The 56,513-nt window shown below is 58.4% G+C and carries 52 protein-coding genes and 2 pseudogenes (1 of these 54 running past the window's edge); 30 read left to right on the top strand and 24 right to left on the bottom strand.

Annotated elements, in window-relative coordinates:
- Both ASD58_RS18380 and ASD58_RS18375 read right to left on the bottom strand, forming a co-directional pair.
- On the bottom strand, positions 1-140 hold the start of the coding sequence (locus ASD58_RS18380) for a hypothetical protein (protein ID WP_057262676.1). Its footprint begins 424 nt before the window's first position; the window shows 140 of its 564 coding nt (coding positions 1-140); its start codon is at positions 138-140; the stop codon falls past the left edge of the window.
- A 174-nt stretch (positions 141-314) separates the two neighbouring features.
- Positions 315-545, bottom strand: coding sequence for a hypothetical protein (locus tag ASD58_RS18375; RefSeq protein ID WP_057262675.1), 231 nt, complete (start codon positions 543-545; stop codon positions 315-317).
- Positions 546-848: 303 nt separating this feature from the next.
- On the opposite strand from ASD58_RS18375, the gene ASD58_RS18370 reads away from it, so the two are divergent.
- The gene (locus ASD58_RS18370; protein WP_057262674.1) at positions 849-1,334 is read left to right on the top strand and encodes a DUF4275 family protein; all 486 of its coding nucleotides are present in this window, start codon (positions 849-851) and stop codon (positions 1,332-1,334) included.
- Between the two features lie 336 nt (positions 1,335-1,670).
- Here the strand turns inward: ASD58_RS18370 and ASD58_RS18365 are convergent, their stop codons facing one another.
- Entirely contained in the window at positions 1,671-2,888 is a 1,218-nt protein-coding gene (locus tag ASD58_RS18365) for an MFS transporter (RefSeq protein WP_057262673.1), read from the bottom strand.
- Between the two features lie 201 nt (positions 2,889-3,089).
- A complete protein-coding gene (locus ASD58_RS18355; protein WP_057262671.1) occupies positions 3,090-4,673 on the bottom strand; it encodes a winged helix-turn-helix domain-containing protein in 1,584 nt (527 codons plus the stop codon).
- Between the two features lie 147 nt (positions 4,674-4,820).
- Between ASD58_RS18355 and ASD58_RS18350 the strand changes: the two genes are divergently transcribed.
- Genes ASD58_RS18350 through ASD58_RS18340 form a run of 3 tightly spaced genes read left to right on the top strand, consistent with a single transcriptional unit; the run spans position 4,821 to position 6,516 of the window.
- The gene (locus ASD58_RS18350; RefSeq protein ID WP_057262670.1) at positions 4,821-5,573 is read left to right on the top strand and encodes an SDR family oxidoreductase; all 753 of its coding nucleotides are present in this window, start codon (positions 4,821-4,823) and stop codon (positions 5,571-5,573) included.
- Between the two features lie 36 nt (positions 5,574-5,609).
- A complete protein-coding gene (locus tag ASD58_RS18345; RefSeq protein WP_057262669.1) occupies positions 5,610-6,086 on the top strand; it encodes a carboxymuconolactone decarboxylase family protein in 477 nt (158 codons plus the stop codon).
- Positions 6,087-6,108: 22 nt separating this feature from the next.
- Entirely contained in the window at positions 6,109-6,516 is a 408-nt protein-coding gene (locus ASD58_RS18340; protein ID WP_057262668.1) for a cupin domain-containing protein, read from the top strand.
- A 362-nt stretch (positions 6,517-6,878) separates the two neighbouring features.
- Here ASD58_RS18340 and ASD58_RS18335 read toward each other — a convergent pair whose 3' ends face one another.
- Entirely contained in the window at positions 6,879-7,247 is a 369-nt protein-coding gene (locus ASD58_RS18335) for a response regulator (RefSeq protein ID WP_057262667.1), read from the bottom strand.
- Positions 7,248-8,574: 1,327 nt separating this feature from the next.
- Between ASD58_RS18335 and ASD58_RS18330 the strand changes: the two genes are divergently transcribed.
- From ASD58_RS18330 to ASD58_RS31345, 4 genes are all read left to right on the top strand, one after another.
- Positions 8,575-8,796, top strand: a complete 222-nt coding sequence (locus ASD58_RS18330; RefSeq protein WP_057262666.1) for a hypothetical protein — start codon at positions 8,575-8,577, stop codon at positions 8,794-8,796.
- Between the two features lie 46 nt (positions 8,797-8,842).
- Positions 8,843-9,640: an SDR family NAD(P)-dependent oxidoreductase gene (locus tag ASD58_RS18325; RefSeq protein ID WP_057262665.1), complete on the top strand. Its 798-nt coding sequence runs from the start codon at positions 8,843-8,845 to the stop codon at positions 9,638-9,640.
- Between the two features lie 132 nt (positions 9,641-9,772).
- Positions 9,773-10,198 carry a nuclear transport factor 2 family protein gene (locus ASD58_RS18320; protein ID WP_229210020.1) on the top strand — a complete coding sequence of 142 codons (426 nt, stop codon included), beginning with the start codon at positions 9,773-9,775 and terminating at the stop codon, positions 10,196-10,198.
- A 216-nt stretch (positions 10,199-10,414) separates the two neighbouring features.
- Positions 10,415-10,636, top strand: coding sequence for a hypothetical protein (locus ASD58_RS31345; RefSeq protein WP_156401356.1), 222 nt, complete (start codon positions 10,415-10,417; stop codon positions 10,634-10,636).
- Between the two features lie 996 nt (positions 10,637-11,632).
- Here ASD58_RS31345 and ASD58_RS31340 read toward each other — a convergent pair.
- Positions 11,633-11,788 (bottom strand): hypothetical protein, encoded by a 156-nt coding sequence (locus ASD58_RS31340; protein WP_156401355.1) that lies wholly within the window; start codon positions 11,786-11,788, stop codon positions 11,633-11,635.
- A gap of 239 nt (positions 11,789-12,027) precedes the next feature.
- Between ASD58_RS31340 and ASD58_RS18310 the strand changes: the two genes are divergently transcribed.
- Positions 12,028-12,561 carry a DUF1003 domain-containing protein gene (locus tag ASD58_RS18310; RefSeq protein ID WP_057262663.1) on the top strand — a complete coding sequence of 178 codons (534 nt, stop codon included), beginning with the start codon at positions 12,028-12,030 and terminating at the stop codon, positions 12,559-12,561.
- Positions 12,562-12,608: 47 nt separating this feature from the next.
- On the opposite strand, the gene ASD58_RS18305 is transcribed toward ASD58_RS18310, so the two are convergent.
- The 4 genes from ASD58_RS18305 to tnpA form a co-directional block, all read right to left on the bottom strand.
- The gene (locus ASD58_RS18305; RefSeq protein ID WP_057262662.1) at positions 12,609-13,115 is read right to left on the bottom strand and encodes a hypothetical protein; all 507 of its coding nucleotides are present in this window, start codon (positions 13,113-13,115) and stop codon (positions 12,609-12,611) included.
- A gap of 452 nt (positions 13,116-13,567) precedes the next feature.
- Positions 13,568-13,792: a hypothetical protein gene (locus ASD58_RS18300; RefSeq protein ID WP_057262661.1), complete on the bottom strand. Its 225-nt coding sequence runs from the start codon at positions 13,790-13,792 to the stop codon at positions 13,568-13,570.
- Between the two features lie 551 nt (positions 13,793-14,343).
- A complete protein-coding gene (locus ASD58_RS18295; protein WP_156401354.1) occupies positions 14,344-14,649 on the bottom strand; it encodes a hypothetical protein in 306 nt (101 codons plus the stop codon).
- A gap of 402 nt (positions 14,650-15,051) precedes the next feature.
- A complete protein-coding gene (tnpA, locus tag ASD58_RS30625) occupies positions 15,052-15,468 on the bottom strand; it encodes an IS200/IS605 family transposase (protein ID WP_082565514.1) in 417 nt (138 codons plus the stop codon).
- Between the two features lie 21 nt (positions 15,469-15,489).
- Here tnpA and ASD58_RS18285 point away from each other — a divergent pair, with 21 nt between their 5' ends.
- Both ASD58_RS18285 and ASD58_RS18280 read left to right on the top strand, forming a co-directional pair.
- Positions 15,490-16,707, top strand: a complete 1,218-nt coding sequence (locus tag ASD58_RS18285; protein WP_057262658.1) for an RNA-guided endonuclease TnpB family protein — start codon at positions 15,490-15,492, stop codon at positions 16,705-16,707.
- A gap of 281 nt (positions 16,708-16,988) precedes the next feature.
- Complete coding sequence (locus ASD58_RS18280; RefSeq protein WP_082565513.1) at positions 16,989-19,070, top strand: response regulator; 2,082 nt, start codon at positions 16,989-16,991, stop codon at positions 19,068-19,070.
- A gap of 215 nt (positions 19,071-19,285) precedes the next feature.
- Here the strand turns inward: ASD58_RS18280 and ASD58_RS18275 are convergent, their stop codons facing one another.
- Positions 19,286-21,190 (bottom strand): PAS domain-containing sensor histidine kinase, encoded by a 1,905-nt coding sequence (locus ASD58_RS18275; RefSeq protein ID WP_082565512.1) that lies wholly within the window; start codon positions 21,188-21,190, stop codon positions 19,286-19,288.
- A 539-nt stretch (positions 21,191-21,729) separates the two neighbouring features.
- Positions 21,730-22,608: a slipin family protein gene (locus tag ASD58_RS18270; protein ID WP_082565511.1), complete on the bottom strand. Its 879-nt coding sequence runs from the start codon at positions 22,606-22,608 to the stop codon at positions 21,730-21,732.
- A gap of 755 nt (positions 22,609-23,363) precedes the next feature.
- On the opposite strand from ASD58_RS18270, the gene ASD58_RS18265 reads away from it, so the two are divergent.
- Entirely contained in the window at positions 23,364-23,789 is a 426-nt protein-coding gene (locus ASD58_RS18265) for an SET domain-containing protein-lysine N-methyltransferase (RefSeq protein WP_057262656.1), read from the top strand.
- Positions 23,790-25,120: 1,331 nt separating this feature from the next.
- Here the strand turns inward: ASD58_RS18265 and ASD58_RS18260 are convergent.
- The 4 genes from ASD58_RS18260 to ASD58_RS18245 all read right to left on the bottom strand — a co-directional run bounded on the left by ASD58_RS18260 (position 25,121) and on the right by ASD58_RS18245 (position 30,138).
- The gene (locus tag ASD58_RS18260; RefSeq protein ID WP_057262655.1) at positions 25,121-26,599 is read right to left on the bottom strand and encodes an RNB domain-containing ribonuclease; all 1,479 of its coding nucleotides are present in this window, start codon (positions 26,597-26,599) and stop codon (positions 25,121-25,123) included.
- Positions 26,600-26,870: 271 nt separating this feature from the next.
- Positions 26,871-28,187, bottom strand: a complete 1,317-nt coding sequence (locus ASD58_RS18255) for a hemolysin family protein (protein ID WP_057262654.1) — start codon at positions 28,185-28,187, stop codon at positions 26,871-26,873.
- A gap of 328 nt (positions 28,188-28,515) precedes the next feature.
- Entirely contained in the window at positions 28,516-28,962 is a 447-nt protein-coding gene (locus ASD58_RS18250) for a hypothetical protein (protein WP_057262653.1), read from the bottom strand.
- A 39-nt stretch (positions 28,963-29,001) separates the two neighbouring features.
- Positions 29,002-30,138: a sensor histidine kinase KdpD gene (locus ASD58_RS18245; protein WP_057263021.1), complete on the bottom strand. Its 1,137-nt coding sequence runs from the start codon at positions 30,136-30,138 to the stop codon at positions 29,002-29,004.
- A 79-nt stretch (positions 30,139-30,217) separates the two neighbouring features.
- Here ASD58_RS18245 and cls point away from each other — a divergent pair, with 79 nt between their 5' ends.
- From cls to ASD58_RS31335, 9 genes are all read left to right on the top strand, one after another.
- Positions 30,218-31,783 (top strand): cardiolipin synthase, encoded by a 1,566-nt coding sequence (gene cls / locus ASD58_RS18240; protein WP_229210019.1) that lies wholly within the window; start codon positions 30,218-30,220, stop codon positions 31,781-31,783.
- 157 nt (positions 31,784-31,940) lie between these two features.
- Positions 31,941-32,162, top strand: coding sequence for a hypothetical protein (locus tag ASD58_RS18235; RefSeq protein ID WP_057262652.1), 222 nt, complete (start codon positions 31,941-31,943; stop codon positions 32,160-32,162).
- A gap of 223 nt (positions 32,163-32,385) precedes the next feature.
- Entirely contained in the window at positions 32,386-33,189 is an 804-nt protein-coding gene (locus tag ASD58_RS32640) for a beta/gamma crystallin-related protein (RefSeq protein WP_304438519.1), read from the top strand.
- Between the two features lie 601 nt (positions 33,190-33,790).
- A complete protein-coding gene (locus ASD58_RS18225; RefSeq protein WP_057262651.1) occupies positions 33,791-34,207 on the top strand; it encodes a hypothetical protein in 417 nt (138 codons plus the stop codon).
- On the top strand, positions 34,204-35,685 hold the full coding sequence (locus ASD58_RS18220; RefSeq protein ID WP_057262650.1) for an ATPase domain-containing protein: 1,482 nt from the start codon (positions 34,204-34,206) through the stop codon (positions 35,683-35,685). Before ASD58_RS18225 ends, ASD58_RS18220 begins: the two co-directional genes overlap by 4 nt.
- A 134-nt stretch (positions 35,686-35,819) precedes the next feature.
- Positions 35,820-37,262: a bifunctional diguanylate cyclase/phosphodiesterase gene (locus tag ASD58_RS18215; protein ID WP_057262649.1), complete on the top strand. Its 1,443-nt coding sequence runs from the start codon at positions 35,820-35,822 to the stop codon at positions 37,260-37,262.
- Positions 37,263-37,340: 78 nt separating this feature from the next.
- The gene (locus ASD58_RS18210) at positions 37,341-38,183 is read left to right on the top strand and encodes a sensor histidine kinase KdpD (protein WP_057262648.1); all 843 of its coding nucleotides are present in this window, start codon (positions 37,341-37,343) and stop codon (positions 38,181-38,183) included.
- A gap of 282 nt (positions 38,184-38,465) precedes the next feature.
- A complete protein-coding gene (locus tag ASD58_RS18200) occupies positions 38,466-38,672 on the top strand; it encodes a hypothetical protein (protein WP_057262646.1) in 207 nt (68 codons plus the stop codon).
- A gap of 644 nt (positions 38,673-39,316) precedes the next feature.
- The gene (locus tag ASD58_RS31335; RefSeq protein WP_156401353.1) at positions 39,317-39,475 is read left to right on the top strand and encodes a hypothetical protein; all 159 of its coding nucleotides are present in this window, start codon (positions 39,317-39,319) and stop codon (positions 39,473-39,475) included.
- A 137-nt stretch (positions 39,476-39,612) separates the two neighbouring features.
- Here the strand turns inward: ASD58_RS31335 and ASD58_RS18190 are convergent, their stop codons facing one another.
- From ASD58_RS18190 to ASD58_RS18165, 5 genes are all read right to left on the bottom strand, one after another.
- Positions 39,613-40,233, bottom strand: coding sequence for an FAD-binding protein (locus ASD58_RS18190; protein ID WP_057262644.1), 621 nt, complete (start codon positions 40,231-40,233; stop codon positions 39,613-39,615).
- On the bottom strand, positions 40,230-40,562 hold the full coding sequence (locus ASD58_RS32825; RefSeq protein ID WP_373994458.1) for a cytochrome c5 family protein: 333 nt from the start codon (positions 40,560-40,562) through the stop codon (positions 40,230-40,232). The genes ASD58_RS18190 and ASD58_RS32825 overlap by 4 nt, the downstream gene beginning before the upstream one ends.
- A 134-nt stretch (positions 40,563-40,696) precedes the next feature.
- On the bottom strand, positions 40,697-41,347 hold the full coding sequence (locus tag ASD58_RS18185) for a TetR/AcrR family transcriptional regulator (protein WP_057262643.1): 651 nt from the start codon (positions 41,345-41,347) through the stop codon (positions 40,697-40,699).
- Positions 41,348-41,465: 118 nt separating this feature from the next.
- Complete coding sequence (locus tag ASD58_RS31330) at positions 41,466-43,082, bottom strand: hypothetical protein (RefSeq protein WP_156401352.1); 1,617 nt, start codon at positions 43,080-43,082, stop codon at positions 41,466-41,468.
- A gap of 679 nt (positions 43,083-43,761) precedes the next feature.
- Positions 43,762-44,247, bottom strand: a complete 486-nt coding sequence (locus tag ASD58_RS18165) for a hypothetical protein (RefSeq protein ID WP_057262639.1) — start codon at positions 44,245-44,247, stop codon at positions 43,762-43,764.
- Positions 44,248-45,369: 1,122 nt separating this feature from the next.
- Between ASD58_RS18165 and ASD58_RS18155 the strand changes: the two genes are divergently transcribed.
- Complete coding sequence (locus tag ASD58_RS18155) at positions 45,370-46,671, top strand: sodium:proton antiporter (RefSeq protein WP_057262637.1); 1,302 nt, start codon at positions 45,370-45,372, stop codon at positions 46,669-46,671.
- Positions 46,672-46,742: 71 nt separating this feature from the next.
- On the opposite strand, the gene ASD58_RS18150 is transcribed toward ASD58_RS18155, so the two are convergent.
- Positions 46,743-46,973, bottom strand: coding sequence for a hypothetical protein (locus tag ASD58_RS18150; protein ID WP_057262636.1), 231 nt, complete (start codon positions 46,971-46,973; stop codon positions 46,743-46,745).
- 601 nt (positions 46,974-47,574) lie between these two features.
- Between ASD58_RS18150 and ASD58_RS31325 the strand changes: the two genes are divergently transcribed.
- From ASD58_RS31325 to ASD58_RS18125, 5 genes are all read left to right on the top strand, one after another.
- On the top strand, positions 47,575-47,913 hold the full coding sequence (locus tag ASD58_RS31325) for a hypothetical protein (RefSeq protein ID WP_156401351.1): 339 nt from the start codon (positions 47,575-47,577) through the stop codon (positions 47,911-47,913).
- 436 nt (positions 47,914-48,349) lie between these two features.
- Positions 48,350-48,616: a hypothetical protein gene (locus ASD58_RS18140; protein WP_156401350.1), complete on the top strand. Its 267-nt coding sequence runs from the start codon at positions 48,350-48,352 to the stop codon at positions 48,614-48,616.
- A 22-nt stretch (positions 48,617-48,638) separates the two neighbouring features.
- Positions 48,639-48,956, top strand: coding sequence for a hypothetical protein (locus tag ASD58_RS18135; RefSeq protein WP_057262633.1), 318 nt, complete (start codon positions 48,639-48,641; stop codon positions 48,954-48,956).
- A 369-nt stretch (positions 48,957-49,325) separates the two neighbouring features.
- Complete coding sequence (locus ASD58_RS18130) at positions 49,326-49,964, top strand: hypothetical protein (RefSeq protein WP_057262632.1); 639 nt, start codon at positions 49,326-49,328, stop codon at positions 49,962-49,964.
- Positions 49,965-49,990: 26 nt separating this feature from the next.
- Positions 49,991-51,175, top strand: coding sequence for a fatty acid desaturase (locus ASD58_RS18125; protein ID WP_057262631.1), 1,185 nt, complete (start codon positions 49,991-49,993; stop codon positions 51,173-51,175).
- A gap of 964 nt (positions 51,176-52,139) precedes the next feature.
- On the opposite strand, the gene ASD58_RS18110 is transcribed toward ASD58_RS18125, so the two are convergent.
- Positions 52,140-52,526, bottom strand: coding sequence for a response regulator (locus ASD58_RS18110; RefSeq protein ID WP_057262628.1), 387 nt, complete (start codon positions 52,524-52,526; stop codon positions 52,140-52,142).
- A 209-nt stretch (positions 52,527-52,735) separates the two neighbouring features.
- Positions 52,736-53,266 carry a hypothetical protein gene (locus ASD58_RS18105; protein ID WP_057262627.1) on the bottom strand — a complete coding sequence of 177 codons (531 nt, stop codon included), beginning with the start codon at positions 53,264-53,266 and terminating at the stop codon, positions 52,736-52,738.
- Positions 53,267-53,704: 438 nt separating this feature from the next.
- Here ASD58_RS18105 and ASD58_RS31320 point away from each other — a divergent pair, with 438 nt between their 5' ends.
- The 3 genes and pseudogenes from ASD58_RS31320 (at position 53,705) to ASD58_RS18085 (ending at position 56,475) form a co-directional block, all read left to right on the top strand.
- Positions 53,705-54,079 (top strand): hypothetical protein, encoded by a 375-nt coding sequence (locus tag ASD58_RS31320; RefSeq protein WP_156401349.1) that lies wholly within the window; start codon positions 53,705-53,707, stop codon positions 54,077-54,079.
- An 8-nt stretch (positions 54,080-54,087) separates the two neighbouring features.
- Positions 54,088-54,504, top strand: a pseudogene (locus tag ASD58_RS18095) (ATP-binding protein); the annotation flags it as partial.
- A 403-nt stretch (positions 54,505-54,907) separates the two neighbouring features.
- Positions 54,908-56,475: pseudogene (locus ASD58_RS18085) on the top strand (IS3 family transposase).
- Positions 56,476-56,513 lie beyond the last annotated feature (38 nt).

The following is a 56,513-nucleotide window of genomic DNA, read 5'->3' as shown; positions in this document are numbered from 1 at the left end:
GTGTGATCGCCTCGGTGCTGCGCGCTCCCGGTTTCTCCGTACGGACTGCTTGCAACGCAGGTAAAGACCTGAGTATTGCATGCGGCTGTCGACGTCCTTGTCCAAATGGGCAATGAGTTCATCCGCGAGTACTGGGTCATTGGCGTTCCGATAGAATGACACCCAGACTTTCTCTTCCACTTTGGCCGCTGGCGAGCGCCGGGAGTGGGGACGTTTCTGTTCCATGTTGACCTCCGTAAGAATGCGTGAGGCCACGCGGTCCCGATGGGACAGCGATAGTCCCACAGGGTGGTTGAGAAGCGTCGACGAGGGCGCTACATCGCGAAGATGTGTTCGCCTCGGTCTGCTGGTGCGGTATCAGAATCTCTGAAGCCGCAATCTGGGCACTGGATGCTCCAGTGATCGTTCAGGCATGCGCCATTCGGCGACTGCCAGAAGCGATATTGCGCATGCTCGCCGTTGCACTTAAGGCAGTCTGCGAGATACGTTTCATTCGCCAAGGCTTGCGCCAGTTCGGTGCTCAATGTCATTGCTGTATCGTTCATGTTGACTCCACTCGATATGATACCTGCGTGACGAAATCAGGCAAAACGGGTCAGTGCCAGCTTGCCCCAAGCGCGTCGACGGCGTGATGGTCGAACGAAAGAATGTCATGGCTTGCCTGGAACGGATAAGCCTGTCCGTGACAGTTGAAATGCCTTACGACCCTACACAGGTAGTGTTTTTGTATGTCGAAGGGCTTGCGCGTGACATCGATGCCCACTTCACAGGTACTATCCCGTAAACTTCAACACTTCTGGCAGCGGACGCCGACGGGCTCCGCTCACCAACAATTTGCAGCATCCGATATGAGCGGCGTTTCCCATCAACTGGTTGCACCAGGCACTGTCATTCGTCAGTTTTCGGAGACTGAGGCGGAGCACCTTGCCGACGACTGGCTGGCGGTTTTCGGACTCAATCGGCAGGGCGCCAACACGAAGGCTTATCTCTGGCATGTCTTCAGTGGCGCGCGCTATCCGAGCATCGCGGGCACAACTGCCGTCGCGCAGTACAGGCTGCAAACTGGCGCGGAGTTCGTCGTGCTCTCGAACGACCGCAGGCTGGCCTTCCTGACCGAGCGCTTGCCTGAGTCGTCGTCCCTATCCGATTACCTTGTCTTCCCGCCCAATTTCGCATGGACGATGGCCTTCACCCATGAAGATGGCTCGCTTGGCCCTTACTTCGCGCGCCATCCCCACTTCGATCAGCTCAACGAAGCGAATCAAGCGAAGCTGAAGAAGGTCCGTGAAAAAGAAGCGGCCCAGCGCAAAGGCTGGTATCGCCAGGATCCGTGACAACGAGACGTTTGATGCCGAATGCGGTTGGGCCATGCCGATCCGGAAGCTTAGACGGCGCGCAGGTACGGGCTCGTACGACATCCGGGCCGACAATCTGATATGGACGTTCACATGTAACCTCATCTCGGACATGCCGTCGCTGCACGCGACAGGAGCGATGTGAGAGCGATCCTCACAAGTAGCAGGATCAGTGTCGCAGGTGACAGATCCGTCTCCAAGGCCGGGCGCCATGGCCAGAACAACCATTGGATAGGCTTATTGGCGCCATCCTGGCCTGTCTCGCATCAGCTCGGCTTCGCTTCCATGTTAGCGAGCGGACCGATCGTTGCGATTTCACGAAAAGGGCCGCTTGACGCACTCCTCTTCGGGCACCGGCACATGGCGGAATAGGGCATACAGCAGCAGATCGTAGACGATCTTCAGCCCACCACCGATCACGAGTGGCCAGCCAAACGTCGAAATTCCTAGCAAATAGCCGGCCAGCACTGGGCTGGCGGCAGCTGCCAAGCTGCGAGGAACCGAGGTCACGCTGGCAGCCGCAGAGCGTTCATGCGCGGGCACGATCGCCATCACAAAGGAACTGCGGGTCGGAACGTCCATTTGTGACAACGCGCTACGCATGAATAGCAGTGCCAGGGCCCACTCCAACGTGGGCATGAATGGTATTGCGATCAGTAGCAGGCTTGATGGCAGGTGCGTAAATACCATGGTATTGACCAGCCCATACCTGCCAGCAATGCGGACTGCTACCAGATAGGACAGGGCTGCCAGGACACCAGTCCAGAAAAAGATCAGGCCAGCCATCAGGGACGAGAGCTGAAACTTTTGAAAAAGCCACAAGGCGAGTAGTGATTGCACAACGAAGCCACCACCGAAGGCATCCACCGAAAACAAGGCAGCCAGGATGTAAATGGACTTCCGCGGTTGGGCGAACGGCGCTGCTGGAGCCGTTACCGCGCTCGCTTGCTGAGCCGGCAAACTTCGGTAAATCCAGGCGGACAGCCCGCCGGCGATGCCGTATAGCGCGAACATGAGCTGGTGGGCCAGCTTCATGTCCAGATGGATGGCTGACGCCAGCAGGGCTGGAGCTCCCGCCAGCAGGCTGCCCACCGCCGCGACCAACGTCCCAACCTGACTGTAGCGTGCAAACGTCGCTGTCCGACTTCGGTCTTCCACCGATTGCGCCAGGAAAGCATGTTCGAGCGGAAGAAATACGCTCACATCGCCGCTGGAAGGATTCAGCGTACCGACGAACGCAATGAGCAGCAAAGGCCAAAAGTCGGTGACGGTCGCAAAACCAAGGCCAGTACCGGCCATTAATGCGGCGGCGGCCAGCAACAGGCTGCGATAGGGATAGCGCCGCGCCAGCGCGCCCACCCACAAGGTCATGATGCCCGAGCCAAACAGGGTGGCGGTGGCGATGAGCCCGAGCTGGAACGGACTCATGCCGAGCAAGCTGAGGTAGACAGGAAGGAGGATGCTGACATAGCCGTCCGCAAGGCCGCGCAGGCTACGTGCCCAGAGCAGGCGATGGATGTTGAGCTCAGACATGGTACTGGTGCGCCCAATTGCTTGCGGCGTCCAGCGCGTTCCTGGTGGCGCACGCAGGGGCCAGACTCAAGAACGGAGGTGTTAGCCCTTTGTTAACAGCCTTGGCGCAAGTGTCGAGCGATTTGGCCAAGGCGAACCGTGGTTGTCCCTTCACTGCGAATTGACGCCATGTTCTCATGAGTTCCATGCGGATGGCATCCATCAGGCCGGAAGTCCAGCCTTCCGTAATCCGTCAACCAGGATGGCGAGATTTTCCGGGTTGTGGATCGGCAGCCAGTCCGTGAGGTTGGACAGACGAAGGTCTGGGGCCAGCTTGCGCACATGGTCCATTGCCCGCTGCGCGTCGGAGACACGTTCCGAGAAGGCATGGCAGGCAGCGAGAACGACCGCTACCAGCAAAAAGCTCGGCAACTCGCGGAATGCCTTCTCCGCCCACGCCGTCGCTTCGTCATAATGACGCTCAAACAAGTGCGCCGCCGCCATACCTGCTTGCATACGGTATAACTCTGGGTCGAGCGGGCTCAGGCGCATCGCGCGCTCAAAATACGTCATGGAGGAGGCGGTTTCTCCATGCCATAGCCGCAAATAAGCCCCCAGGAACCACGCCGCCGCAAGGTTGGGATTGAGCAGCAGCGCCTTATCCAACAAGGCGATCCCGCCGTGGAAATCGCCGGCAAGATGCGCCAGCGTGTGTCCGCCGCGGGTGAGCGCGACCGCATCGTTTTTCCCCAGTTCGACGGCACGTCGTGCGAGCCGCACCCCTTCCGCGTATTCCAGCGCCGGGTCGTCCATCCAACGATTGACCTTGCGCCAGCAATAGCACCAGCCCGCCATCGCATAGGCCGACGCGAATTCCGGATCGGCCTCCTGCGCACACTGGAACAGCGGCAACGCTTGTCGGATGCTGTCCCTGGTGCCAGCATGGAGTTGGGCCATGCCTCGCAGGTAGTAATCATAGGCGTCAAGACTTTCGGTGGCCTTATGCCGTGCGCGCGCGATCTCCGCCTGCTCAAGCTGCGGTGCGATTGCCCCGACGACGTTCTCAGTCATCTGATCCTGGAATTTGAAGATGTCGCCCATTACACCTTCGAAGCGGTCCGCCCATAGGTGCCCGCCAGTGGCTGCTTCAATCAACTGTCCCGTGACCCGGAAGTGGTTCTGCGCGTTGCGCCAACTGCCTTCGAGTACATAGCGCACGCCCAACTCGCGACCGATCTGCTTGACGTCGATGTTCCGGTTTTTGTAGGTGAAGCTCGAATTGCGTGCCACGACAAACAGCCAGCGGTAGCGCGATAGCGCGGCAATAATGTCCTCCACGACTCCGTCGGCCAGATAGTCCTGTTCACGATCGCCACTCAGGTTCACGAAAGGCAGCACGGCAATCGACGGCTTGTCGGCCAAGGGAGGGGGCAACACTGCGCCGTCGGGCAACCAGTTGGAGTCGCTGCTCAATTGGCCAGTGCCGGTCTCCGCGCCGGCCACCTGGACAGTGGCAGTAAAGCGGAATCCTTTGCGCGCCATGGTCCGGATCACCCGTTGCTGCTGGCCATCGTCACCGACCGCTTTGCGCACCGCATTGATGTGGCTAGCCAGCGTCGACTCCGAAACGACGCGCCCATCCCATACGCTATCGATGAGGTCGGTGCGGCTGACGACGCGCTCACGCTGGCAGGCCAGATAGGCCAACAGGTCGAAGACTTTGGGGGGGATGGCAACGGCCACCTCGGCACGCTTGAGTTCGCGCCGATCCAGGTCGAGCACGCAGTCGTCAAACACTAAAAGCATTCGGGGCACCTTCTCAATGAATATCCAAGTGAAAACCAATGGTATCGCAAGGGATCGCCAAAGTATTGCTGTGGACGGCGACGCATACTGACTACATCGCTTAGCGCCATGCAGATGGCGGAAAAGTCCACTCTACAGGAGATAGCAATGAAAATTGTCGTGATCGGCGGTAACGGCCTGATTGGTTCGAACGTGGTCAACCGTCTGCGCCTCATCGGCCATGAGATCATCGCGGCATCGCCCCGCTCTGGCGTGAACGCAGTCACTGGAGAAGGCCTGGCAGCCGCCCTTGCCGGGGCCCAAGTGGTGATCGACGTGGCCAACTCGCCTTCGTTCGAAGACCAGGCCGTAATGGACTTCTTCCAGGCATCAAGCCGCAATCTGCTGGCTGCGGAAGCCGAGGCTGGTGTGCAGCATCACCTTGCACTGTCGGTCGTGGGCGCCGACCGCCTGACCGACAGCGGCTACATGCGCGCCAAGGCCGCCCAAGAAGCCTTGATTGAGGCATCCAGCGTGCCTTACACCATCCTGCGCGCCACGCAGTTCTTCGAGTTTGTGGAGAGCATCGTCCATTCTGGCGCGGATGGCAGCGCAATACGGCTTTCGCCAGCGCTGATTCAGCCCGTCGCAGCGGACGACGTTTGTGCCGTGCTGGCCGATCTCGCCGTGGGTGCCCCGCTCAATGGCATGATCGAACTCGGCGGCCCAGACCGCTTCCCGCTCGACGAGCTTGCGCGCAAATTCCTCGCCGCTCGGGGCGACACGCACGAGGTCATCGCCGACGTGCATGCGCGCTATTTCGGGGCCGAACTGAATGACCGTTCGTTGGTCACCGGTGACAACCCACGCATCGGTCCGACCCGTTTCCAGAATTGGTTGCTGCACCCGTCCGCCCGCTAACCACCCAAATCACCCACCAACCCAAGAGGTCCCATCATGACACAGCGTATCGACTACATGAAGCAATCGCCGGAACTGTTCAAGAAGTTCGTCGACTTCAGCTTGGCCCTCAAGCAGTCAGCGATTGAGGAATCCATCCGCGACCTGGTCGACATCCGGGCATCCCAAATCAACGGCTGCGCCTTCTGTGTGGACATGCACGTCAAGGAAGCCACCATGCACGGTGAGGGTGCACTGCGACTGCATCACGTCGCCACCTGGCGCGAATCCAACCTGTTCAATGAACGCGAACGGGCGGCCCTGGAATGGACCGAAATTCTGACGAAGAATCCCGCGGACGGCGTGTCCGATAGCGTCTACGACCATGTCCGCGCCCATCTGTCCGAGAAAGAACTGTCTGATCTCACCTTCCTGGTGATGTCGATCAACGCCTGGAACCGTATCAACGTCGGTTTCCGTCTCGTTCCAGGCGCCTATGACAAGGCGTTCGGCGTGGACAAGTCGGGCTTGTGATGTTGTGAAAAAGGGGAATGCCATGAAATCTCTGAAATTCGCTTTTGCCGTGCTGCTGGCGACGGGCGCGGGCAACATTGCCAACGCTGAACCGGCGCATCCGGACGCGCAAGTGACGCCGCTGATGACCAAGGTGCTTGCCGACTATCCGGGCAAGGAGGCGACGCTCATCACGGTGAACTATCCGCCGGGAGGTGAAAGTCCCATCCACAGGCACAATGCGCACGCCTTCGTCTACGTGCTCGAGGGTTCGATTGTGATGGGACTGCGCGGTGGAAAAAACGTGACTCTCATGCCGGGCGAGACCTTTTATGAAGGACCGGCCGATATCCACACGGTGTCTCGCAACGCCAGCGCTACGGCACCCGCCAAGTTTCTGGTCTTCCTGCTAAAGCATAAGGGCGCGCAGATTGTATTGCCGGCCCAATAGCGCCGAAGTGGCCAGTCCGCCTGGCTGGACTGGCCCATGCCCGCAAAGTGGCGTCACCAGTGCTATTGATATTCTCTGCTGTCTCGAAAACGGTAGTCATGATAATAGTTGTAATCGCGGTCCCTGCGCTCATAACTTCGGCTGTGGTACCGTCCGTCGACACCGTAAAGTGGCGAAACGACGCAGCCACTTAAACCGAGGACTGCGCAACATAGGATAATTAGCGTCTTCATGATGATCTCCATCCAGGTTAGCTAATTTTCTTGTAGCACGGAGTCGTCCTGTGGTCTGTACGGCAAGATACTTAACGGCAGCGAAGCGAGTTGATACACTGCAGTGCAAGGATGGTGTGAGGATCGCCGTTAACCGCGGTCGGTGAAATGCGCGACCTTTTGCAGAAGTTGGCCATGATCAAACGGCTTCGCAATATAGTCATCAAAGCCAGCGGCGAGAATACGTTCCCGGTCGCCGTCCATGGCCAGGGCCGTTACCGCAATCAGTGGAACGGAGCGCGTTATTGGGTGTGCGCGTAGCATCGTTGCGGCCTCGATGCCGTCGACACCTGGCATGGTGATGTCCATCAGTATCAGGTCCAACGGCTGGCTGCGGGCAATCTCGATACCGGGAAGTGCGCGTGCCGCAAGAAGCAGCTCATGGCCCTCGTTTGAAAGCAAGACAGTGAGCATCTCCATGTTTAATGGCGAATCTTCGATAATCAATATGCGGGCCATGTCATCACCTCGAAAAGGGAGAGTATCCGGCACCTGCGACCAGCACTGTCGAACGGTTGATCGTCAACGTTCGAAATAGTGCACTGCATCCGGGGCGCCGCGTGTAGGCGAGGCAAGTTCATCAGCACCATACCATGCCAGTGGAAAAGCAGTTGCAGTCGCACAGCTGTGCGCTGTCACCGCCTGGATGCGAACCTGAGCTCGAGCGCAACAAGAACGATGGAAATGATTCAGCTCCCGACCTGCGTCACTCGATGTGAAAGTGCCCGGAACGGGGCCGTCAAAGACCGATCATTGGCGCACATTTCGATGGCACCTGGCGACCGGCGTCCGTCGAGTTCAATATAAAACATAATATTGACAAACACACCAATACAGTTGCGAAATTGCATCAACGTTTCGCCAGAATTCTCGCGCCGATTGTGGAAATGTGTGAGAATTTGTCGACGTTGCCCAATCGCCTGCAGCGCTTTTTCCGATAGCCGGCCCCGCCCCGCCGACTCACGAAAGACATCATGATGCAGGTCTCCACTATTTCCGATGACTGCGCGGCTCAGGCCTGCATTGTCAACCGTTTCGCTGGCTCCGTGCGCGCATGGACGTTCCTGGTTCACCAGGGATATGACTATCGCCAAGTGTTCGAATTCCTGGCGAGCATGCAAGGCCCGGAAGGCGCGCCATCGCCTTCGACATGCGACATACTCCGACGAGCCGGCATTGACAGGCCCAGCCCTGAGCCGGTACCGCAGATGGAATAGGCCGGTGTAGTCGCGAGACGTGCTATGCCTTTGGTGCGGGACACGCGAAACTGTCTTTCTGTGACCATACGTGCGAGCGCGGGGAGTCAATCACCATTTGCGGTTATGGCTGAGGCCGTTGCGTAAGGCGACGGTCTGAACGTCGTCCAGGGGTACCCAATGCGATCCGTGCGTCGGCCCGCATGAGCACCGTTGCGGCCAGCGCGGCTTCCATGCCTTCGTCCACCGCCGCACGAAACGCCGCGTCCTGGCCGTACTTCTCCCGCGTTAAAAGTGCACGCGACATTATTTCAGCAGTAAGGTGGTAGTCAGTGGGCCTGGTCATCTGGCCATACTAGTCGTGCTGTGAGATGCTGCCGCACGCGACGCCCGCAAATGACTTTCAAGCGCGTTTGCATGCGCCTGTCGCTTGGCAGGCGCCCATCAGTTGAGCGGTTTCCGCTGACAGTATGCAAGGCAGACTGAGTTGGGCAATCCGTTAGCGGTGGACTCATGTGGTGCCGCAGTGCTTGTGCAAGTGGTGGAGGTTGACTTATATTCAAGTCTCATCTTCACGAGGTTGAAAAGCCATGTCACTTGCCGTCGATGCGCGGGTTGCCAGGTATATTCAGGAAACCCCGGAGTTGATGCACATCGCCGAACGCTGCATCCAGGAGTCGCCGACGCGATCTGCTGCGGCCAATCAGTTCATGGCCATCGTGACAGGCGGGCAGGGAAGAACACCATCTGGTGACCCCTATTCAAAGTACGCCTTCAAGCTCGCGATCAAAATGGCCTACAGTGAGGATTGAATCCCGTATGTGACTGACAAGTTCGCCTTTCACCCAGGAGTCGATCATGATTTTACAAGGGAAACGCTGCATCATCCACGGCGCCGCAGGCGCCATTGGCAGTGCTGTCGCGCGCACCTTCGCGCGCGAGGGTGCTCAATTGTTCCTGGCCGGCCGTACGCTGGAGAAGCTTGATGCGCTGGCGCAGGAATTACGCGCCGAAGGCGGAAGTGCACACGCCGCCCGCGTCGATGCACTCGATGAAGAATCGGTCTGGCATCACGCACGTGCCGTCGCGGAACAGGCGGGCGGCATTGATGTCATGTTCAATGCGGTAGGTATCCCGCATGTGCAGGGAGTGCCGTTTGCGGACTTGTCATATGAGGACTTCCAGCTCCCCGTGCGCGCCTACACGCGTACGATCTTCCTCACCGCTCAGGCGGCGGCGCGCTTTATGGCGCCACAACAATCGGGCGTCATCGTGACCTTGTCGACGCCTGGTGCGCGCCTCTCAGGTGCCGGCTTTCTTGGCAACGGCACGAGCAGCGCGGCGGTTGAAGCCATGTCACGTATCCTTGCCGGTGAACTGGGGCGCGACGGCATCCGGGTGATATGCATTCGTTCCGATGCGATTCCGGAAGCCGTGCCCGCGTCGCATGCCACGGCAGCGTTCGAAGGCATGGCGCGCAAGATGGGCATCAGCGTGGAAGCATTCCTGCAAGCGCGAGCGGATGGTGCCACCTTGCTCGGCCGCCTGCCAACGCTGGCCCAGCTCAGCGCATTTGCTGCGTTTGCCGTATCAGATGGAGGGGGCGCCATGACCGGCGCTATTGCCAACCTGACCTGTGGTTCATTGCCGGACTAGGATGACAGCAATGCATGGTCCTTTGCAGGGGATGCCGTTAGCGATTGATAACCGGTGGGGGACGCGCCAGAACGCGAACGGTGTGATGTAGGCAGTAGCGTTCGATCTCTGGCACTGCAGAAGCGCAGCCCCATGCCCAGCAACTTTTCCTTTAACGCCAGCATGAGTCACCAGATTTTTTTGACCACCGACCCGAGGCAGCAAATCCGGGCGAAGGAGGGACGGCTGCGACTGGCGATGTTGGCATCCGACACCGAGGTCCTTGATGAATTGATTTCGCCCAACTTTATCTTCACTAATCAATTTGGACAACTGTTCAGCAAGGAGGACGAGCTCGGGTTGCACCGATCCGGTGTTCTAGCATTTCACGCGCTTGAACCATCTGAGCCGGACCTAAGAGGAGATGACCAATGCATCGTTGTGTCGGTCCGCATGAAGGTGTCCGGCACGTATGGTGGTCTGGAGTTTAGGTTGGATCTGCGGTACACGCGGGTTTGGCGTTCGTTGCCAGACGGTACTTGGCAGCTCGTCGTCGCCCATAGCAGTTCGGTTGTTTAGTCGACCGCTCCAGCGATTGCGGTTGCAGCCTGTTGGATGAGCCTGATATCGATCATTTGTTGGCGGCAGGCGATAAGGAGAGCGGTGCTGCTGAGGTCGATCTGTTAGCCGCAGACATACTATGCCGCTGAAATGTCCATGCGGTACGTGCGAGTGCGACCTGGAAATTCCAATTCCCAGGTGCGATATTAAACTCCACAGCAAAGGGGATTCGATATGGAAGAATCTCAGAATTTTGGGAGGCGCCACGACGTCAAAATGGCGGCCAAAGTGCAGTGCGGAAAATCGCTGAAGTTCATTGCGGGCATTGATGAGGCGCGACGCTATTTAGTGAACTGCGGAGCGCCGCTCGATGTCATAGAACGGGTACTTGCCTACCCGAACTCGCGACGCCCATCTGGTGCCGTTAATGATGCCGACAGGCGCAACAGCGCCTAGCCAAAAAGCCCGCTTTGCGCAAACTGGCATCGAATAGTTGCCTGTGGACTCAACGGGAACAGTATTGCTGACTAAAGCGAAGAAACACCAAGCTACATCTGGCTCACACAGCTTCGCTGAGGATCAACGAATCATCAAGAACCAGGTCGTCGAACGAGTATTGCGTCGAGGTGCAGGGTTTAGGATTCTTAGTGAAGTTGAATTGCGAGAGCCCTAACAACGCAAAGTGCTTTCCCGATGTGTTCCGATCGATCCCATTCACTCTCGGCGCGTGGAAGCGGATCATGAAGCGAACGCCAGGTAGGGCGACGCGACTACCCTGGCATTGCACATCGATGTCAACTAGATCACCGGTGCGAACGACGCTCGCAGAAGCAAAGCCGTGCCGAGTCATGCAATGGAAAAGCACGGTGACCTCCCTTGCTGGAAAGAAAATAGTATCATGACAACACTGTGCGCCCTGGTATTAACGCCAGGGACCGTTGCTAATTGGGACTGATGGTGCATCCGGGCGACAGCGCGCAAGTGATTTCGGCCAACGCTTCTCGATGTCGCGCGTCGAAGAGCTCTTTTGACCATTCACGCCGTCATCAAGCGCGATATCGAATCTTGGCACTTGTTTAGTCGCCAAATGCTGACATGATGTCCATTGCTACGTACCGATTTGCGTCGTAGGCTTCGGCGGGACCATCATGCCCCGTTCCAGCATCACTGATAGCAAATTCGGTGAGCAGGCGAACGGCACGAGGAATGTGGTGCCGACTGGGGTAAACAAAATGGAGCGTGAATTCCTCGCTGTTTTCAGGCAGGACTTCCACCACCGCGAGGCAAAAGTAAGATTGACTTCAATATTTTTGCAGCCAGACTGCCGGCAGTCATCATGCAGCGACTCGCTGAGGATGGCGCATAGCTGCACAGCAGCCTCAGGCGTGAATGAAAAAGCGTTACGGCAATGAGTTGAGATCGTCGGGCTGGAAAATATGTCTCCCATCGACCTCAGCGCGTGCCACGATGCCCCATGATGCCGTCATTTTTATGTCGACCTGCGACTTCATTCTGGGTGGCTTTCTGCTGCTGCTTGTTGATGTCGCCTGTTTTGCCAGGGAACGCTTTTTGAGGCGTTGGGTCCTGGACTTTCTTTGTACTGTTCATGATGTTCTCCTTCAACGTATTAGGACATCGTGCGTGCACTGGTCGACTGGCGATGGAACGCCTGGCGCGTGATGTCCTTGGCCGCGCTTCTACGTCATGACTCGTATTCAGTGTACGCCCTAACTCGCTGGCGCGTTGGTGCAGTGATCGTCGATGCCCACCACGGTAGCGAGCTGGGAATTGCGATCCCAAGGTGAGCTATAGTGAGCGAATCATTTCCGGGCACGTCGGGAGCTTGTATGAACTCATCTCAAACCGAAAACTTGTCTTCGGCAGGTGAATCACATGTCGATCATTTGCGTTTTCATCGCCAGCACGAACACTTATCCAAGACGTTTGGGAGTGACGCGTTCGGGCTGAAGGCGGAAGCCTTTGCGCGCTTCCTTGGCACCTCACTTTTTCTTGGCCTGCAATCCATCATTGTCGCCACGTGGATTGCAGCCAGTGTCTTTGGGTTGGTTCATTTTGACGTCTACCCCTTCATCCTCCTGAATCTGGTATTTAGCTTGCAGGCGGCCTATGCTGCACCGCTTATCTTGTTAGCACAAACGCGCCAAGCGGCGCGGGACAAGGCGCACTCTGAAGCCGACGCCAAGCACCGCGAGGCGATCGCCGTCGCATCGACCAAGCATTCCGCGCAAACGTTGGAGCTGCTCCGTCAGAACACTGAGCTGACAGAAATCACCAGGGCGATGGCAGAGCGAATCGAAACGTTGACGGCCGAAATCCACCGTCACCTTGTTCAGGACGCCACGCGAAAAGGCAGAGATTGACGAGTTGCGCTTCTGTTACTATCGCGTCCCGTTGTGGGGATTTTGCTTCAGACTGAGTGCAGCAATCGAATGCCACGTGCTGGCGCTAGAGGAATGGTTGGTGAGGCAATGCTCCGTCGGCGTGCCGCGTCAAATAGCACCCGCATGATGACTGGTGTTTGGACGGCATGGATGCGCAATAGTGCTTCAGCGTAGAACCGATTGTGAACCCCCATCATCTCGATAGCCTGATCGATCGTTTCGGAAAGCGTGATATTTGTCCTGGGTAAGCGGAACTTTAGGACGGTTCGCAATCCTGTCGCAGCCAGTTTTGTCGCCTGTTCGGCACCTTCCTCGCCGTTCGCTGGGCCCTGCTCCCGTAACATGTCTCGGCCATTGGAGGTTGAAGCGCGCCGTGGGCCATTCTGGGAGAGTACCCGCGTCGCCACACCTTTTGGAACTGCGTGCATTTGCAGGTATTGCCATGTGAGTAAGCATCCGGAAGATGTCGCCATTTTGATCGCTGTATCGACGGCCAAGGCCATGCCTTCGTCGGGCCGAGTGAAATCTTTCATATAGCCTCCGCTTCAGTGATTGCACTGCTGCGGACTGGAATCGATATAGTCAGGGCAGCCATTGACGATAGCATGGGGACACGCCATCGCCTAAGCATATATATGGATCGATTCGGCGACACGATAGTCATGGTCTTCAAATGCTATGCGCGTTGCGGTTCGCGGCGCGCGGGCCTCGATAAATGGTTGACCTAAAGTTAGCTACGCGAAGGGCAGACCACTACTGCGAAGCACTTCTGAGTGTGTGGAGGAGTGACGGGATGTGCGTCAGGCAGGGACTGAACCCCGACCAATCTCTCCAGAATTTAATTTAGCAAGCATCCAAAGTAGCGCAAAGTAATTCATGGTCGCTCTGGTCAGGCGCCAACACCGGCAAGTTGATCGGGGGCCGAGTTACGACAGCCATGTCAATCAAGCGACAACGGCGTCGGGGGGATATCGGATTTTCCGCCTTACTGGCTCGGATCAACGGCGGTGATGACGATGCCGCGAGCCAACAGAAAAACGATCGGATCCAAGGGGAAGTTCAACAGGTATGCTTCGCGGGCATGGCGTCCTGTCACGCGCGTTTGGACAATGGTCGCTGCTGCGCTGAGGGTCGGTTTGTCGTCGGATAAGATGGAGATCACGTGCCGTTTCAATTCACGGTCGACGTAGCAAATTTCCCAGGTCGGCATGATGAGTGCGAATGTTGATGATGCGTTACGAAAAGTCTAGCATTGCGCACAATTGCTCCGCAATACTTGGTAACCCGCATCTTGCGTAAGATTGATTTTCGTCAAACCCTCCATATTCGCCGACACTATGCTTATCGAATGAGGTACTTCGATCAGTCATCCTATTCACGAAACCCATACACGCGATGCAGATCGAGCCTTGCCCTGGAGCGATTTGCGGCGGCATCAACCAGCGCGGCTACCCGATACAACCTTGAAATGGGCGCATGCATGGCTCCTGGTTCCACAGGGCAAGGAGCGCAACTCTTGCCTTGCGATCGCCAGCTCAAAAAAGGAATAAGTGCTCGCCCAGGCAAGTTCCGTTGGCCGGGGCGAGCGTAGGCCTGATGAACTACCGAGCTGCGTCGAATTAATAGTAATGCCTACCTCGGCCCGCCGCGCACTCAACGGGACCAGGGGGGGCAGGCTAGGTAGGGGGAACAGAAGGGAAGTCAGGTCGAAACGGCCTTCTACGTACAACCAAGGCGCACTGTTCTAATCTTTGCGAGTTCTCATTCGGAGGAGGCAATCGATTCTGCCAAGAGGCGTCCGTTCATGGTGCGGCCACGAACAAAGACCTCTGCGTCGTTGAGAGTAGACGGGGATGTGTTCAGGAATTCTGTTTGCGAGGACCAGATCACAAGGTGCGAACTGTCAGGTCGCTTCAAGATGAACGACCTGCTATTGATCTTGATGTCCCTGGCGACGCCCCGCAACACGATTGCGTGGCGGTAGAGCATTTCACGCGCGAAGTCGATTGCATTTGACTTGATGTAAGTGGTGGGATGCTCGCTATCCCTTGTATCGCGGGCTGTCACGGTAAGCTCTCCCGGTCGGATTGTCGATTCGAATTTGCATGGTAAAGCCAAACTATGCCACAGAGCTTGGTGGATCAGCATGGACCACACAGGCGTGTGCGGGATGCAATGGGCCTACGTTTGCGGCTTCGCGCGAGGCGCAGTAACAGCTGTCGCGAGGCACTATTGATGATGCGCAAGTCCATGCGAGGCGGTGTGTAGCAATCGCTGCCGTGAGGGAAGTGCCGGATTCAGATTGAGCCACGGCCGCGCCGACGATTACGGCAACGTTGTTGCGCAATTCGGCACGCCGGCGTCCATGTCGCGCAAGGGGAGCTGCTATGATTGATCGAATGCGCGGCAAACCCCGTCGTTTACGGCGGGATCAAGAGCGCGGACGGCGCCGCCGTCCTTTACTTCGCATTAATGTGGTGTTTGCTGTTGTTGGATGTATTGCTGGATCACCGCAAGTGGGGCGCCGCAGCAGCTCCCGGCAAAATATGAGGGGGACCACAAGGCTCCGCCCCACAGTTTTTGCCTGATGGACGGGTAATTTCTATTCTGAATCACTCGGCTGAATGCACCCTTGAGGCTGTTGACCAGGCGCGAAACTGCCACCCTCGGCGGGTAGTTCACCAGCAAGTGCACATGGTCATCTTCACCATCAAATTCGATGAGCTGCGCTTCGAAGTCCGCGCAGACGCGGGCGAAGATCTGACGCAAGTCGTCCAGTATCTCTTTGGCAAACACATTGCGGCGATATTTGGTGACGAAGACCAAATGTACATGCATCATGAACACGCAATGCCTTCCTTGGCGGAGCTCGCTTGAAGTGCTCATAGACCAAACTTTAGTGAAGGTATGCTGCGTCTACAAGCCTTCCGATTCGAACTGGTTCCTGATGGCCGACAACAACGCCTAATGTGCTGCTTTGCCGGAGCGTGCCGGTTCGTCTTTAATAAAGCCTTGGCACTGCTCAAAGAAAACCACGTGGCTGGCGAGCCATTTATCGGCTATGTCACGATGGCAAAGCATTTGACCACATGGCGCAACGATCCGAAAATGCCCTGGCTGCGCGAGGCGCCATGCCATCCATTGCAACATGCGCTCAAACATCTGGATCAAGCGTTCTGCAATTTCTTTGCGGAGCGGGCTGCCTACCCTTGTTTCAAGCGCAAGGGAGACCAGGCATCATTCCGCTACCCGGACGCCAGACAGTTCAAACTCGACCAGAGTAATTGCCGGATTTTTCTGCCGAAGCTGGGCTGGATGCGCTACCGGAATAGCCGCCACGTCGTGGGAGAACTGCGCAACGTGACGGTAAGTCGCGTTGCCGGAAAATGGTTCGTTTCAATTCAGACCCAACTCGAAGCCGAACCCTGCGCTCCAGTAGTGAATTCCGCGGTCGGTATCGATGTGGGAATCGTCCACTTTGCGAAGCTCGACGATGGCGCGCACATCGTGCCGGTGAATTGTTTTGAGCGGCATCGAAAGCGTCTGGCAAGGTATCAACGGCAAATGTGCCGAAAGGTGAAATTCAGCCGGAACTGGCGTAAGGCCAAAGCCCGTGTGCGGAGATTGCACGCGCGCATTGCCAATATACGCAGGGACTTCCTGCATAAGGCCAGCACGGCGATCAGCAAAAGCCACGCGATCGTCTGTATCGAAGACTTGCAAGTCAAAAACATGACGAGGTCGGCCAAGGGAACGGCGCAGCAGCCAGGCAAAATGGTGAGACAGAAACAGGGGCTGAACCGCAGCATTCTGAATCAGGGCTGGGGCGAGTTCAGGCGCCAGCTGCTGTATAAATTGGCTTGGAATGGCGGGATCCTGGTTGCTGTGCCGCCGCACCATACGAGTCAGACTTGCCCGGATTGCGGTCATGTGTCGCCCGAAAGCCGCCGTACGCAGGCACGCTTTCAATGTGTCGGGTGCGGCTATACGAACCATGCCGACGTGGTCGGCGCGATCAACATATTAGAGCGGGGGCTCCGCTTGTTAGCCTGTGGAGAGCTGGCGCAGTCAGGTCACTCTGTGAAGCAGGAACCCACCGAAGTGACTACGCAATTTGCCGCGTAGCGCTTTAGGGCGAGGAGGAGGTCAAGGATCGTCGCATCGAGTTGGTGATGCAATCACGCAAGCGGTTATATTCCGATTACGGGAAACAGAATCTAGCCGAATGATAGTTAAGGAGCACCGTCGCGTGAACGGGCTTACCAGTGGGCGTGCAGGAGTGAGAGCTCAGGGGGAGTTCGGCGCGCTAACGAATACCCGTGGACGTGATACCCTTTCCACATCTCAAGCGATCGCATCTGGAGGCAGCGCAGTGATCTTCAATGGTGCTGCCGGATGATTGACTTATGAAATCGACAGCCCAAAGTGAAGAGTTCATCAGGTTGAATTTCCCCAGGCTGGCTGCTGCCCTGGAGTTCATGCCGGTCGGGGTTACCATTGTTGATCGCGATCTGACCATACGGTTTTGGAATCCGGCTTTTTGCCAAGTGCAAGGGTTTCCGGACGGGGTAATGCATCCTGGCGTCACCATGGCCGAAGTGTTTCGTTACCTGGCGTTGCGCGGAGACTATGGGGCAGGCACGATCGACGACCTGGTGGCTGCCCGGGTAGAGCTTTGCTTGAAGTTCCAGCCGCACAATTTCACGCGAACCATGGCCAATGGCGTACAGCTCAATATCATTGGTCGCCCAATCTTTGACGCGGATGGAACGGTAAGCGGATTTGTGACCATTTACCACGATGTGACTGCCGAGAGGCGCCATGAGGTGGAGCTTGAAGCCAAGAATAGCGAACTGCGACAGGCCAAGCAGTTGGCCGAAGCCGCAAGCATGGCCAAGGGACAGTTCCTGTCCAATATGAGTCACGAGATCCGCACTCCGTTGAACTGCGTCATTGGCATGGCGTACTTGGCATTGAAAACCGAGCTCGCACCGCGGCAACGCGATTACCTCGAAAAGATCCGTTTCGCCAGTGAGCATGTGCTGCACATCATTGACGACATCCTCGACATTTCCAAGATCGAGGCTGGCAAGATGGCAATCCAAGCAGTCGAATTTGCGCTCGACGACCTGGTGCAGACAGTGACGACTGTGGTCGCGCAAAAGGCGGCCGGACGTAACCTAGAATTGGCGTTCGAGCGCGATCCTGACCTGCCGCCGATGCTGTTGGGTGATCCGCTTCGACTGGGGCAGGTACTCATTAACTACACCAATAATGCCATCAAGTTCAGCGAGCGCGGCAGGATCCTGGTCCGGATGCGCAAGGTGGCGGACGACACCCACGACTGTCTGGTTCGATTCGAAGTAAGCGACCAGGGTATTGGCCTGTCAGAGGCGGAGATCGCGAAGTTGTTTGTCTCGTTTCAGCAAGCTGACACGTCAACCACGCGTGAACATGGAGGGACGGGGCTTGGCCTTGCGATCTGCAAAGAGCTGGCCCAGTTGATGGGGGGCGAAGTTGGCGTCAGCAGCCAGCGCGGAATCGGCAGCACGTTCTGGTTCACCGCACAGCTCGGTGTGCCTTTCATGTCCAAGCCTATGCTGCTGGACCAACTCAATGATGCCGCCGCAGAGATGCTGGCGAGCAGCCATGGCACCGAGGGCGCGGTGGCGTCGAAAGCGGCGCGTATCCTGCTGGTGGAGGACAATACCTTCAATCAGCAAATCGCGCAGGAAATGCTGGAAGAAGTGGGCGCCACTGTTTGTATCGCCAATAATGGCCTCGAGGCGTTGACGTTGTTGCGCCAAACCGATTTCGACTGCGTGCTGATGGACTTGCAAATGCCGCAGATGGATGGATTGGAGGCAACGCGCCGGATCCGCGCCGCGCCTCAGTGGGCTGGTATGCCGGTGTTGGCGATGACGGCCACCGCCACGACCGAGGCACGGATGCGTTGCATTGATGCCGGCATGGACGATTTCATATCGAAGCCTATCCAGCCGGCCAGGATGTACCAGACCATCGCCAACTGGCTGCCGGAAGGTGTGGCGCTGGTTGGGGTGTGGCAGCAGCGTCCGCCGGTGTCCGCACGCAAGTGTGCACTAGGCGGCAACGCGGCCGTGATCGATTTAACGGTGCTGGCCAGCCTGTTGGGCGACGACTTGCAAAAGGTGCGGAAATTTGTGGACCAATTTTTGCAAATCACGCGGGAGGATGTCCGCAACATGGAGGCCGCGTTGGCGCGTGGCGACGTGCAGGCGGTGCGTGCACTCGGCCACCGCGTCAAATCGGCGGCACTTGGCGCTGGTGCTTTCAGCATGGCGGATTTGTGCCGTGAGCTGGAGCAACAGGGGCCAGGGGATGCGAGCAGCGATGTGGCGCGCGCCGAAGTGATGGTGGGGCAATTGAGCGATCTGCTGGACCTAGTGGAAGAGCAGGTCATGCGGAACAAAATTAGGGCATCTGCTGGAGCAGATCTGAATTCTTGAGGGGCAATCGGGATACATCAAAGGTGCGAAGCGAATGCTGGTTGGAGCGTTATGCGGTTTTTCGATGGCAAGTGAATGTGTGTGACCCAGCAGTTCACTGTTTCGCCCCTGCGGCGTTGCAACGCGCCTCCGAGCCGATGTCAGTGGTGCCATCACTGAGTGATGGCCAGGGCGTTGCGTGATCGGGTGTGGCGCGTGACGCCCTACCGGCATTGTCAGCTGACGCAACGCACCCCTCTGTCCAGGAGCCGGGCGATGTCCTCCAGCGTATAGGGCTTGCCGAGCAAACGGAATTGCTCCAGTCCAGGATGTTCCTGACGCATCATTGAGGTCGGATGGCCAGTGGCGAGGATGATCTCGGTATCAGGGTGTGCCTGACGGGTGGCGTAAGCCAGTTGGAGTCCCGTCATACCAGGCATGACCAGGTCGCTGAAGAGGACATCAATGTCAGCGTGGCGACGCAAAGCGTCGAGGGCATCAGCACCACTATTTGCTGAAATGACTTCATATCCGAGCAGCCTGAACAATTGCGCGGTGATGTCAAGCACGTCTGCCTGATCGTCAACCACCAGTACTTTGCCGATGGGATGTGCGCTGGCTTCGGAAGTACTCGGTTGACCGATCGCCGGGAAACTGAGCGTAATGCAGGTGCCTTGGCCGAGGCTGGATTCAATATCCAGTTTGCCACCGGCATCACTGGTCATGCCGAAGACCTGGCTTAGACCAAGACCAGACCCCTTGCCGAGCGGCTTGGTGGTGAAGAACGGCTCGATGGCACGGGACTTTGTTTCCTCGGACATTCCCATCCCCGTATCACGAACTTGCACCTGGACCTGTTCTTGCGGTTTCGTGAGGTCTGAAGAAGGTTGAACTTCGGCCAGTCCGGTGGTGACCGTGATGGTCCCGGTATCGGGTATGGCGTGCGTGGCGTTGACCACGAGGTTCAAGACTGCCGCTTCCAGTTGCGGGAGGTCAGCCAGGATGTCGGGCAGGCTAGGGCCGAGTTGAATGTCGAGATTGATCGTTCCCGGAACGGCGCGGCGCAGGACGGCCTCAAAGGCGGAGAGCGCCTTGTTGATATTGACGCACTCGAGTTTGTTTGGCTGCTGTCTTGCAAACGCCAGCAGTTGCTGGGTGAGTGCCGTCCCGCGCTTCGTTGCCCGTTCCATCGCTTCGATGGTTTTGAACCGAGCATGGCGGTCGCTTTCCAAGCGTAAGACATGCAGGCCGTTGCTGATAATGTTGAGCAGGTTATTGAAGTCATGGGAAATGCCGCCGGTCAGCTTGCCAATGGCGTCCATTTTCTGCGACTGGAACAAGGCATCCTTGGCTTGTTCCAGCGCATGTTCGGCTTCCCGGCGCTCTGTGGCGTCGCGGGTCACTTTTGCATATCCGACCAGTTCACCCATCTGGTTGAGCACCGGGTCGATGATGACGTGGGCCCAGAAGCGTGTGCCGTCCTTGCGGATGCGCCAGCCTTCGCGTTCGAACCGGCCCTTGGTCGCCGCGGTGCGCAGCGCAATATCCGGTAATCCGGCGGAGCGGTCTTCGGGCGTGTAGAAGCGGGAGAAATGCGTCCCGACAACTTCATCACTCCGGTAGCCCTTGATGCGCTCGGCCCCTGCGTTCCAGTTGGTGACAATACCCTCGGGGGAGAGGAGGTAGATGGCATAGTCCGTGACACCCTGGACGAGCAAGCGAAATTGTGCTTCGGTGGCGCGCACGGCTTCCTGGCTTCTTCTCTGTTCGGTGATGTCGCGCGTGATGCCGGCAAAGCCCTGGAGCACGCCATGGGGATCCGAGATGGGGTTCAGCACCACGCTCGCCCAGAATCGGGAGCCATCTTTCCTTGCCAGCCAGCCATCTTCTTCGAATCGGCCCTGGGCCGCGATTTGCAACACCTGGTCCGGATGACCGGAGCGGCGATCCTCTTCGGGATAAAGCAGGGAGAAGTGTTTCCCGAGAAGTTCAGCCTCGGTGTGGCCCTGGCATCGTTCAGCGCCGGCATTCCAATGCATGACGAGCCCTTCGGGCGACAAGGCGTAAACTGCGTAGTCCGTGACATTGTAGACAAAATGCATGAAGCGTTCTGCTTCGCGGTGGCGCGCCAAGTCATTCATGCAAGGTTCGCCTCTCATCGTCGGGGTTCTGGCTAGCGAAGACGCCAGCGCCAGGGTGCGACCAGGTTCGCATTGACAGCATAGAGCGAGCGTAATGACTGCGCAACAGTTGGTCAATCGTGCGGTGCTACCATCTTGATCCCTGCAAGGACTGCGACTGATCAGTGAGTGAGGGAGCTTTCGCCAGTTGCCACCTGTGGGTGGTGAGATCAGCGGAAAGAGAGCGTATGCAGATACATCGATGGTCGGCTGCATAATCGTGGATGTGGAGGTTCGGTGCGCGACGAGCCTGGGGCATTGCGTGGTACTGTGCAGGCAACTGCAAGACCTGGCGGCTGTCAGAGACGTCGCTCAGTCAGCCTCTTGGGTTTCCCGCCCAACGGCTGCGGCGGCAGCAACGTGCGCGGTAAGCGGGCTTGCCGATGCCACGCCGCGCAACGATCCTTGGTCGATACTTGGGGGCGGAGGGCAGTTGGCGCCCATTCACCGAGCCATGCTCCTTCAGGAACTTGTACTGAGTGTGCCTGGGATCATTAGAATCAGGCCGCAACTTTGCTCATAGCTACCACTGGACCCGATGCCCTTCGTTCAACCCTTGCTGGCCGCTCCATGGTTGCGGGCGGATTCAAGCTATCGATCATCGTGCTCGGAATCAGGACTGTGGCGCCGCGCTCTTTTGTTGTCTCATAGATGATATTCATCGCCCGCAGCTGCAATGCTGCGGGATGCCCTGCATACATGTCTGCCGCCTCGACAAACCTGCCTGCAATCGCTACTTCGGCAGAGCCGAGAATCACACGAGCCTGCTTTTCGCGCTCTGCCTGTGCCTGACGAGACATTGCGTCTTGCAAAGCGACGGGAATTGCTACGTCGCGGATCTCGACGGAGCTGACTGATATACCCCATGCCGCCGTCTTCCGCGCAATGACATCCTTCAGCAGCGCATCAGCCTCTTTGCGTTCAGATAACAGTGACGCCAGCATCGATGCACCGATCATTTCGCGCAACGACGTTTGTGCAACGCGATCGATTGCTTCCCGATAATGCGTGATCGCCAACGCCGCTTTTTCCGCGTCGTCTACATGCCAGAAAATGATCGCGTCGACATTGACGGGAACGGTGTCTCGGGTGAGCGCTTCGGCGGCGTTAAAGGCAGTGGTCTGAATACGCACGTCGATGATCGCGACCACGCTATCGATGATCGGAATGATGGCAAACAGGCCCGCTCCTTTGACGCTCTGCAGCTTACCCAGCCTCAAAATGACATACTTTTCCCACGCATTGGCCATCTTCAGCGATAGTGCGATGAGAACGCCGAGGGCGAAGAAGAGCAAGGCAACGTATGGCGCTCCCAAGTAAAGGGCGCCGGTGCTCGCCAGCAGGCAGACGCCGACTAAGAATGATGTAACGGGGTTCATGATGACCTCCGTGGGAATGCCCGTCTAATGAGTTCGGCTCGCGTTGAGACATGCGAGGTCATGGCAAAGTCCAGGGCAACGGGATCGCTCGCCGGGAAAGTACAACACAATGCTTCGTCCAGTGCAGCATCAAGACGAACCTGTTCGGACACGCCCATATCATTGTTGTGCGACGCGGCGTCGCCACGAGCTGACGCTGACAAATATTCGTCCATACGAAACTCCCTTCAAAGAATATGCAGAGCCAATCGGGCTGTGTATTCAACAGGGCGAATACTTCGGTCAGATGCAATGAATTCACTATGCGCCGAATGGTCGAAGTCGTCGGTACGCACGCGCACCCATGTCATCGATACTCACGCATCACACTGGCATTCTGTGCCTGATATCGTAGGGCGCAAACCGCTTGAACCGGACCATCTCGATTCTTTCGGTAGGTGGAGATGCCCAAGCAGGGGAATTCGGCCGGCAGCGGTTAGACAAGCGTTTCACCATCGCGATGACACATTACACTCCACTTTCTGGCAGCAGCTTTGCAGTCAGATTTGTGTGGTGCAGCGAAGGAAACTGATTCTTCAAGAGAAGCAGCCAACGCGCCGTCGATCGAAAGGCCCATAATAAGGGGAGACTGTGAGATCGCTGCGTGGCCGGCGTGCCATGGTGCTGCAGCATTACCGCCGAACATTGTGAGGTTTTCTACGGCGGAGCGTGGCCGTTGCACGCGCGATGCATGGAAAGCGGGAGGTCCTGTAGGTATGACGAACATCAAGGCTTGTCTCGGCTACATCAAGGACACGGGCACTTCAAAAGGCAGGGGCGTGTTTGCTAGTCGGCGGATATCGACTGGTGAACTCGTGGAAGCTTGCCCAGTTGTGCTGCTTTCCCCGTACTGGGCTCAGTTTCCCGAGGAGCTAAAGCGTTTGTTGTTCAATTGGGGACATTTGACAAAGGGGGAACCCGCGGGTTGCTTAGCCCTTGGTTGGGGCAGCATGTACAACCACGCCAATCCCGCAAATCTGAGGTACGTTGCGCTTGCTGAAGAGCAGCAGCTCCATTTCATTGCCGCCCGAGACATCGAAATCCATGAAGAACTGACCATTAATTACAATCATACTGGCGGCAATGTCAGCTCGACGGATGACGTTTGGTTTCGCAAGCATGGTGTGGCATTGATTACTTAGTCAGCCATGCGGTCGTCGCATTAACGCAGGTGCCCAACGTTTTGGCGCGAACTGTAACTTAGCTGTCGGACAGGCGTCTCGCTCGCGTCCCCGGCTTCTGATGTATATGGTAACTCGGGCGGTATGCTGGCACATTCATGCTGGCGATGCTGGTCCCGGGGACCAGACAGGACACGAGCGATCGTGTCGTTGCGTAGCCTCTGGTTACGCAGGTACGCCGAGGCAAAAGAGAAGCCATGCGTGCAGGCCAGGTCAATGGCATGATCAATGGCTGTTGCCTTCGCGCACTGCAGTCGGCGTTCTGGAGAGAATGACATGGCGTTGCCCCAGATGGTTTCAACACCATCACGATAGCACGAATCGCTTCCTTGCACGATCGATCCCCCGAATTGGACCGGGGGATCGAACCGGATTTTGCCTGGTAGCGCCCTGGAGATTCCCAGGCACGCCTGGCGCACGCCGCTTCTTCGCTCGCCAGAGTCCGCTTGGCGAACGTCGGACATTCCGAAGGCATCCTATGGCACTCGCCCACATCGACAATCGTGACAGAGAATGGATGTCTGCGATGAGACGGTAACTTCCCGACACCGCCTCCAGTTGGCGCCGCGGATTGGTCACGTTGAATTGGGGGGGCACGGTCGGGGTACTGGCGAGCCTTAGTTCGCGCGGCGATGGCGGATGCACCGTGTCTGTTCCTGCTATGCCGGTCGCGGGAGGGGCGTGAAAGGTCGTGCGGTGGCGAATTCCTGTTACGATGCAGGACCTGGAGGCCGCCATGCCAGGACATACTCCAGTGCCAGGGCGTGCGCTTCAAGGATCGCTGCCCGTGCGTTGCGCAGCGTGGGCGTACAGATGGTTTCGTCGGGTGGGCGTTGTCGATCTTTGGGGGCACCGATCCAGACCAACTGTGCCCGAACCCCACCCAGCACTGCGTTCGTGGATACGCGATAGGAATAGCCATCGATGATGCTGGTCTGGTCTACCAGTGCAAGTGGGCTATGGTGATTCATCGGAGCCTCTTCAACGAAAATGACCGGACATACTTTCATCTTAGCGGGTTTGCGATGGATTATAGGAATCCTTGTTCAAGCCCGGCATTGACCACTAGAATGACTGCCAACTGAACTCGACAGTATGTGGAATCGACGCCAGCCCTGGCATCAGGAGGGGCGTGCGGCAGATGTTGCTCACGCAGATGGGCTCGACGAGCGCGCGCGAGCAGGCAACACTGGCAGTTGCTTGTCTTGCTGTGGAGATGAGCTGTCGATTGATTGTTCCAGCGGATTGCGTGCAGGTGCCCAATTCGAAGCAGCACCTGCCGAAGAGCACGGTTACATCGTGTGGGCAACGGCGAAGTCGATGAAACCACGTTCAACCGACGTTGACACCAGTTGCACACGAATTGTTTGGCCCATCTTCAGCTCGGGTAATGCGCCCGTCAGCCGGCCTTCGGCTGGTGGGGTCAGGATCCGCACCCAGGAACCTTGGCTATTGAGTCCTGTGACAATCCCGCTGTAGTGCTGTCCAACGCTGGAGTGGAGCAAGAGGGCCGCCTCGGATTTACGTACCTGCCGTTCCACTTTTCTGGCGGCGTCTTCCTGGGCCGTACAATGCGCGGCCAGTTCGGCTAGTTCAGCATCCGAGTACGGAGCGGGGATTCGCGCCAATGCCGCTTTCACCAGGCGCAGCGTGATCAAATCGGGAAAGCGCCTGTTTGGCGCCGTCGAATGCATATAGTCCTGCACGGCCAGTCCAAAGTGACCTATGGGTGCGCCATGCTGTTTCTCGACGACATATTCACCCGATCCCATCAGCTTGACGATGATCAGTGACAAGTCCGGAAAGTGCAGGGGATCACGTTGATGCTGGCGCGCCAGAAACGTTTGCAGTGCCTTGCCGTCGGGGAGCGCCGGCAGTGTTGCCCCGTAGCCTTGCGCCACCTCGATGATGCGTGCCCAGCGTTCGGGCGAGCGTACCACGCGCCGCAGTGAGGCGCCACCCTGGGCTGCGAGATAATGCGCAGTGCATTCGTTGGTGGCGATCATGAACTCTTCGATCAACTGTCGTGCACGGTTGTGAGGTTGCAGGCGGATATCGGCGATCCGGTCGCCATGAAACAGTGCATGCGGTTGAAATCCCTCGAACTCGAGCGCACCCTGGGTGTGCCGCAGCAGGCGCAGCTTTTGTGCCAGAGCATCCTGCTGCCGCAGCAGGCTGGCGACAGCTGGAACACGTTGTGCTGCCACGGGTAGGGCCTCGGTCCCTTCCAGCCACGCCGATACAGCGTCGTAAGCAAGCTGTGCCTTGTTGCGCACTGTCGCTCGGAAGATTGTTGATCCGAGCAGGACGCCATCGGCACTGAAGTCCATTTGATTGACGATCGCGAGCCGGTTCACGTCCGGATTGAGTGAGGTCAGGTTGGTGCAGAGCAGCTCCGGCAGCATGGGGAAAATCCTGGCCGACGTATAGACGGAAGTGGTATTGTGACGGGCATGCTGGTCAATCGGCGTCCCTTTGGCAACAAGGGCGTCGACATCGGCGATGGCGACGGACACGCGCACGACACCATTTGGCAGTGATGCGCTGACCGTCAGCTGATCGAGGTCATGTGAATCGTCATTGTCGATGGAGAACCAAGGCAGGTCTGAGAGGTCGACGATACCGGTGGTGGCTTCGAGCGGCGCCAATGGAATGTGGGCTAGCTGCTGGAGAACAGGGGGAGGGAACTCGGGTTCCAGTCCCCGGCTGAACATCGCCAGCGCCGCGATCGTTGCCAGATTGGCCCGTTGATTCTTTAATGCACTGCGCATGGTCGCTCCCGGACGGTCGATCGAACCGCCAGCCTTGGGGAATTAGGCGTGCGCGGCAGTACACCGTATGACCATGGTCTCGATGGACCTGGATGTGCCCCGAGGACGCTCTGATTACATGGCTCTAGCATAGTCCGATTTTTGCAGCAGCGGAGCGACCGGTGTGCCGGCCTCGGTCGGTGGCACTGGACGCTGCACCCTGTGAGGCATGCTGTTGAGTTACTGAGTCGCCCCGTCACGACGATCGAATCTCACTAACGTTTGTGCTGAGTCAAGCGTTAGTCTGAGCCGTTCTTTCGCGGAACTCGAGCGGGTGTCGTGTCGCCAGTACTTTATCGATGCGCAGCCCGTCCAGGTCGACTACTTCGAAATCCCACCCCTGCCAGTGACAGATGTCGCCCGTTCGAGGAAGCGTTCCGAGCAACAGCATGACCATGCCGCTGAGGGTGTTATACCGGCTCTTTTCCTCTTCGGGAACGCTCAGAAGTGACAGATGGTCCTTGAGCTCGGGAACCGGAATTAATCCATCAAGAAGCCAGCTGCCGTCCTTTCGCATCACCGCCCAGCCGTCTTCGGCGCGCGAGGGCTTGAATTCGCCAGTAATGGCCTCCAGCACGTCTTGCAGTGTGACGATACCTTGTACTTCGCCGTACTCGTCGACAATGAAGACCAGATGAGTCCCTGTCTGCTTGAAGTGTTCCAGCAACTCCATGCCGGTCAAGGTCTCCGGCACAAAGACGGGCTGCTGAAGCTGGGTGCCCAAGTCCAGTGGGGTACCATGCAATGCTTGCGACAGCATTTGGCGCGCGCTGGCGATACCCTTTACCTGATGCCAGCCACCACTAAGCACAGGGAAGCGGGAGTGCTCGCAATTGTCGAAGCGCGCCAAATTGGTGGCCAGTTCGTCGTCCAGGTCAAAGTAGATGACATCGTTGCGCGGCACCATGAAGGAGGCCAGTTGCCGTTCATCTAACCGGAACACGTTGCGTACCATCTGGTGTTCGTGGACCTCGATGACGCCGGTTTCGGAACCCTCTTCCAGCATCATGTGCAGGTCCTCTTCGGTGATCGGCTGTGTTCCGGTCTGTCGCACACCAAGGGCGCGCAGCACCAATTGTGTGGACGCTGACAGCAGTTTGACGAATGGCTTGGCAAGCCCTGCCAGGATCACCATGGGACGCGAAACGATGCGCGCCAACGATTCTGGATGCAGTTGGCCTAAGCGCTTGGGAACCAGTTCGCCGAGCACGATCGAAAAGTAGGTAATCGTGAGGACGACCAGGGCCGTTGATACATTGTGGGACCAGCCAAGGGGAATGCCAAGGGATATCAGCCATTGGCCAAACGGCCGTGCAAGGGTCGCTTCGCCGACAATGCCGTTCAGGACACCGATCGACGTAATACCGATCTGTACGGTGGACATGAATTTGTTGGGATCGGCGTCGAGTTGCAGGGCTATCTCCGCTGCGCTGTCACCGTTGTCCGCAAGCTTGCTGAGCCGGGCCTTGCGGGCCGTCATCAATGCGACCTCGGACATCGCGAACATGCCGTTGAGCAGGATGAGCCCGAAAAGGACGGCAATTTCCATTGTTAACCCTTTCATGCCCATGCGTGCACTGAGCCAGCCTGCTGGTGCACGAAACGCGGCCCGGACCAACGTCAGATCTACCGGTTCCATTCTGACGAGATATTTTAGCGCGTTTGGCACGCAAGCTTCCCATCATCCGCGCCGGGCTTCGGAGTGTTCGACATCACGAAGTGGATGTGGCATTGCTGGGTACACCCAGAGTTTGGCAAGTCCCAGCGCGACGCGATGTCCTTGACGATCTTTCAAATGGTGCCCTGACGAGACGTGGCGGCATCCGGAGCAGGGAACGGGCCGCGTGAGCAGACCAGGGATCGCGGCGTCTAGACGGTTACGGTTTTCCGGGCGCCGGCGGCGGCTGGGATGCGAGCCGGCGACGATGTTCGGCATCAAACAGCACGCGCATGATCAGATGGGCCGAGACCGGATAGAGTTTCAGAAGCGCCTCGGCATATTGATTACCCCGGGTGATGGATAAGTGGATGGCACCATCCACAACTTGGGACATGGCCTTGTTGCGGCGGGTTGTCGTGCCGGTTGTGCGCGAATTCGCCATCTGCTTCAAGGCCCTGAGCTGCTCGCTGGGCTGGGCCGGGTGTGAGGCATCCGAGTCCCGCCGGGAGCCTGCGTTCGAGAGGATGCGCAACGCGACGTCAGGTGGTACATGGTGCCGACGCAAATGTGCCCATGCGTTGACGCTGCCCCACAGCATGTCGACATCTAGTCCCGTGGCCACGACTTCTGCGATGGGACTGCTTAAACGAATGTACTGTTTCATAGTCAGGTAATAGCATGGTGCGCGTGGGCGGGGCTTCACTTATTCGGGGATGGGAGGTATTGCAAGGCGAGGCAGCGTAATCGTAAACACGCAGCCAACTTCAGGCAGATCGCGTACGCTCAGTTGCCCTCTGTTCGCGACGACAAACTGCCGGGCGATGGTCAGGCCCAGTCCCAATCCCGAGCGGTCGGCACCGCCTTGCTCGAAGGGCTGGAACATGCGTGCAGCCAGGTCGGCGCCTAGCCCGCCGCACTGGTCGGCGACTTCGATCAGGACACTGTCATCGACAGCACGGCATGCCAATGTTACCTCGGAGTGCAGATGCGTGAACTTGAAGGCATTCTGCAGGAGGTTCACCACTGCAGCGAGCAGCATCGGCCGATTGGCCCGTATCGCCAACTGCGGGTCGACAGGCAAGATCTTCAGTTGGCATTGTTTTGCCACCGCCGCCAATGCCGTTGCCGCTTCGATCTCCACAACAAAGTCGGCCAGGGAGAAGATATCCCGCACGCCTTCAATGTGCTCATGACGCACGAGTGAAACGGCGTTCTGAATCAGGCTGGTTAAGCCGTTCAGGCTGCGCTCCAGGACAGCGCCAGTGGCACCGCCCAGGTTGAGGTTCCCCGTCCGGCAGGCGGTATAGGCGAGTTTCGCGGTGCCCAGCAAGTTGCGTAGCTCGTGGACAAAGAAACCCATCCGCTTGTTTTCTTCGGCATTGTGGCGATCTGATTCAATGAAATCATGCTGGGAGCTAAAGGCACTCACCGCGTAGGCAATCGCATTGTCGAGGCAACGATTCAATGTCCTGAATTCATCGACGGAAAACGGCGCGTCGCGCTCGACAGCAAGGTCGGTGATGGCCTGGCACAAGTCGCCATAGTTGTGGACGACTTCATCGATCGTGAATCCCAGCGCAAGCATGTCCTGCCCGTGCAATGCCGCCGATGCACCCAGCTCTCCCCGGGCCACGCCGCACTCGGGGATGGCCGACATAGCCTGGCCTTCGAGTGCGCAGTGCGCCTGTTCCGTCCGCAGTGTACACGTCAGTTGATCGAGAAACATCGGCACGCCGTTTTGCAACTGCTCGGCCGTTGCGGAGTGCTCTCGCATGGCAACCTTTGCTCGGCAGCGGGCGATGAGCTCAGTACGATTGTTCGTCAGGAATTCATGCAACATAGCGGCCTTCCTCACCGTGCCATTGGAGCACTGGAGACAATGCTTATCCGGAGTCGCCGCAAGTTGGCCAGGTACGACCATGGCCAAGCGTTCAAAGGTGATCCCTACTTCTACCAGTATAGAGAAGAAATCCGGATATGGCATTGACGTCTTCGCCGATGATCCCAGCCTTCGGATATATGTTGGTAATCGAACAGAGAAGTGGATGGATGCGATACACAATAGCCTGCTTGCAGGAGAGGGGGGGGATGTGAAAAACGATGCGCTAAGGATTGCCCTGCCGGCCCTGCTGGCGGGCGCGACTCTGGCCGCTTGTGCCGGACTCCCCACGGTCTCACTAGACGACGCCAAGGCGGTGGCTGCCCAGGCGGCTCTGGTCAGGGACGCACATGGCAGATTGCCCGGTCCTGGCACGGAGCGGTTGCTGAAAAAGCGCTGGTCTTCATCAACACTGGACAGCAAGGCACTGGCCATCCTGGAAGAGGCGGCCACAGGTGTTCCTTTGATCGCTGGCAATAAAGTTGAGCTTCTGTTCGATGGGCCACTGACCATGGCCGAAATGGCAAAGTCCATTGCGGTTGCCAGGAACAGCATCAATTTCGAAACCTATGTCTTTGATCAGGATGAGCAAGGTGAACGATTTGCCGATCTGTTGATACTGAAGCAGCGCGAAGGAGTCGTCGTCAACGTGATCTACGACAGCGTGGGAACGATCAACGTGCCGCAGGCGTTCTTTGAGCGCATGCGCTCTTCCGGCATTCATTTACTGGCCTTCAATCCCGTCAATCCCGCGAAGCTGCGCGGCAGTGGCTGGAAGCTGAATAACCGCGGTCATCGCAAGCTATTGATCATCGATGGCAAGGTGGCTTTTACCGGCGGGGTCAACATCAGTGACACCTATGCCAACAGCTCGCCATTTCGTGCGCGCTTCGATCAGCGTGCCAACGACAGGGACGATTCAGGCTGGCGCGATACCCATTTAAAGATCGAGGGACCCGCCGTACCTGCCTTGCAGTGGGCATTTGTTCAAGCATGGCTGGAACAGGATGCTGACGAGCTGAGGGGGGCGGATTATTTCCCGAAGCAGGTCGTGATGGGGGATAAGGTCGTCAGGGTGCTCGCCAGCGCGCCGCATGGACATTTTGAGATCTACAAAGCGCTACTGCTCGCGTTGCAGGAGGCGAAGCAGTCAATCCACATCACGAGCGCCTATTTTGTGCCGGATAAGCAGACGCTGTCGGCATTGACGAACGCAGCACGGCGGGGTGTGGATGTGCAACTCGTGCTTCCCAGCATTTCAGACGCCGGCCTCGTGCGCCACGCCGGCAGGTCCAGCTACACACAACTCTTGGAAGCAGGGGTACGAATCCACGAGCTGAAACGCTCGGTGCTGCATGCGAAGACTGCAGTGGTGGATGGCGTCTGGTCAACGGTGGGGTCGACCAATATTGACCAGCGTAGTTTCGTGCACAACTACGAATTGAACGTGATCGTGATCGGCGATACCTTTGGTGCTGAGATGGCCAGCGCCTTCCAGGAAGACCTGCGCAATTCCAAGGAAGTGACGCTTAGCCAATGGCAGCGGCGTCCCCTCGTGGAGCGGGTGCAGGAGTGGTTTGCAGAGCTGCTGAAGTATTGGCTCTAGGTGACCCGTGGGGGCAAGCCGCGCTTCGTCCGGCTCGTGCACCGCGCGCTGCTTCGCTGACACGCGCAGGGCATGTGCGCCTACAACGATCGATCCGCGCGCCACTATCATAAAGATACCAGAAGCAATGCAATGCAGCGTCACAAGGGACCCAGCCATGGAACTCTATCGCAGCCATGAAATCGACTGCGCCGCCAAGCGATCTTCATTGGGAAAGCCCACTGCAAGGTGGCGGTGCTATTTGAGCATCAGGCGTGTCGATGAAGAGCGGGTCAAGCACTATGAGGTCACGGTGACGACGTGGACAATTGACTCGGCACGCATGCTTGGATTGCTGTATGCGCGCGAGCATATTGACGCTGTATTTGGCATCGGATGATCTTCGTCGGTATGGGCGGTCCGCCGATGGGGCGCCAGGCCCGGTCACCCATCACTGCAAGGGTTTGGGCTACCAGGCACATGCATGCTGGCCTTTGCCAACCGTCCGTGGTGCTGACTGCATGCAGGCAGGCGGGCCGCGATCTGGCTTGGTCAATGCACTTGCTTGGCTGGGCAAAATGGACCACAGCGAAGGCGTTCGCTTCGTTGAACCGGAGATGACAATGAACATCCTACTTAACACCGTACTCGCAACTTGCGGGTTGATGATCTACGCGCAAGCAGTGGCGCAAATCACGCTATATCAAGGCGAAGGCTGGCGTGGTCGCGCCGTCTCCATTTCCAACATTGCCGACGACTTGCGTCGCGTCGGTTTCAATGATCGCGCTTCATCCGCCGTGATTGAGCGCGGGCGTTGGGAAGTCTGTGAAGATGCCGACTTCCATGGGCTATGTAGAGTTTTGCAGCAAGGGAGCTATGATTCACTTGCTGGCATGGGATTGAATGATCGTATTTCTTCAGTTCGGCCGGTGCGGGGCTACGCGCATGATGACCGCATGGCGCCCACACCATTGCCGCAGCCTTACTATGCGTACCGCCAGCGCCCGCACGAGCGGAGGTATGATGCCCGAGTCACCTCAGTACGTGCGGTGGTAGGGCCACCTGAGCAACGTTGCTGGATCGAGCGGCGCCAGGTTGCAAGGTCAAACGATATGAATAATGCCGGCGGCGCCATCGTGGGAGCCTTGCTTGGTGGCGTCTTGGGGCATCAGGTTGGCGGAGGAACGGGCCGCAACATCGCGACGGTCGGCGGCGCATTGGCCGGCGCTGCGATCGGATCGAACATGGGAGGCGATGGCCGCGGTAACTATGGCCAAGATGTGCGCCGTTGCGAAGAAGTCGCCAGCACGACGCCAGCATATTGGGATGTCACGTACCAGCATCGCGGCATCAATCATCGCGTGCAGTTGGCGACGGAACCGGGCGAGTTCATTCAGGTCAACGAGGACGGCCTGCCACGCATGTAGCGACGGGACGATGGGCCTAGTGGTATGAGATGGCAGCCGCGGACGATTCGTCAGGCACGACCATCGGCCCTGGCCGCTGTGCTGGCAGAATCCTATGAACTGGGCCAGGCGACCAGTCTGTTGGTTGGTCAATCGCTGGCGGTGCTCCAGTCGCCCAGGATGCATACTGCCGTGTTGGTCTCGCAAAGACCGCGATTCCATGGGCGGCACGGTGGCGCGGGCCTTGGTGGTACGGCGAATGCCGCGCGAGTCCAGGCAGCGTAGCAGGGGTGCGCTTGGCACTGCTTGACGACATTCACGCCGATGTCAGTGTGCCGGGAGGAAATTGCACTGTCCATGCGGTACTTAACCGGAGGGGTTTTTACCGACAGGAAAGCAAATTGGCCGTGCCAGCGTCAAGTAGGTCAGCACCTTCGCCACCACCACAAACTGGCGTCGCGCAAGCCTGCTCTATCGCGTCCAGTGGGTATTGGTATATGATTTAACATTGCAACCGTTCTCGAATGACTTCCAGCCAATTGCACAGGACTGATTTGGCGCTGTCCTGCCTGAATGCATGCAATGTCCGATTGGATCAAATTCGCTGTGTATTCAGATTGATATGGAAAACCCTGGGGCTCGGCGCCAACAGATCAAGGATTTACTTTCTTCACTGCCAGCTGGCGAGCCGGGCAGTGCGCTTGTCACATTGTTGCGCCCCCTGCGCCTACAGGTCGCGTCGCTGGTTAGCGAAGATGGCTTCAATTTCCTCCTTGAGCGAACCGTCTTCCTGACTGGCCAATCATTTCAATGGATCAACGCGGAACCTGCCGCCAGCGCGGAGAGAGAACTGGACACCTTACGGGCGAAGCTGGCAACCCGTACCCACGAGGACGCACTGGCGGCGAGCACGTTCCTGCTGTCGAGTTTTGTTGACCTCGTGGCTTCTTTAATTGGCGACTCCCTGACCGATGGCATTTTGCGTGCGGCGTGGGGGGGCGATGCCCTAGGCACCTTGGGCGAGGATAAGCAAACATGAGCAATAAGGTAATCATCAAACGCCTGGCAACGGGTATCCCCGGCCTGGACGAATTGCTCGGAGGTGGTATCCCGGAATTCTCGTTCAACCTCATCGCAGGCGCACCTGGATGCGGGAAAACGACGCTGGCGCACCAACTCATGTTTTCCTTGGCGGGACCGGATTGCCGCGCCATATTCTTCACCGTGTTGGGGGAACCTACGATGAAGATGCTGCGTTACCAGCAGCAATTTTCATTCTTTGACCTGAAGAAGGCCGGGCAGGCCGTCAAGTTTGTGAACCTCGCAGATGAAATCCTGACTGGCGACTATGACCTGGTGCTGGCGCGTATTGCGGAGGAAACCAAGGCCTTTATGCCCAGCCTGATCTTCGTGGACTCCTTCCGCTCCATCGTCCAGGCCAGTGATTACAACGACAAAGGGCCGGCCGATTTGCAGCATTTTGTCCAGCGCCTGTCGATGCAGATGACCAGTTGGCATGCGACGACCTTCCTGATTGGCGAGTACGTCGAAAACGAGTCACAGACTGGCCCGGTATACACCATTGCTGACGGCATATTCTGGCTGTCGCAAAGTGCACAGCGCAACTCGGTCGTGCGCAAGATACAGATCGTCAAGATGCGGGGCCAGGCCAATAGCCCAGGTTCGCACACGTTCCGAATCAGTAAGGACGGCCTGCACATCTTCCCGCGCGCCGTGGTCTCGCGCAGCTTGGCGCCAAGAAGCGATCGCCATGCGCCTGCTGCACAGCGGCGCCTGTCGACCGGTGTCGCCGACTTGGACCAGATGCTGGGCGGTGGCATTCCGGTCGGCTATTCGGCGTTGCTGGTGGGCCCGTCGGGCTCTGGCAAGACCGTGCTGGCGACCGAGTTCCTGGCGGAGGGCGTGCGCAACGGCGAGACCGGCGTCATTGCTGCCTTCGAGAAAAGCCCCAGCCAGTTGCTGAGCCAGAAACTCGATGATCTGGTCCAGGCAGGTAGAATCGGCGTCATCGATACGCATTCGCTCGACCTCTCGATCGATGAAACATTGTACGAAATGGTGACCATGATCCGCGCGCTCGACGCCAAGCGCGTGGTAATCGATTCGCTGTCGGGATTCGAACTCGCGTTGGCGCCGGCATTCCAGGATGATTTCCGCGAATCGCTGTACCGCCTGGTGGCTGTCTTGACCAGCATGGGCGTGACGGTATTGATGACCACGGAACTGGAGGACCGCTATACGGACCTGCGCTTCAGCCCCTACGGCAACGCGTTCCTGGCGGACGCCATCATCATGCAGCGCTATATTGAAATGGCGGGTGAATTCAGGCGCGTGATCTCGGTCGTGAAGGTGCGCGGAAGCGGTCACAGCAAGGCCATTCGCCTGTTTGATATTGCGGACGACAAGATTGTGATCGGTCCGGGGCTCAGTGAATACGAGGGCATCTTGTCGGGTTGTCCGATCAAGGCGCAGCGGACTGATACCTCCGAACCATAGGAGGATGTATGGACTCCTGGGAGGAACGGCGGAAGACCAGGCGAGACCGGCGCTTAGACACCGGCGAGCCAGTTGTCGCCGCGCAAGCACCACCCCAGGCCGGACGCCGTCAACGGCGATCCAAGGCATCTCCCATGCCCGACCTGATCGCGATCGAGAACGCGCGCCTGCAAGATGAATTGCGCGACCATATTGGCCGACTGCAGGAAGCCAATCGACAGTTGGTCATCTCGAGTGTCAATGCGCGAGAATTGGCGGAACAATTGCACGCCGCCCAGGCCGAGATGGTGCATCTCGCGCATCACGATCACCTCACCACCCTGCCCAATCGCCGACAGTTCACGAAGCAGCTTGCCGATCGCATTGCACATGCTGGGGCGCATGGCTGTAAGCTGGCCTTGCTCTTTATTGACCTTGACCGGTTCAAGGTGGTCAACGACTCCCTCGGCCATGGCGTGGGTGACCTGTTGCTGCAAGCCGTTGCACAGCGCCTGGCTGCCAGCGTGCGCGGCACGGACGCCGTATGCCGCGAAGGCGGTGACGAGTTTGTCGCCATGCTGGCCGATGTGGCGCACGCGGAGGATGTTTCGGCCCGCGTCGCCCATATCCATCACCTGCTGACCGCACCGTACACCATTGCGCAGCACGTGCTACACATTGGCGCCAGCATTGGCATCAGCATCTATCCAGACGACGTCGCGGATCTTGAGGCGCTGATGCGCAGTGCCGACATTGCGATGTATAGCGTCAAGGAACATGGTCGCAACAGTTTTGCGTTCTTTGAGCCCCCCATGGATGTGCGTGCCATGGCGCGGCATCACATGGAGGTCAGCCTGCGCAATGCCCTGGAGCGACACGAATTCGTGTTGTATTACCAGGCACAGGTCAATCTTGCCAGCAACCGTACGGCCGGCGCAGAGGCCTTGATTCGCTGGCACCATCCAACCAAGGGGCTGCTGCTGCCCAAGGCATTCATCGGCATTGCCGAGGAGTGCGGCATCATCAAGCAGATCGATCGCTGGGTACTGCGTGAAGCCTGCCTGCAAGCCAAGTCGTGGCAGGACGCCGGCTATGCGCTGGAGACCATCAGTGTCAATATCTCGGGGCAGGAATTCGAATCCGCCGACTTTCTGCAGACGGTCTTTTCGACCTTGAACCAAAGCGGGTTACCTCCTCAATCGCTCGAACTGGAACTCACGGAAGGCACCTTGATGCGCGATAGTGCTGCGACGATCGAGAAACTTGAGACCTTGCGTGCGGCCGGGATCCGCATTGCCATCGACGATTTCGGCACTGGCTATTCCAGCTTGGGTTACTTGCGGCGCTTCCCGATCGACACCCTCAAGATCGACCAGACGTTCGTCGCGGACATCCATCCCGGTTCCGACGATGTGCTGGTCGATACGGTGATCAGTATTGGCAACCGGTTGCGCCATCATGTCGTTGCTGAGGGCATTGAAACGGTGGAGCAACTGGACTTCCTCAGAGAGCACGCTTGTGACACCGGTCAGGGATTTCACCTGTCGCCCCCATTGCCAGCAGCGGAGTTCGCGCAGGCGCTGGCTGGCAACAGGTAAGGGAATAGCGCTTGACTTCCACTGTGGGAGGAATATCGTGGCAGGATGCTAGTTCGCTAGCGCCAATCGGGGACTCGGATGGAACCGCGTGATGGTGAGCCTGATACTGGACTACCCAGCGACAGCGCACTGATCGCGAGTCTGCGCGAGGCAAACCTGCATCTCCTGTGTGCTGCGTTGAGCGCACGTGATTTGCAGGCCGAGGCGGAAGTTGCCCTGACGAATCAGGACCACTTTTTTGCCGTGCTGGCCCATGAACTGCGTGCCCCGTTGGCCCCGATCAAGCTGGTCGCCACGGCTCTAGGTGCGCTGGCGGCAAGCGACGATAGCTTACCGCGGCTGCGCCGGACACTGACCCGGCAGCTTGACTACCTGGTACACATGGTCAACGGACTGGATGATGTCACGCGCATCAGGAATGGAAAACTGGCGCTCGACCTGCATGAAGTCAGGGTGTCCGACGCGCTGGTGACAGCACTGGAAATGGTGCGACCGTTGACCGAAGCCCGGCAGCAACAACTGACTGCCCAAGTGCCGCAGGATCCACTGCTGGTATGCGGCGACCATGAACGACTGGTTCAGGTGTTCTTTAATCTCTTATCGAACGCCGTCAAATTCACGCCCTCGCAGGGACTGATTTCGGTGCTCGTCAAGCGAAGTGGCGATTGCGCCAGTATTGCGATCCAGGATAACGGCCCTGGCATCGCATCCGTGTTTCTTCCCTTCATGTTCGATATGTTTGCGCAGAGTGGCGCACCGCAGAGTCATTCGCGGGCGGGTTCGGGTATTGGTCTTTCACTGGTCCGTTCTCTGGTGGAAATGCATGGCGGCACAGTGAGAATTGACAGCCCAACACCCGGCGCAGGCTGTACTGCCACCGTCCTGCTGCCGCTCATATCCTCTCGATCAGGCGGCACGTAAATAATGAAAATAACCGCAGCGATGACCAAACATCCGTCGAAGAGCAGCCGAGATGGAGATTGAGCGCCGGATTGACCTCCCGCTTGCCGAGGTCGTGAGAAAGGGCTTTGAGCTGAACTTCAGTCGAGGCTTTCGGATCAGTGGAGAGTTCTTGCGGACGTATCGTGTTCCCCCGAAGGTGGTCGTACGCGTGATTAACTACGGACCGCGTCGAACGTCGGATCGGGAGCAATAGCGAAGCTGGTTGAGTGTCAGAGGTCAGGTGTTTACTACGGAGGTGATATGCCAATCTATCGCGCTGAAGGATTGCGCGCGTATGCCGAATTCGAAACAGCGCTTGCTGAGGAGCACCAGGTGGTCCATGAACTGGCTCAATGTGCCAAGATCGACGTATACAACCTGGTGGCCAGTGACCTTTTTGATCGAGTGAAAATCGCGCACGAGAAGATGCTAGCAGCCTACGCGACTATCGAGTGCTTCAGGCAATAACTTCCTTTCGGGTGGCAGTGTTCAGCCTTGACTGTTTCGGAGCGGCTGCATAAGCGCCGGCTATTTGCTGGTGGACGTGGCAAGGAAGCTATTCGGTCTGCCTGCTGGGAGTTCATTGGCCTGGGGGGCTGGGTCCTGCGATGCCGTGTGCAGTGAGCTTCGGTTGATCGAGCGCGTCCATCAGCTTTTGCTACGCGCGGCTTAATGCGCTGCGCATTCGGATTGGCGCCATATTGCTAGTTCGTCAATCATGCGACGAATCCCGTAAAAGGGCAGCGTCGATCTTAGGTAACGACCGACGCGGCGTTTGGCAGCCGGTTCAATGTGATTCAGAAGAAGGATGCCTTCGATTATGCCGCTTTGATGCGGGGAACCGGTCGCGTTAGCGTCATCAGCAGCGGCTGCCTTAAGTTTTGGTTTGTCAGGTATCCTAGCCCCTGGTGCTGTAAGGTTGAGCTCGCTTTTGCGCCGTCAAGCCGTGTTGTTGCGAGCAAGAGAACCCGCATGCAGAAGAAGTTTTCAGTAAAGGAATGGCTAGAGTGAATTGTTATTTGTGCGAGACGCCGGGCGCGCAGGGCGCGACCGCGGACGATGGAAACAGGCAGAGGGTAACCTGTCGATCTGGTAGCTGTGGTGAGTACGTCGTGACGCAACGTGCGATCCGCCGGTTGGTGGAGGGCGGCCCGAACAAGGTGGTCCTGGTCGAGATGGTTCAACGGGCAAACGCCAGGTCGCGCGTGCTGGACATTTCAGTTGCTGACGATGGCCTGGTTCAGACGACCGAACTTGCACCAGCGGATTGAGGGAGATACACCAGTTCTATCGGGGGACAACGACGAGCATTCTCAACCTGCGAAGGCGCCTGGACGAGTCCAGCGAAGCGCGAAAAGTCGTGAAACTGTGGGCAGGATCGGGTTGAATGCCGACTATTTGCCGCGTTCTAATGACTCCACCGTATCGAAGATGTGGGCAGGCTACCGAGGGATACACGCGCTGCCGCCATCTGATCCGGATGGCGCTCCTGGTTCCAATCGACCACATCACCCAGCGGCGTTACCAGACGAAACGCCGTCACGTCCGCATGCATGGCCTGGATGTTGGCGCCAGTGCCGTGCGTGCCGGTGCTGATGGCACCAGCCAGCGACTGCATGTCAATATCTGGCAGGTTACGTAAGGCAAAGCCCAAGGAATCCAGTTGGCGCGACACCATGGAAAGGCGAGTGCCCGCTTGCAGGGTGACCGACATGGCGGCCTTGTCGTACGCCAGCACGCCGTTCATGCGCTCAAGGGAAACGATCGTATCGTTGGTTGGCACCAGGGCAGTGAAGGAATGGCCCGCGCCAACACAGCGCACCGTGCCGGCCGCATTGCGCAGCAGGTTTGCCAAAGCCTGCTCGTCAGCTGGCGTGGCCAGCGACCTGGCATGGCACTGCTGCACCTCCGACCAGTTCTTCCAGCGGAATGGGCGCGCTGGCGCCGGCACGGTTTGCGCGSGAGCCGTAAGCAGGCCCGCCGTAGCGGCCATGGCGCCAGCTTTCAGGAAAAGGCGACGCTGCTTCATGTCCCACTCCTTGCCATGAAGAGGGTGAGGGCGCGCAAATCGTCTGCGCTGCAGTCATTGCACTGGCCCAGAGCCGGCATGGCGTTGAAGCCATCGCTCGCGTGACGCAACAGTTGGTCGACACCTTTGTCCATGCGCGGCTTCCAATGCGGCGCAAAGCCTGCAAGTGGAGCCCCGCTGCCGTTCCGGGCATGGCAAGCCACGCAAGAACGTTCATAGCGCTCCGCGAGCCGAGCATCGACTGGCCGGGAAGTCTCCGCCCATTGAAGGTCGGCTGCGGCCGGCTCCTGTCTAGCAGCAGAACAGGCACTTAGGCTGGTAAGCACCATTGCAACGCCCAACATCGTTCGCATCGACTCCCCTTCTTCAAGTGGAATAACGTCGAATGAGAATAACGATGAACTTCGGAAAAACAACGTTTTTCCTCGGGTGAGACAAGACCTTTGCTAAAAAAGCTACAGAATCAAGCAGGCTTGAAACGGTGCAGGATACCGGTCAGGAGGACGTCTATTAATGCATCGAGGTGGCGATTGAATTCGTCGTGCTCGAACCAGGGCTCGTTCTCACCGAACACCAGGCGTAGCGACACCATGCCGTGTAGGCCTTCCCAGAAGATTTGCGCCATGGCTTCTGCCTGGTCTGGCGCAATATGCCCCTCGGCGGCAAGATCGATAAAGAGCTGGCAGGCAAAGGCATAAGGATCTTGCGCCTGGTTGCCATGTTCAACGCGCGAACTCTCCACCGGAGCGTGTGGGCGACGCTCCATAAATACCAGCGCATACTGGTCGGGGTGCCGCATGCCGAAAGTGACGTAGGCCTTGCCCACGCGGCGAATGTTTTCCAGCAGAGGCATGCTCGCAGCCACCGCATTGCGCATGGCCTTGACTAGATCAAGCAAGTCGCTGTCCATCGCCTGGGTGATCAGCGTGGCCTTGTTCTGGAACAGGTTATAGACCACGGTCGTTGAAAAGCCTGCCCGCTCGGCGACCTTACGCAGCGTGATCTCGCGCGCACCACCGGTTTTAATCAGGGCGCGCACAGCCTTGATGATGTCTTTGCGGCGCTGTTCGGATTCGCGAAGTTTGCGAAGTTCTACGCTGGTGGTCTTGTTCATTCGATTCGTCAAGTTTCGGCTGATGCGGGACTGAGACTAGCACGTGCCAGCTGCTTTCATCAACGTGAAATGGTTTGCCGGGTTATTTTTGCTCGACCCGCGTAGCTACAAGCTCGCTTTACTGCAGGCGAATCGCCGTATCAAAGATCCAGGTGCGACGAATTTCGATCACGTCGTACTGGCGTGCGAGGACCGGTGGGAATGCGCCATATGGCGCATAGGTCGCGATGACTTTTCGGATCGCTTCGTCGATTGCGGGGACACCACTGGAGACCACGAAGGTCACCTTTTCGACCGAACCGTCAGCGCGGATTGCCACGGTCACCATCGGCGGAATGTGGCGCTGCTTGACTACTCCGCGGACCATGTCGAAAGCCATGTTGAGTTCGAACTTCTTACTCATGGCTTCGGCGTATTGAACGAGATCGGTATTTGGGTCGGCGCGACCAAAGAGCCAGCCGCGTCGCAAGCCGCTCGCGCTTGGGAGCAAGGAACGTGCGGGATTCTTGAGCGCTGCTTCGCGCTGGGCTGCTTCTTCGTTCAGTTGGCGGCCAATCGCGCGCAGGCGCTCCTCACGCTCAGCTTCCTGTCGAGCCTTTTCCAACTGCGCCTGTTCTTTTCGCATTTGTTCCATCTGTGCCGCCTCCTGTTTGGCGGCCGCTTGGCGCGCGGCATCCTCTTGCGCCTGCCGCATCGCCTCCGCCTTCAACTGCTCTTGGCGTGCTTCCTCTTTCCGTGCGGCTTCCAGCCTGGCTGATTGGGCACGTTCCTGTTCCTGACGCGCTGCATTTTGGCGCGCCATGTCTTCCTGCCGTATCTTTTCCTGTTGCATCGCTTCGCGACTGCGATCTTCCTGGCGGACTTGCTCGACCCGATCTGCTTCCTTGCGTGCCGCTTCCGCTTTGGCTACCTGGGCCGCTCGGGCGGCTTCTTGCTGAAGCTGCTCCTGTCGCGCATCTTCCTCCCGGCGTGCCTGTTCCTGCCGCAACGCCTCGCGCCGTAATGCTTCTTGTCGTGCCGAGGCTTCCCGCTCGGCCTCTAGCCGCGCCGCCTCAATCCTCGCCGCTTGCTCGACACGGGCGGCGTCCAACTTGACCTGTTCCTGTCGCATTGCGTCGCGCTGCACTTCGGCGGCCAGTTCGGATTGGCGCAGCTTCTCGGCGGTCAAGCGTTCCTGTTCGAGCTTGGCTTGCTCGCGTACTCGTTCGCGCGCCTCGACTTCGTGCGTTGCCTGCGGCGTCTCGATCACGGTGGGCAGGACTACAGGGGGCGCAGTGGGAGCGGTGGGCACGGGAACGTCCGGGAGCCGCGCAGCAGGCATGACCGGATCTTGGTCAGGCGCGGGAAGAGGCGGCTGAAGCGGCGCTGGAAAAGACGGTGTGGGCGGGCTGGCCTGCGACATCGTCACTGGCGCCACGTCACTCGTTCGTGGCTGGACGACTGCCGGCGGCGCTTCAGAAGGGTTTGAAAGCGGCGGAATTTTGCCGGGGGCCGGCGGCAGTGCCGACGACGTTTCCGTGGGCCGCGTTGGCAACAGCAAGATCTGCAGATCGTTGGCGCCCAGGCGCCGCTCTTGCCAGGGAAACTTGAAGGCAGGAATGCCAAAAGTCTGACCGCCCAAGGTGATGCTCAATAGCAACGCGTGGATGGCGGCAGAGATCACCACGGCGGTACTCAGGCGCCATGGCTCGCGTTGAAGGGTTTGATAGCGACCGAAGGTGAGTGCTTGGGACATCAGTACAGACTATCACAAAGAGTGCCGTGATTGCCTGAATGTAAAGTGATGGGTTGGAACTGCAACATTTCGGCGACAGTTTTGTCTACCACGCCTGAACCCCTTCACTTGCATTCGGCGCCGTGTCGGTAAATCCTGCGGCGGCCAGTCGTTTAGCGCAACGTCGAATGCTCGATCAGTAGCGCGGTAAACTTCCGCAGAACGGTGGGCACGGAAATGTGCTGGTGCGCACCGATTCCTTGCACTCATACTGCAGGGAACTGGATCGTGGACGATAGCTTACCGGGAAGTTCATGCATTCAACCAGGGATCTGGATCCAATCGCCGGCAACCTGCTTGTCTGGTATGGAGAAAGTATGAAGATCCCGAGGGAAAGCACGACCTTGGGCCTGACAGGTGCATTCAACATGTCGGATGGGGAGCTAGGCGAATCCTTTGGAAGCATAACGAACGCAAACGCCATCCGTTGATCTTGCCGGGCGCCACCTTAGAAGTCGTCCGCGTAGGCATGCATGCAGAAGGCCACAATCGGAGGCCATGTTTGCGTTAGGGTGACCGACAGGGGGGCCACCAATCGCTGCAAGATTGTTGAGCGCTACCGTAGCATTCAGATCGGCGAAGTGCATGTGCCAAATGGTAGTACAAGCGCCCGCAAATGGTTCGGCGCGTAAGAAATAGATCACTCAACGCGGTGGCGCTCACTAAGAAGTTGGGCTTCCCGATCTTTGAAGTCAGTTCTGGCCTCGACTTCAGTGGCGAAAGTCCTGTCCGACTGGACGCGGTGAATTTCTTTTCCGCTGGCGTTCTTCCAACTTAAGGACCAATGCCATCCACGGGGATCGTTCAGAAAAATAGGCCTCGGGTTCGTGAGTTCCATGTTCTTTCCCCTAAAAGAGCCCACCATAGCACGGTTTCCACCTGAATCACCGACCTGCATCAGTGTAAACAGCCTGCGAACCTCACGGATGTTCGCAAGCGTGCCATACGCATCGCTACCGAAAGCGTACTCCGGCTGCACCGAGCGCAACGTGTGAACCAACTGGTCCAGAAACAGCGACACGCCATGCAGCAGTTGGTCTTCAGTCGCGGGCTGATGTGGGGTAATCATGCTCCGGCAGCGCGCAATAAATTCCGTGCAATCGTTCGTTAGGAAATCGCGCAACATGCCGGTGTCCTTCCTGGCCCCGGGACCTGACGGAAATGGAGCGCGCAATCGAACCGTCGAATGGTTGACCGGGCGCCCGCTTCCGCAGCGCGGAGGCACCTATGTGCGCCGTATCGGTGGCGGCTCGCGGCCTAGGCCAACGGCACATGGTTTGCTGCCGCTGGCAACGGCGAACTAGGCGTCCGACGAAGAATCTAGCTCGTCATCAAGTGACTTCACATGCATTCTCGTGATGTGATTGAGTGCAATGAATGCGATTGCTTGCGCGAGGCGATCGGTCCCTGGGTGTGCATCCACCTGCAAGTACGTGCGATCAGTATCCCATTGAAGAATGGAGTCCACCAGGTCAGTGCACATTGGTGCGCTGGGTAGCGCCATGTAGACAAGGCCGATGCTGCCATCTGACCGGCAGTAAGTAGCCTTCCATTGCAGCATGTGTTCCATTGATTCCTCTCGACGCAAGAACATGCAGTCGCGGCGCGCTAGTAATGACTGGTGCATTGGGGGCGGGTGCACCGTGGGGTGCAACATTCATAAGGCGCCAATGGCTGGCAAGCGCAGAACCTGCATTCATTATACGTGTGGAGTGCTTCGGTTGCCTGGGCCCATTCTTCCGCGCACAACAGGTCGCTGGCGTCGATGCCAAAGTCGGGTGGCATGGGTGCCAAGGCCGAATGCGCCAACGATCGTTGGTGCCTGGATTGGTGCGTGCGCATTTTTCGCAAGGTTCGAGGTGAACTGTTTTGCCGGAGCGTATAGTGGTGCAAGGTGCAGCTCCAGCGGCATTTGCTGCACAGTTGGTCTTGGGCTGGTAAGAATGGCGGTCCCGACGCCATCCGCAGGTATCTGGCTGCATTGCCGGCCAACGCAAGCGACTACGCCATGCGTGTGGAACGATCGGGACGCGCAGGCCACCGTGGACGGGGTCGCCAGCTTGTGCACCTAGGCGTGCTGCTTGCGCCGTGACGTTCAGTGCCGGGCACGGCGTCCGCGTGGTTGGTTGCGGGTAAATATGTTTGCTGGTGTCTGCCTGACGGACGCGAACGATGGCGCGTGAGACGGCGGAGAATGGCGAGCGGGAGTACCGTCGCGCCACGCGTCCGTGCCTGAGGGGAGGCTTCGATGTCGATCGCAACGTGGGTGTTGCTGGGCGGGTTGATTCTGATCGCGATGATGCTGATCGGAACGCTGGTGGCGCGCTTGCCGCTCAGTGGCGCGATGATCTACCTGGGGCTTGGCGTCTTGCTCAGCCCGTATGGCTTTGGCGTCTTGGATCTGGACCCCATTGCGCAAAGTGCCCCGCTGGAACTGGTCGCTGAGGCCGCGCTGCTGATCTCCTTGTTTTCTGTTGGATTGAAGCTCGAGGTGCCGATTCTTGATCGCCGATGGATCGCACCGTATCGCCTTGCCTTCCTGTCGATGGTGGTCACGGTAGGTGCGATCGCCGCCATCGGGATGTTTGGCATGGGGTTGCCGCTTGGTATGGCAGTCTTGCTTGGGGGGATTCTGGCACCTACTGACCCGGTATTGGCATCGGCGGTCCAATCCCGGCCAGGGGATGAACATGATTCGATGCGTTTTAGCTTGGCCGGGGAGGGCGCACTCAATGATGGCACGGCGTTTCCGTTGGTCTTGTTGGGGCTAGGGATAATGCGACTACACGATCTGGGCGACGGGGGATGGTCCTGGTGGTTAGTGGATGTCTTGTGGTCGACGATCGGCGGCATGTTGATGGGGACGTTGATCGGCGCGCTACTAGGGAAGCTGGTCATTCACCTACGTACCAGGCACCACAGCGCGATTGGCATGGATGAATTTCTATCGCTTGGTGTGATCGCCGTTGCGTTTGGTGCGGCCCAGAGCTGCCTGGCATCAGGCTTCTTGTCGGTCTTCTTCGCAGGCCTGGCGTTGCGGCGCGCACGCAATTTTCCGCTGGCGGGCACGATGCCGCTGCCCCGGATTCCCAGTGCGCACGGGCACGACGCAGAAGATCCCGCGACCCATTCACATCACGCCAGTGGTGCCATGACGCGGGCCGTCCTCGGATTCAATGAACAGCTTGAACGGATCGCCGAACTTGGCATGGTCATGATGATTGGCGCCATGTTGCCCTCGGTTGGCAGCTTCACCAACCTGTGGTGGTTTGTACCCCTGATGTTCCTGGTCGTGCGCCCGGCGTCGGTTTTGCTTGGGATGGCTGGTGCCGGCGTGCCCCTGTACAGACAGGTCCTGGTCGGTTGGCTCGGCATTCGGGGGATTGGCTCCTTTTATTACCTGGTGTTTGCCTTGAATCACGGCGTCGCCGAGGTGTTCGCACCAGAGTTGGTGAGTTTGACGTTGGGTACGGTGGCTGCCTCGATTCTCGCCCATGGTATCACGGTGCAGCCGTTAATGACCTGGCACGAGCGGCATCCCGTGAAATAAACAGTCTGTTGTGGCGCGGCGCGATGGCGCGACATGTAAGGGTGCCTGGGGAGCGCGGAGGAGATAACGTTTCAATGGTGGCGAGCGCGCAATTGCTGGGCGATGATCAAATGGTTGGCCGAGGCGCGACGGCTGCACCATTCGCCGAAGAGCACCCGCTGCAACGTCGATTCGTCAATGCGTTCGTTGCGCAGGAATTCGACAGCATAGCGCCAGCCATGGGTACGCACCAGTTCGATCGCATGGTTCAGATGGCGAAACTGCTGGACGTCGTGCCGTCGATCAGAATAGATGGTTCTCATGATACCCCTCCCTGTACATGGAAATGCAGCTTGGATCTGGAAGTCGTCAGCAATGAGCCCAAGTCGACCTATCCAGCAAACGCAATCCATGTTCAAAAGGGATCCGCACTGCGAACTTACCAGACTAGCACATTGCGTATGCTCCAGCGATTGGGATTCTATATTGCACCTGCTGGTAAGCGACCTGTGTTACCGCGGGCGTGTGCCGGACCACGTCATGCTCCCTGCAACGAGGGGCAACGTTTCAGCAAACGTCAAGCAGTCAATGCTCGCGTGGAGCGAGTACGCCCTGTGGCCGACGTGGTGCATGGTGCGCCTGGTGGCAAGACCGTCACGGAGGCTTGATCGGAGAGCGGCGCTTTCAGCGCGTGGGATTGGCTGATGTGCGATCACAGTCGCGTGGTGGCGCGATCAAGGTATGCGCGATGCAGAAGGTAGGAAGAGCGTGCTGGTAGAAAAGTGGCCATGCCTCGCACCTGCCGGACGCCATGTTGCGCCGGCCCCGCGTTGGTTTGTGGTGCAGGCGCTTGCAGCTCCTGTGTGCGGGAGTCGGCGTCTTCAAACGGGCGGCAAATGATCCGAGTGTCTAACCGGAATTGGCTTGAAGGGTGACCGACTGGGTCCGGGCGACCGCGTGCGCGAAGCTAATGCGCATGGCGGCGCACATGAGACCGTCGTCAGCAGCCATTGTCCGCACCCGACGTCGGTTCGCTTGCGTGCGGCGCATGGCAAGGTCGCGCGCAGCGGCATGTTCGAACACGGCGTTCCCACGCTGAAACGTGGATGCCTGCGACGCCCTGGCGGTGCGATGCAGTTGGTGCAGGATCAAGCATCGTGCATTGGCCTGCGCCAGGGCACACCTGCACCAAACCATGCATTGAAGCGTCGCGTGCCGTCGCGGATACATGGCAACGTTGGTGAGTATGACGGGAAGTTGTAGGAAATGAGCGACTGGTTGGCGACGAGAACGGGGCGATGGGTGTAGATTGCTAGGATGTCACGTCGATTCGATCATGCCACTGCGGTAACGATTTCGGCAGCCTTGGCTGCCAGGGCCGCGTTTGGTGAACGGTTTGCCTACAATTCAGCGCACTTGGCCGGGTTGCTGTTGCCTTTGGTAAAAGAGGTATTTGCCCGCCCGGTGTGGCAAACGCGCGAGCGCCAGGCCATTGCCAGGCCGCTGCCTGACCGGAGGGTTGCAGGCAAACGTTCCTGACAAAGCATCGTTTGCATGGTGGGTGCTGCATAGACAGCAAGCGCCGGCCGGAATTGGTGGGTCCTGTTGGCATGCATTCCGCTCGCATGAGGTATCCCGGCATCTCCGCCCGTTTCGGACTACCATAAGACTAACAGCAACGTTACTGGGCGGGAGGCAGATGATGGCCATTACCAATGCAATTCGGTATAAAGGATTTTTTCTGGACTGCGAACCTGTTCAACAGGGTAACGCGTGCTTCGTGGCGCAGGTCACCATCACCCGTGAATGTGGCCAGGCATTGGACGAGTATGCATTCCATGACCTCTGGGTGGCGAGCGCGGCGGCGGACGCGGTATCCTTTGCCAAGGCATGGGGGCGGGAGTGGATCGACGACCATTTCCAAGAGGCCGACGCGTGCGCCCGTTTGAGCGTACACTCAGTGTGAGTCACCAAACAGGAGAACCGTCATGAAAGATTCTGGACCGGAATTCTCCTTCCGCGGCCTGCCACTGAGCGCCGAACAGGAATCTGAAATTCAACACTACATTCACCACCGCAAAAAGCGCGGCTTGCAACCGGACGTTGAAGAACTGCGCGCCATGGTGCAGGACATGCTGGAGCCCCCCGCTAGCGAGAATCCAGGTGAGCGAGCAGAAGCGGACGGCGCACATGCCGACGCGGAACGCGCTGCCGGCCTGGTCGACAACGGCGGCGACCCGATCACCGCGCGCGAAGAACGCACGGCTGCCCGTGAGGCCGAAGCGATGAAGCATTCAACGTCGTAAGGGCTCGGCCTGCGGGTGCTGCGCGGTGGAGTGACAGTAATGTTCCGCCATCGACACATCGATGGTGCATGAGAGTGTCGACTAGCATTGCAAGCTATGTGTATTAGTGTAGGCGATGCCGAAACCATTAGGTGAACGTCGCTTGTGAGCGTATAGTGGGTAACAGGTACCCAGCCAACATTCTCAGTTTGTGCCGGTCTTCCTCAGCATTGCAGCGTGACAGCGCAATCGCGTCAAAGCCCCTCAACGCCGTGAAGTGGTGTGTTTCTACGACTGGTACGCTGATGCCGTGCCGCGCCGGAAAGGTGGGTCTGCTCGTTGCTAACGCCCTTCCGAGTCTGTTCCTGAACGCGAGCGAAGGAGTGCGCCATGCGCCGACATTCAACATCGTGGTTCCAGGGATGGAAAATTCTGCTGAGGTGTGCTGAATTCAGGTGCCAGGACGGATCGCTGAAGTTCGCGTCCACCGCCATCCTCAAACATAGAGCGCCGACAGCGGATTGCACGAGCCTTCAGTGGCCGGGCAAGATGACGCGATCGATTGTTTTTCCGCAGGACGCATTTGGCTCCTGTGAAGACGCCAATATCGATGCGATGGCGAAGGCCCGACGTCAAATCCTGGTAATGAATGGGAGCACGGATAGCCGTGGGAGAAAGATTATGGACAGTGCGGACAACACAGATGCGCGTCAGGAGTCCGATGAAAGCCTGGCTGCGCAATATGAGATCTCGTTCGATGGGAAAAGGTACGCATTCCGGCAGCACCGCTACGACGTGTTCCTGGATGCCTTGCGCTATGCGATCGCGGAACACGCCAAAGAAGGCTTCTTGCAGGACGAGGCGTTCCAACCGAGCTGGGTGGCCGCATACCGGCCCACCGACGAAGACGAAAGCACGATGAGAGTGCATGGTATTGACTATATCGAGGGCCACTTCCTTTACGGTGGCTATCGATACGGTCAACTGTGTGACGCGGTCGCGTTTGCCGCCGAACATCCGAACTTGTAGGGCCGTGGTCGCGAAGGAGCGCCGGTATGGAGCAGTATCTGCAATGGATGGCCGAAGGATTGCTTGCGTTGAGCTGGTGGAAGCTGCTGTTGATCGGGCTGGTGATGACGCATGTGACGATCGTCGCGGTGACGGTCTACCTGCACCGGTGCCAGACGCATCGTTCGCTGACATTGCGCCCGCTCGTGGCCCATTGTTTCCGCTTCTGGCTATGGCTGACGACAGGGATGGTGACGCGCGAGTGGGTGGCGGTGCATCGTTGCCACCACGCCCATTGTGAAACCGAGAAGGATCCGCACAGCCCGGTGGTCGTCGGGATCAACCAGGTTCTGTGGCGTGGGGCTGAACTGTACCGGGACGCGACAAGTGACCCCACGCTGGTGGATCGCTACGGCGGTGGGGGACCGGCTGATTGGCTGGAACGACGGATCTACGGCCGCTACACTTGGCAAGGCGTCGGCTTGCTGCTACTGATCGAACTGGTCTTATTCGGGGCGCCAGGTTTGACGCTGTGGGCTTGCCAGATGATGTGGATTCCGTTCCTGGCCGCCGGGGTTGTCAACGGCTTGGGGCACTATGCCGGCTACCGCAATTTCGACTGCAAGGAAGCCGCCACCAACATCGTTCCGTTTGGCCTGCTGATTGGCGGCGAAGAGCTGCACAACAACCATCACACTTTTCCGACTTCTGCAAAATTCTCGGTTCGCTGGTTCGAACTCGATATCGGCTGGGCCTATATCAGCCTGTTGCGGTGGTTGCGCCTGGCAACGCTGCGCCGGCCGCCAGAGCGCTTGAGGCGATGCGCGGGGCAGTTCGTGCCGACTCCGGTGACCTTGAAGCTGGTTCTGGGCAATCGTGCGGTACTGATGCGCGAACTGACAGTCCTGATTTTGGACGTGTTTCGGGCTGAACGCATGGGACTGGCGCAGGTGATCCCCCACGCGGTGTTGGTCCAGACGAAGCGCTTGCTGCGGCGCGCACCTTGCCGGCTCACGGGAACGCAAATGGTGGAGCTGGAACAGGTGATCGTACACAGTGCACGACTCAATACAATGCATGTGGCGCGCCAGGCGCTGGAGAAGTTATGGGAACGTTCGCCGGCAACGCAGGAAGAACTCCTGACAGTCCTGCAAACCTGGTGCGTGGATGCGGAGCGCTCCGGTCCGCGCCCCTTGCAGCGATTTGCCCGGCAATTGGCAAGTTATGGGTAGTGATATGAATCTTGCATTGATCCGCTCAACGGCGTGCCGGGAATTGCTCAATGAAGGAGACCTGGAGGACGCTGTGGGCTATTGCATCGCCCAAGGCATTGAACCACCGGTCCCGCCATGCACTAGGCTCTCCACCGCCTACGAGCGGTGCGTGGACGTGGCAAAGGAAACCTTGTCAGACTACGGTTGGTGGGAGAAACGATTAAAGGTCCGCAGTACGCGTGAACGCAGGCAAGCTGAAATGCAGGAAAAATCAGTTGCGAAGTACCGGTCGCCCTCCGGTGCGGCCACACGCTGATGCGATCATTTACGCCAGCTGGCGCCGGCCTGGCGATGTCTTGGGATGGGTCCCGCAATGCTCCAGCGTCCAAGGAACGATTCCAAGGTACGCGGGCCTGGCGTACATCGTGTGCCGAGACGGATGCATTCAACCCATGTGGCAGTCGCGTGGCGCCTGCTCTGAGACACGGGGGGGGCAGGTGCTCGATAGTGTGAGCGTGGCGTTCGACGAGGGCCAGAAGTCCCGCAGCAATGGGGCGCGACGTCACGAAGGAGCCGGATGTGCAACGCTATCGTGGTTACGAAATTGACTGTTCGACCGTCAGGGCGACTTTGGGCAAGCCTAGCGCAAAATGGTACTGCCGATTGAGCATCAGGAAAGTCGGTGATCCAATCCCGACGCGATACCAGGTTACAGTGATTGCCTGGACCATGCGCTCGGCGAGTGTGCTCGGCCTGCATCGTGCGAAGGAGCGCGTCGATGATGCGCTCGGAATCGAAATGCCTGCTTGAGATCCTCCCCGCGTTGAGTGACCAGAGTGGTAGGGCGCGGCACTGGTCAATGCAACGTGCGGTAGCGCTGTGTTCCTGGGCTGCCGGCGGTACCGATCGCGCGAAGAGGGAGGACGTAACGCTGCTTGCGGGCGAAAGACGAGCGCCGGGAGAAGGCGGCATGCGATCTCTACTAGGTCGAGATTCTGCTGCCAAAGCGCGATATCAACGCAAGCAATTCTTCCAAGGCTACGGGCTTCGTCAGGCGGGATACCATGTGTGCGTGTGCCATGGCTTCTCGACTACCGGGGCCATCCCAACCGGTCCATGCAACCATCGGAAGGTCAGCGCATTGGGGAAGGGCATGCATGGCAATCGCGGTTTCATAGCCATCCATGTCAGGCATTTGGATGTCGAGGAACACGATATCCGCAGGCCAGATGGCGAGCAAGGCAACCGCTGAAGCGCCGTCATAGGCGACCCTATGGTCGATGTGATGGAGACTCAGAAACTGGGAAACCATGTCGACGGCATCCTTGTTGTCGTCGACCAGCAGCACCCGGGCTTTGATGTGATTCATGGCTCTGTCCTTGCGTCATCGCGACTCCTTCGCGACGGGCTAGAGAGAGGAAATGGCTTAATGGGCTGGAAATTTAGGTTACACGAATCGTGTCATGGGCTCCGCACGTATCGAGATGACGCATGATGAGAAAGCCGGATGCTAACGAGAGATTGGGCAAGGCGTAGCAGCGTTGCCCTATACCCGGCCGAAATTCGCCCGGTGTCTGCTCATTTGCGCCGCAGGTTACGTTTGAACAGGAGGGGCGTCGGGGCATTTTCGGGAAAGATGTCGTAGTGCCCAATGCGCCCCGTGGGGCGAATCTTCAGGGTTTTTCCCTTCCCGTCGACCATGTGGCGCGCGTGAAGTAGATTCAAATGATGCGTAGAGTGCGCGATCTTCAGGTTGTGTTGGCAAATGTCGTGTCCAGGTGCGATGCGGGCGAAGGCGCAGGCGTCGCCCAGGCAATCGTAGCGATAAGTACCATAGAAATAATGTCCTGCAATAAATACGATACCGAACTGCTGCATCAGCAGAAGATCGTCGGCTGAAGGCGACGAAACTCGCTTCTCGGGTACAGCCTGTGTTGAAGGTGGCGCACTGGAAGGGTGAATGAGCATGAGCTGCGCGTAATTGTAGGCGTCGATAAAGTTCTCGTACGCGTAGCCACGATACAGGTAGTTTCGCCCATTGAACCGGATAGAGCCTGGGCCAGAACCAAACGTGCCTGCCGCACGTCGATAGTAGTGATAAGTTGCCATGCGAACACACTAGCTGCGTCGTCGCTGTTCCTGCAGCGCCCGCATCAGCCAAATTGCCACGAGAGCGGTGAATTCAGTGTACGCCCATTCGCAGCTTTTCGCTTGGCGGCGCTGACGTGTCTCGCTGTGCTAGCGACCGCTAGAACATTCCACATCTCACGGCAGGTATCAGCGCTACTGTCGGCGGCCATGGCCTGCGGAGGGTGGGGCGACGTTGCCAGGGAAGATTGGCTCATTTTCGCAGTTGTCTTCGATCTTGACTGGCGTCGCGTGGTTGGCTGGTCGACGTAGCTCACCATGCCATGTCAGTGTCGGACGCCGACCCGTACGCGGGTGGCACATCGGGCGCCCTTACGCGCCCTTAACATGATGTCGCCGTCCCCATTCGTAGGGGAACGGCGGCAAACAGGACGGACAAGTAGTGAAGGTACCGGTGGTATGGTGTTTGAATCACCGGAGTATGCGTTCGGTCAAATTGCAGCCGAATCGAAGACGGAGACCATTAAGCCATTGGAGCTGCAGGATCGCCGCATGATCGATCGATTGGCTGGCGTCATTGATGAAGGACTCGATCTCGCTGAAGAATGCGGTTGGCGCTATGCCATCGCCTATTTGATCAGCGAAAGCGTGCCTTCGGCGATCATCCAGCGCTTGCTGTTTGGCGGCGCAAGCGTGCGCAGCCCTCTGGGAATCCTGCATGGCCGAGCGCCCGAGTGGAAAGGGCACGGTCAAGACGACAGTGCCTGCCCAGTCCGCCCGCCCATACGGTGTCCCAACGTGGAGGCGCGCTCGAGACGCATTGGCGGAAAATGACTGGTGGGTACCAGGCCACGCTGCAGGGGCATAACGTGCGCTACCTGGAAGCCGATGGGGCCTTCGCGGCCTACGCGCTCGGTAGCGATGCCGAGCAGCGGCAGCAGCTGCGCACCCTGGTCGACGCCGACCTGCTGGTGCTGGACGATCTGTTCCTCGCACGCCGCATCAGCGACAAGGCCGGCGAGCTGCTGCAGACCCTGGTGCACCAGCGCTACAAGCTCAAGCGCAGCATCGTGGTGACATCCAATCGGGTCGTGCAGGACTGGGGCAAGTACCTCGGCGACAACACCATGGCCACCACCATCCTGGACCGGCTCATGCACCGTGCGCATATCCTGGAGTTCGAGGGGAAAAGCTACCGGCTGAAGGAGGCAGCCTCAAGGCTCACGCGCTTGACGTCTGCCGACGTCAAGCAGGACTGACAAGTCCGACGGCAGGAACATGGACTACAATCCGCTCTGTCCTGCCTGGGGGATTTTGACCTGGCCAAAGGTGGGGGAATTTAACCTGGCCAACGGGGTGTGTATCCGAATTCGATGGGACGGTTTATCGAATACAAGCGCTTAAGATCTTTGACGTTAGTACGACCCCAGGCTCCCCCCCGTGTCAGACTACTTGTCGGGTAATTCAATCGCTTTGATTGGAACCTGGCCAAGGGCCTGGCGCGTCGCGAAATGCAGTTGTCGCCTCGGAATCGACATCCCCCCCCGTGTCAGACTACTTGTCGGGTAATTCAATCGCTTTGATTGGAACCTGGCCAAGGGCCTGGCGCGTCGCGAAATGCAGTTGTCGCCTCGGAATCGACATCTATCCACCGAGGCAGGAATGACAGCAAGACACACAGAGGCATTTATCGAACAGGCATTGGTCAAGGCGTTCTCGCGCGGCTCGCGCAGCATCACGTCAGTGGCCGAGGAACTCAATCTTAGCCACCATACGTTAAGATCCTGGATGAAGAAAAAATCAGTATCGACACCGGCCTCGGCGAAGGCGACGGAAAAACGCCCGCAGGACTGGACAGCGGAAGAGCAGCTCGCGGCCCTGCGGGAAACCCATGGCATGAGTAGCGAGGAAGTGCAGGCATGGTGCCGTGCACGCGGCCTGTTTCCCCACCAATTGACGAGTTGGGAGGCGGCGTTCTGCGCCGGCGCCAAGGAGCCGGCGCCGAGCGCCCGCGAACTGCGCACGTTGAAGGACGAGTTGGCCAAGCTCAAGCGCGAAATGGGGCGCAAGGACAAGGCATTGGCTGAGGCGGCGGCACTGTTGGTGCTGCAAAAAAAGTTCCGGGCGCTGTGGGAGGACGAGGAAAAATGACCGCCCTCCCGCAGCGCCAGAACGTGCTGGCATTGGTGGCCGAGGCAGTCGAGGCCGGCGCGCGCCAAGAGCAAGCTTGCGCCGCCATCAACCTGAGCGAACGCACCCTGCAGCGCTGGCAAGACGACGCGCGCACAACGGTGGGCGACCGTCGGCCGGCACGGGTTCAGAAACCCGTGAACGCACTGAGCGAGCGTGAGCGCGAACGCCTGCTGATGGTCGTTAATTCGAAGGAGTTCGGCCATTTGCCGCCAAGCCAAATCGTGCCCAGGCTGGCTGACCGCGGCGAGTATTTGGCCTCGGAATCGACCATCTATCGCCTGTTGAAACGGCATGGCCAGTTGGCGCACCGGCGCGCAGAAAAACCGCCCAAGCCCAGGTCCAAACCACGCGCGCTGAGCGCGACGGGACCGAACCAGTTGTTCAGTTGGGATATTACCTATTTGCCGAGCCCGGTCAGGGGCAGCTTTTTCTACCTGTACCTGTTCATGGATATCTTCAGCCGGAAAATCGTTGGCTGGCAGGTCTATGACGCCGAGTGCAGCGCACTGGCGGGGGCGGTGATGCGCGACATCTGCGCGCGTGAACGAATCGCGCCCGAGCAGGTGGTGCTGCATTCGGACAATGGCGCCCCGATGAAGGGCGCCACCATGCTGGCCACGCTGCAGGCGCTGGGCGTGATGCCGTCGTTTAGCCGCCCGGCCGTGAGCAATGACAATCCGTACTCGGAAGCTTTGTTCAAGACGATGAAATACCGCCCAGCCTATCCGGCGCGACCGTTCGCCGACCTGATGGCGGCGCGCCAGTGGGTGGGTAACTTCGTCTATTGGTACAACGCCGAACACCGGCACAGCGCCATCGGATTCGTCACGCCAGAGCAGCGCCATGCAGGGCTGGATGCCGCGCTGCTGCGCGAGCGAAGCGCCGTCTATCAGGCCGCCAAGGCATTGCACCCCAATCGCTGGAGCGGCGACGTACGCAACTGGCAGCCGGTAGAAATCGTGCATCTGAACCCTGAGAATGGACATTCTTTGAACAGCATGGAGGTAGACCAGCACACATTGAAAAAAGCAGCTTGAACTATCAAATTAGGCGACAACTAGCTTGAAAATTTCCG

It is taken from the genome of Duganella sp. Root1480D1 (assembly GCF_001427305.1).
Lineage (GTDB): Bacteria > Pseudomonadota > Gammaproteobacteria > Burkholderiales > Burkholderiaceae_D > Rugamonas.
This window is presented reverse-complemented; position numbering and strand designations above follow the sequence as displayed.

What these genes read in the sequence shown, in the direction of transcription:
- ASD58_RS18260 (WP_057262655.1), bottom strand. Translation starts at nt 26,599, where the DNA reads ATGCGCAGTGCATTAAAGAATCAACGGGCCAATCTGGCAACGATCGCG.
- ASD58_RS18250 (WP_057262653.1), bottom strand. Translation starts at nt 28,962, where the DNA reads ATGAAACAGTACATTCGTTTAAGCAGTCCCATCGCAGAAGTCGTGGCC.
- ASD58_RS18210 (WP_057262648.1), top strand. Translation starts at nt 37,341, where the DNA reads ATGGAACCGCGTGATGGTGAGCCTGATACTGGACTACCCAGCGACAGC.
- ASD58_RS31320 (WP_156401349.1), top strand. Translation starts at nt 53,705, where the DNA reads ATGGTGTTTGAATCACCGGAGTATGCGTTCGGTCAAATTGCAGCCGAA.
- ASD58_RS18150 (WP_057262636.1), bottom strand. Translation starts at nt 46,973, where the DNA reads ATGAGAACCATCTATTCTGATCGACGGCACGACGTCCAGCAGTTTCGC.
- ASD58_RS18135 (WP_057262633.1), top strand. Translation starts at nt 48,639, where the DNA reads ATGAAAGATTCTGGACCGGAATTCTCCTTCCGCGGCCTGCCACTGAGC.
- ASD58_RS18325 (WP_057262665.1), top strand. Translation starts at nt 8,843, where the DNA reads ATGATTTTACAAGGGAAACGCTGCATCATCCACGGCGCCGCAGGCGCC.
- ASD58_RS18130 (WP_057262632.1), top strand. Translation starts at nt 49,326, where the DNA reads ATGCGCCGACATTCAACATCGTGGTTCCAGGGATGGAAAATTCTGCTG.
- tnpA (WP_082565514.1), bottom strand. Translation starts at nt 15,468, where the DNA reads ATGAGCACTTCAAGCGAGCTCCGCCAAGGAAGGCATTGCGTGTTCATG.
- ASD58_RS18165 (WP_057262639.1), bottom strand. Translation starts at nt 44,247, where the DNA reads ATGTTGCGCGATTTCCTAACGAACGATTGCACGGAATTTATTGCGCGC.
- ASD58_RS31330 (WP_156401352.1), bottom strand. Translation starts at nt 43,082, where the DNA reads ATGTCCCAAGCACTCACCTTCGGTCGCTATCAAACCCTTCAACGCGAG.
- ASD58_RS18110 (WP_057262628.1), bottom strand. Translation starts at nt 52,526, where the DNA reads ATGAATCACATCAAAGCCCGGGTGCTGCTGGTCGACGACAACAAGGAT.
- cls (WP_229210019.1), top strand. Translation starts at nt 30,218, where the DNA reads ATGGCCAAGCGTTCAAAGGTGATCCCTACTTCTACCAGTATAGAGAAG.
- ASD58_RS18330 (WP_057262666.1), top strand. Translation starts at nt 8,575, where the DNA reads ATGTCACTTGCCGTCGATGCGCGGGTTGCCAGGTATATTCAGGAAACC.
- ASD58_RS18140 (WP_156401350.1), top strand. Translation starts at nt 48,350, where the DNA reads ATGATGGCCATTACCAATGCAATTCGGTATAAAGGATTTTTTCTGGAC.
- ASD58_RS18355 (WP_057262671.1), bottom strand. Translation starts at nt 4,673, where the DNA reads ATGCTTTTAGTGTTTGACGACTGCGTGCTCGACCTGGATCGGCGCGAA.
- ASD58_RS18270 (WP_082565511.1), bottom strand. Translation starts at nt 22,608, where the DNA reads ATGAACCCCGTTACATCATTCTTAGTCGGCGTCTGCCTGCTGGCGAGC.
- ASD58_RS18300 (WP_057262661.1), bottom strand. Translation starts at nt 13,792, where the DNA reads ATGCCGACCTGGGAAATTTGCTACGTCGACCGTGAATTGAAACGGCAC.
- ASD58_RS32825 (WP_373994458.1), bottom strand. Translation starts at nt 40,562, where the DNA reads ATGGTGCTTACCAGCCTAAGTGCCTGTTCTGCTGCTAGACAGGAGCCG.
- ASD58_RS18275 (WP_082565512.1), bottom strand. Translation starts at nt 21,190, where the DNA reads ATGAATGACTTGGCGCGCCACCGCGAAGCAGAACGCTTCATGCATTTT.
- ASD58_RS18200 (WP_057262646.1), top strand. Translation starts at nt 38,466, where the DNA reads ATGCCAATCTATCGCGCTGAAGGATTGCGCGCGTATGCCGAATTCGAA.
- ASD58_RS32640 (WP_304438519.1), top strand. Translation starts at nt 32,386, where the DNA reads ATGAACATCCTACTTAACACCGTACTCGCAACTTGCGGGTTGATGATC.
- ASD58_RS18220 (WP_057262650.1), top strand. Translation starts at nt 34,204, where the DNA reads ATGAGCAATAAGGTAATCATCAAACGCCTGGCAACGGGTATCCCCGGC.
- ASD58_RS18125 (WP_057262631.1), top strand. Translation starts at nt 49,991, where the DNA reads ATGGAGCAGTATCTGCAATGGATGGCCGAAGGATTGCTTGCGTTGAGC.
- ASD58_RS18365 (WP_057262673.1), bottom strand. Translation starts at nt 2,888, where the DNA reads ATGTCTGAGCTCAACATCCATCGCCTGCTCTGGGCACGTAGCCTGCGC.
- ASD58_RS31340 (WP_156401355.1), bottom strand. Translation starts at nt 11,788, where the DNA reads ATGAACAGTACAAAGAAAGTCCAGGACCCAACGCCTCAAAAAGCGTTC.
- ASD58_RS18350 (WP_057262670.1), top strand. Translation starts at nt 4,821, where the DNA reads ATGAAAATTGTCGTGATCGGCGGTAACGGCCTGATTGGTTCGAACGTG.
- ASD58_RS18245 (WP_057263021.1), bottom strand. Translation starts at nt 30,138, where the DNA reads ATGTTGCATGAATTCCTGACGAACAATCGTACTGAGCTCATCGCCCGC.
- ASD58_RS18105 (WP_057262627.1), bottom strand. Translation starts at nt 53,266, where the DNA reads ATGGCAACTTATCACTACTATCGACGTGCGGCAGGCACGTTTGGTTCT.
- ASD58_RS18320 (WP_229210020.1), top strand. Translation starts at nt 9,773, where the DNA reads ATGCCCAGCAACTTTTCCTTTAACGCCAGCATGAGTCACCAGATTTTT.
- ASD58_RS18155 (WP_057262637.1), top strand. Translation starts at nt 45,370, where the DNA reads ATGTCGATCGCAACGTGGGTGTTGCTGGGCGGGTTGATTCTGATCGCG.
- ASD58_RS18215 (WP_057262649.1), top strand. Translation starts at nt 35,820, where the DNA reads ATGCCCGACCTGATCGCGATCGAGAACGCGCGCCTGCAAGATGAATTG.
- ASD58_RS18225 (WP_057262651.1), top strand. Translation starts at nt 33,791, where the DNA reads ATGGAAAACCCTGGGGCTCGGCGCCAACAGATCAAGGATTTACTTTCT.
- ASD58_RS31345 (WP_156401356.1), top strand. Translation starts at nt 10,415, where the DNA reads ATGGAAGAATCTCAGAATTTTGGGAGGCGCCACGACGTCAAAATGGCG.
- ASD58_RS18265 (WP_057262656.1), top strand. Translation starts at nt 23,364, where the DNA reads ATGACGAACATCAAGGCTTGTCTCGGCTACATCAAGGACACGGGCACT.
- ASD58_RS18375 (WP_057262675.1), bottom strand. Translation starts at nt 545, where the DNA reads ATGAACGATACAGCAATGACATTGAGCACCGAACTGGCGCAAGCCTTG.
- ASD58_RS18285 (WP_057262658.1), top strand. Translation starts at nt 15,490, where the DNA reads ATGCTGCGTCTACAAGCCTTCCGATTCGAACTGGTTCCTGATGGCCGA.
- ASD58_RS18305 (WP_057262662.1), bottom strand. Translation starts at nt 13,115, where the DNA reads ATGAAAGATTTCACTCGGCCCGACGAAGGCATGGCCTTGGCCGTCGAT.
- ASD58_RS18280 (WP_082565513.1), top strand. Translation starts at nt 16,989, where the DNA reads ATGAAATCGACAGCCCAAAGTGAAGAGTTCATCAGGTTGAATTTCCCC.
- ASD58_RS18340 (WP_057262668.1), top strand. Translation starts at nt 6,109, where the DNA reads ATGAAATCTCTGAAATTCGCTTTTGCCGTGCTGCTGGCGACGGGCGCG.
- ASD58_RS18235 (WP_057262652.1), top strand. Translation starts at nt 31,941, where the DNA reads ATGGAACTCTATCGCAGCCATGAAATCGACTGCGCCGCCAAGCGATCT.
- ASD58_RS18335 (WP_057262667.1), bottom strand. Translation starts at nt 7,247, where the DNA reads ATGGCCCGCATATTGATTATCGAAGATTCGCCATTAAACATGGAGATG.
- ASD58_RS18345 (WP_057262669.1), top strand. Translation starts at nt 5,610, where the DNA reads ATGACACAGCGTATCGACTACATGAAGCAATCGCCGGAACTGTTCAAG.
- ASD58_RS18310 (WP_057262663.1), top strand. Translation starts at nt 12,028, where the DNA reads ATGAACTCATCTCAAACCGAAAACTTGTCTTCGGCAGGTGAATCACAT.
- ASD58_RS18185 (WP_057262643.1), bottom strand. Translation starts at nt 41,347, where the DNA reads ATGAACAAGACCACCAGCGTAGAACTTCGCAAACTTCGCGAATCCGAA.
- ASD58_RS18255 (WP_057262654.1), bottom strand. Translation starts at nt 28,187, where the DNA reads ATGGAAATTGCCGTCCTTTTCGGGCTCATCCTGCTCAACGGCATGTTC.
- ASD58_RS18370 (WP_057262674.1), top strand. Translation starts at nt 849, where the DNA reads ATGAGCGGCGTTTCCCATCAACTGGTTGCACCAGGCACTGTCATTCGT.